The sequence below is a fragment of the Alistipes sp. genome, assembly GCF_048465575.1.
GTDB lineage: Bacteria > Bacteroidota > Bacteroidia > Bacteroidales > Rikenellaceae > Alistipes.
On sequence record NZ_DBFWLG010000005.1, the window covers coordinates 1 to 57,671 of the forward strand.

Sequence of the window (57,671 nt, forward strand, 5' to 3'; positions counted from 1 at the left end):
ACGGTCGTATTTCTTATTGTCCATAATCAATTGCCGACCGTTTTATAGATCATCCAATCGGTACACAAAGATAAAGACCCGATGATCCTTGCACAAGATGCATTAGAACGGATATTTACACACCGGTATTGTTGCCGGCAATAATAAATTAGTGCTTTATGAACACAAGTTTCGAGAGGGTCAATAACACATCCGACGAATGGTACACGCCACCGACCATCTTTAAAAAACTCGGACACTTCGACCTCGATCCCTGCGCAGCATCCGAACCGCTATGGAAAATCGCCGACACGAATTACGCGGCCAGTGACGATGGGCTATCTAAACCGTGGCACGGACGTGTTTGGCTCAATCCCCCATACTCTCGTCCACTTCTTGAACGGTTCGTCGAGAAGCTGGCCGCCCACGGTAACGGCATTGCATTGCTGTTCAACCGATGCGACTGCAAACTTTTTCAGGACGTGATATTCACTAAAGCCGAGGGCATCCTTTTTATCAAAGGCAGAGTAAAGTTCTTCTCTCATGAAGGTAAACAGAACGGCCCGGCAGGATGCGGCAGCGTGCTGATCGCTTTCGGGAAAGACAATGCCGAGGCATTGCAGCATTCTGGCATCCCAGGAATGTATTTTACAATTCACAAAAAATCAAATACCTAATGAAAGTAGGAAAGTATGAATTTGCCTTGAAAGGCATCAAGCACTTTGCGGCCGGCTCGGAAGAAACAGAGTGTTTCGTTGCCAAACTTTATGTCAACGGGAAAAAGGTGGCCGATTGCCAAAACGATGGTCATGGTGGCATGACCATCGTTCGCTTCCATCAGGAGGCTTATAAACTCGGTGTAGAGATCGAGGCATTCCTGAAAACCCAGCCGAAAATCAAACCGGAAGGGTACGATTTCGAACTCGATCTCGACCTGGAATACATTGTCGATGACTTGCTCTACAAGCATCTTCAGAAGAAAGAACGCCAGAGGATGATGCGTAAATCTCTTCTCTTTAAGGATAAGGATGGAGGGTATTACCACATCTTATGGAAGAACAAGAAACTGACTATCGACACGTTGCTTAAAATACCCAAAGGCAGGGAGAAAATTAAGAAGGTCATTGCCGAAGAAACGACAAAAGGGGCTGTTCTGATAAACGAAAATATCCCGGCAGACCTTCTCCCTACCGACAAATAGCGGGCAATAAATCTATCTTCAGGCGGTGGTAATTACCACCGCTTTTTTCATTCATCAAAATCGCAAGATCATGGAAAAAGCAAAGAAGCCGAGAAAAAAACACGTATGGGATTCTATCCGGAAATTAACGCGCCAATATGAGGCGCAGGTAAAGGCTACTCACCGGCAAATCGACGAGTATGCCAAGAAGGGGCGAATCGGTCACGTCACAACGCCTAACTATGTGATAGAGGTAATCTCTCCGTTGTCTAAGGCTCTGGGCGAGCAACTGCCTCACCTGAACATTACGGTAAGCGAAAAAGTGGAGCTGACAGACGGTAAGGTCGGGTACTTCAGAGTATCCACCGGTGAACGAGTTCTCGGAGGATTTTCTTATCCGGGGCCGGGCGTCAGCCAGATAAATTTTACAATATTCGCCCATGACAAACCTTGGGGTAAGGCACTCAATATTACGAAGATGTCGCAACTGGTAAAGATTATTACCGAACTGGTCGAGTTTCTTGGCCCCGACAATGCAAATGGCAATGACAAATGAATTCACAGAAATAAAAAGGCAATACAGGATAATGGCCTTGCTTGCGATATGGCCGTGGCTGGCTGTTATCCTGTGTGCCGTTATCTGGATTTTCGTCGAAATTTTCTCGCCCCGCATTGATCCTATCGACAACCAGGCTACCCGCAGCAGGGAATTGGTCAGGCAGTTATTTGTGGTGGATGATAAACGAAACGGCTTCCGGGTGCGGTATATTACCAAAGAACCGGTAACCAAAGAGCGTTTGGACGAAATTCAGCGACGCACCTCTGTCCGGGATTCTATGGAAAGACTCAGAACAAAGGCGCCGAAGGTATTTGGCAATATGCTTCTAACGGACATTTACGACTTCGCGGGCTTTGCCGTTCAATTCGACCCGGCTGATATTCGGATTCACAACATCTTCGTCTGTGGACCGGACAAGGAAAAACTCTATATCGGGGAGAATCCACGTATCGAAAATTGGGCCAAATGGATTCATCCCGAATCGCTTCAGGGATTGCTCTACCTCACAAGTGAAGATATTTACTGTAATACTGCCAGATGGGGTAAAGTGTATAGGTATCACGAATGCAGGGGTAACAACCAAATCTCTGTAACTGACGAACATTTCAGCCATTTTTCAGAGGAAGAAAGAATATACTAACTTTTATAAAACATTGTCAATATAAGTAAGATACGGCTGAAAAATGTTCGCTGAAAACTTGTTTCATCATTTCCAATACGGTATATTTGCATTCGGCCATGGCCCATGTAAATTGAAACCGGAACAGATTATTTATTTGATTTAACCAGATTGGGATATGCAGATGTACAAGTAAAATGGCAATAGAAAAGACACGGCTGAAGTTCGTGCAATCCCCCGAATCGGGAGAAATGATCGCATTCGTTACAAAGAGTTCAACCACCCGGCAACTCAGAGGGGTTGATGAGAACAGTGAGAGCCCCAAAAAAATATGTGTTCTTTCGGAGGATTTGAAAGGGCTCGTACTGCCAAACGTGGCTTATGAGGCGGACTTAAAACCGATGAGAAAAGGAAACGGCTATGTGGTCGTGTCCATTTCATTACTGAAATTTAACGCGGAGTTTGAAACAATCATCATTCCGAAGGCGGTTTATCAGATTCGTATTACTTTCGGACATAAGGTTCTCTACTTCGATCCCAAAGATGGTAATTCCCCATGGAGTAGAACCATAAAGGGGGTGGAACGTGCGATTCGGGAGCGTAAAGACCTTGCAGATACGGAAGAGGTAATCGAAAGGTTCAGGGAATACGCAAACGACCTTCTCGACAAATATGAAAAGGACGGTTATCTGGTTAAAAGATGAACCGTCCGTCGCAGGGAATCGCTACGGACGCATCCCATTCCACAAAAAACGCATTGACCCAATATAGGGGCATTGACCTGCGTACAGGTATCGAAGTCTTTAACGAAGATTTGGGGAACCAGACCGTAAACGTGGGTGAATTCCTGGGGGTAGTCGCTGCTGCGAAATACATCATCGGGCACGACTACGCCCCAAGGATCATCTATACCGACAGCCTTACGGCTATCGTTTGGTTCAATCAGAAACGCACGGCATCCAAAAGAAAATTACCGGCCATGTTCAAGGCCGAGGTATTCCTGCAAACAATGTCGGTGGAGATCGACAGCATCGAGGTCGTTCATTGGGACAATGACAAGTGGGGTGAAATCCCTGCTGATTATGGGTTAAAATAGCATTTCCGAAACAATGGCAAAGAAAATTAGTGATTCTACTAAATATGTGACTCTCGTTGAGAAAGATTATCTTACCCTCCTACAAGATCACCTCATGTTGAGAGCGCTCAAGATTGCCGGTATCGAAAGCCATCCTGCTTACAAAGCAGTTCAAAGTATTTTAAAGGATGGTCATGTTGAAACCCATATTCATCCGATTGACAAACAATACAGATAGAAAAGTAAATTAAGGTCTGTACTCTTTGCTATGAAAGGTCTTTTTGAAGGCTCGGAGCTTGATGCTTCGAGTCTTTTCTTTGTTATGTAGAGTTGAAAATGTTGAGGATAATGCGCTGATGAATTATCATCATAAAATGTTAAAAAGCACCAACTGTTAGTGATTTAAAAATAATAGTGCTATCTTTATGGAGCAGAAATGTTACAATGGATATTTAGAATTTCCATGTATAGTTGAGTGCTGTTTCTGTGAATTTGCGTTCTTGCATTAAGTTGATATTCAATTAGATGCGGAATGTTTCCATAGCTTTATATATCTTCGTATTTACCCATACGTATCATTCCGGATAGCAATGTGTCTCTTCGAACCCCATTGCGAAAATAGCTCACACGACACTGCCTGTTTGTTTTGGAGCGCAAAATAATGTCTGTGGCAGCAGCAAGAATGTCATTATAATTTGAACACGGGACAAACTCCCTAACCTGTGATAAATAATAATCAACCGGACGCCCATTTACTGCGATAATCTCATCGCCGACCTCGAATGCTGCCTGCCGATCATAATTAATCGGAACGGTATCGGGCGTTATTACGATCAGGCGATCTTCGATAAATCCGACATTAAGTGGTACTCTCCATACACCGAAAAGTTCGACGCAATTCCATTGTGCATGATTGTCATTTATTTCTGCTATCATACGCCACGCTTCTTTACGATAGTCTCCGTCAATGGGGCACACCATACGAGCGATATATTCTGGTAACACCTCATTCCAATCCTTGTTGGTCAGATACTTTGTCGGGAAAAAATATTCGACCATATTCCAAAATCGGAAAACAGACAACAATCTATAGCCATAATCCGGATCAGTAAGTTCAGCATACGGCTTTTCATTGTCGAAACAGGCGTTACCTATGAGGTGTTTACCAGAATTTAACCTCATTTCTACTGAAGAAACATAGAAATTCTTTCTTCGATCAGCTACGCGCAACCGTAGTAACCGGTCAGATAATTCTGTGCCGAGTTGTGCTGTATCACGTATCCACCCGACATCCGTTCGGTAATCTGGCAATGAATCGAAAGTTAGTATTGAATCGCACTTTTTCTGCACAATCTTAAATTTTCCGAACCCATCGATCCACGAAACAAGAATTCGGTTGCGCTCGGCAGGTTCGGCATCGGCAACCTGTGGTAGCAACTCAAAAAGTTCGTAATCGAGGTTGTATTTATCGCCTGCAAATGCAGGATGGTGGTATTTGACAAAACCCCATACCCGTCCAAGAACAGTAAGATTTTCGAGCATTTCACTGTCGCATACTGTTTGATCGTAACCGGATGAGGACGTAAAATCGGCGTATTGCTTTTTACATCCAGTTTCGAAAATGCTTCCTAAAAGTATTATAAAGAGTATAATTGATTTCATTCAGTTAAGCATGAAAAAGTTCATCCATTTCGAAATATCAGCTTCAAACAAAACAGTTAGCAACATCAGACCGATACCGGAAACGCCTTCGAGAAATCCGTATTCATTTACATAACTCTCTTTTTCACCATTCCAAGCACAGTAGCCAGCTAACCCAATATTTTCACTACCCATTTTTAGTGTACAGTTAAGCCAAAAATCTCGTGTATCTTTAAATAATTCATTTTCTGTTTGGATGTATAGATAATGATACATCATAGAGATGCTGGTAGTTCCATGACATAAGCCGCAGTCTAAGATCCCGCAATTACTAAAATGTCGTCTTTGTGATGAATAACTAAAGACCTGAATCGCTTTATTCTGCCAATACAGATTTTGTAGCTGTTTCCCAGCTTGCCATAAGGCGGTTGAGATTCCCAAATCTCCGTAGCACCAGCCCATGCGACTTGGGTATGATCTTTTTTCCTCTATATTTTCATTAGATTGGCTCGGAAAAAAACACCCATTATCTCGTGGATCTATTTCTTGAGACAGAATATAATTGCATGCACTTGTAATTATTCGATCTCTTGTTTCCTTATTTATTCCTTTTTCGTTCAAACAGCTCAAAATATAATTTTATGAAGATAAAATCAATTCCGATTTATTCGAGAATGAACAAATGCAGGAGATTTAGTATGTTTTTTTGATAAAAATCAAGAGGGGAGAAACAACGTTTCTCCCCTCTTTTTTAATTACTCCTCCGACTTCTTCAATTCCAAGCACAACTCGTCCAGCTGCGCCTGGTCCACTGCGCCGGGGGCATCGAGCATCGTATCGCGGCCCGCGTTGTTCTTGGGGAACGCGATGTAGTCGCGGATCGACTCCGAACCGCCGAAGAGCGAGCACAGGCGGTCGAAACCGAATGCCAGGCCACCGTGGGGAGGTGCACCGTATTTGAACGCATCCATCAGGAAGCCGAAGCGCTTCTGCGCCTCCTCCTCGGTGAAGCCCAGGCACTTGAAGATCAGGGCCTGCAACGCCGAGTCGTGGATACGGATCGAGCCGCCGCCGACCTCCGTGCCGTTGCAGACGAAATCGTAGGCGTTGGCCCGCACGCGACCCGGGTCGCTTTCGAGATAGGGCACGTCTTCCAACTTGGGAGAGGTGAAAGGGTGGTGCATGGCGTAGTAGCGTTGGGTCTCGTCGTCCCACTCGAACATCGGAAAATCGACGACCCACAACGGGGCGAACTTTTTCGGATCGCGCAGGCCGATCTGCTGGGCCACCTCGAGTCGGAGGGCGCAAAGCTGCGAGAGGGTCTTGAATTTTTTGCCCGAGAGAATAAGGGCCAGATCACCCGCCTTGGCGCCGCAGCGTTCGGCCATCGCGCGCACCTCTTCGGGCGAGTAGAACTTGTCGACCGAAGATTTGACTCCGCCCTCCTCGATGCGAATCCAGACGAGCCCCTTGGCGCCGATCTGCTGGCGCTTGACGAACTCCGTCAGCGCGTCGATCTGCTTGCGCGTGTAGGCGGCGCAGCCCGGGGCGGCGAATCCGACGATGTACTCGGCATCGTCGAAGACCGAAAAGCCGTGCCCTTTGGCAAGGACCGTGAGGTCGGCGAACTCCATGCCGAACCGCAGGTCGGGCTTGTCCGAACCGTATTTCTCCATCGCCTCGATCCACGGCATGCGGCGCAGCGGCTCGGTCAGCTCGATCCCCATCACGTGGCGGAACATGTGCTTGGCCCAGCGTTCGAAGATTTCGAGCACGTCCTCCTGCTCGACGAACGACATTTCGCAGTCGATCTGTGTGAATTCGGGCTGTCGGTCGGCCCTCAGGTCCTCGTCGCGGAAGCAGCGCACGATCTGGAAATACTTGTCGTAGCCGGCCACCATCAAGAGCTGCTTCAAGGTCTGCGGCGACTGCGGCAGGGCGTAGAACTGGTTGGGGTTCATGCGGCTGGGGACCACGAAATCGCGGGCGCCCTCGGGCGTGGAGTTGACCAGATAGGGGGTCTCGATCTCGAGGAAACCCTCGCTGTCGAGGAAGCGGCGAATCTCCTGCGCCATCTTGTGCCGCAGGATCAGGTTGCGCTGCAACGGCGGACGCCTCAGGTCAAGGTAGCGGTATTTCATCCGCAGGTCGTCGCCGCCGTCCGAGGTCTCCTCGATGGTGAACGGCGGCACCTCGGCCCGGTGCAGGACGACGACCTTTTCGGCCGCCACCTCGATGTCGCCCGTGGCCATCTTCGGGTTTTTCGACTCGCGTTCGATGACGCGGCCCACGACTTGCACGACCCACTCGCGGCCCAATTTTTGGGCGACTTCGCGGGCTTCGGCGGGCGAATGCTCCTCGACGACGACCTGCGTGAGGCCGTAACGGTCCCTCAGGTCGATGAAGGTCATGGCGCCCAGATTCCTCACTTTCTGCACCCATCCTGCCAGGGTGACGGTTTCGTTCACGTTTCCGGCCCGCAGCGAGCCGCACGTATGGGTTCTGTACATAGGTATATTCTTTTGTTTAGTTCTTGCAACTCGCAAAGTTAGCAAAAGAGCCGTTAAAATTGACAGATCGGGAATTAAAAATTTGCTTTCCTGAAATCGGTCGTGTCATCTGTACGGTTTTTCGCTTGCCGGAACTGAGAAAAATCCCTACTTTTGCCGAAAATCGACCCGAAATGACACAGCACGAAACCGATGAAAAATTCATGCGCCTGGCACTAAACGAGGCGCGCAAAGCGTTTGAAGAGCAGGAGGTGCCCATCGGGGCGGTCGTTGTGGCAGACGGGGCCGTGATCGGCCGGGGGCACAACCTCGTGGAGACGCTCTCCGATCCGACGGCCCATGCCGAGATGCAGGCCCTCACGGCCGCTGCCGCAACGTTGGGAGGTAAATATTTGCAGAACTGTACGTTGTATGTGACGGTCGAGCCGTGTATCATGTGTGCCGGGGCGATCGGCTGGGCGCAGGTCGCCCGCGTGGTCTGGGGAGCCGACGATCCCAAAAAAGGCTACAGACGCTATTCCGAGCAGGTTTTCCATCCCAAAACGACTACGACGGCCGGTGTGCTCGCTGCGGAGTGCGAGCAGTTGATGGACCGGTTTTTTGCGGGGTTGCGCAAATAGATTTGAAAAAAAGAAAAATTTACGTACTTTTGCATCCAACGCACCCCGCGAAGCAGGGTGTACGAACTGAAAAACTTAAAAAACGAATAGGGAAAATGAAAAAGTTATTTGTATCCGTAATTGCGCTTTTTGCGGCGGTGACGCTCTCGGCGCAGGAGGTTTCGACGCTCTACAACGAAGCTGCGGCGGCTTACGGCGCCAAGAATTTCGCCGAGGCGGCCGCCAAGTTCGAGCAGGTCATCGAGCAGGGTATGGACCAGGAGGATGCCGCTTCGCTGGTGGCTACGGCCAAGTCGACCCTCCCCAAGTGCTACTACATGATGGGTGGACGTGCTTTCCAGGCAGGTAAGTTTGACGAGGCGCAGACCAATTTCACCAAGTCGGCCGAACTGGCCGAACTCTACGGCGACATGCAGCAGATGGCCAAGGCCAACAACTGGGTCGCCAAGCTCTACCAGAAGCAGGGCGGCGACGCTTTCAACAGCAAGGACTACGCCACGGCTGCCGAAATCTTCCAGAAAGGGTATAACGCCGACCCCGACAACACGTCGATGGCGCTCAACCTGGCTATGAGCTACTGCGAATTGGGCGAGTACGAGAAAGGGATGGATATTTACGAGGCCATTGCCGCCAAAACTCATCCTAAATATGCGGAGGACGCTGCCAAAGCCAAGGAGATGATGGCGCTCTACACCAACAACAAGGTCGCTACGATGCAGGCCGCCAACGATTTCGACGGCATCATCGCCATGGCCGACGTGCAGCTTGCGAAGAATCCCGAGAGCGCGCTGTTCCAGAACGTCCGCTTGCAGGCTTACGCCAACAAGAAAGACTACGCCAAGGTGATCGAACTGGGCGAAGCCGCTGCCGCCGTGCAGACCGACCCCGAGGACAAGAGCCTGATGTACTACCTGCTGGGCGCCGCCTACAATGCCCGGGAGATGAAGCCGCAGGCCATCGCCGCATTCCAGAAAGTGACGGCAGGTCCCGCCGCCGAGAACGCCAAGGCTGCCCTTGCGGAGTTGAACAAATAGTTGCAGCGGTCGCTGGACCGCCATGCAGGAGCCGGCTCATCGAGCCGGCTTTTTTCTTGGCTATTTGAGGGCGAAAAAAATTGAAAGGTGATAATACCACCCCCAAGCAGCGTCGAGGGGCTATGTCATTCCGTCCGAGCGAATGCGAGGAATCTTCTGCTTCAGTTCGCTTCCGGCCACGTGCCGGAAGCGGCAGTCCGCAGCCACCCCGGGCGGAGGACTGCATCGTTCCGATTTGTCCCCCGCTGGCTGCGAACTGCTGCAACCGAATTTGACAAGAGGTCAAATAATCGCTACTCGTCTTTGCGACCCCTTGACAAAATTCGGGGATCGAGGTCAGTCTCTGCCAGCACTCAAATTGCAAATTTACCGGTCTGACATACTGCCTACGAAAAACCGGGAACCCTCATCGGGGTCCCCGGTTCTAAAGACCATAAAAACGATTGCTATCCGATCCGGAACGTGAATTCGCGGCTCTGGGGCGGCATGCAGACGTGGTCGTCGCAGCACTGCCACTTGACGGTGCAGGTAGCCGTTCCGGAACCGGAGCCCTTGAGCGGCACGAAGAACGTGACCTCGTTCTCGTAGACGGTCGTGCCGGCCGTGCCGAATTTCCGGGGTGCCGGGGCGATCAGCTCGCCCGCGCTCCATCCTGCGGGAAGCGACGTCTCGACCGAAACGGGCACATAGGAGTCCGATGCGGCCACCTCGCGGTAGATGTGGAATCCCGGGTGGATGCGCATGCGGATTTCGATCTTGCGCTCCTCGCCCGTGCCCGTCAGCCGGGCTGCTGCGCGGACCGGTTCGGCCTGGCTCGTGGCGCCCAACTGCGCCTGCTGCTTCTCGGTTGCGGCGGCCTCGTCCGTAGTCGCTTCGACGGTCAGTTTCTCGCGGGCGTGGTAGTCGTTGCCCGGCAGCGTCGCAGGGCCGTCGACAAGGAAATACCAGCCGCCCGCCTCGGTGAAGAAGAGTTTGTCGCCGTAGGTGTCGTACCACTTGCGCCATTCGGCAGGCTCGGTAAAGGTGCAGAGCGTATAGCGTTCCAGCACACGCCGCGCACGGTCGGTCTCCTCGCCCTTTTCGAGGCACGCGATGGCCTTGTCGAGCAGCCGCTTGTCGTTGTTCGGAATGCCCCAGGCCTTGCAATCCTCATCCACGACCATCGAGTACATGCCTTCGCCGCCGTAAAAATAGTCGCGGTTCTCGTTGTAGTAAGCGGGGTAGGCCGCAAGGTCTTCACCCAGAATGGCATAGGCTTCTTTCTGATAGCGCTTGAGGTATTCGGCCAGCGTCATCGGACGCTGGGGCTTGAACTTCAGGTAATAGCTCTCCTCTTCGGAGAGTTTCTCGCCCCGGGCTTTTTTGGCGCGGGCCTCGGCCTGCTTCTTGAGCCCCTCGCGGTTCGACTCCTCGGTCCAGCCCACGCGCTCCTCGTAGGGCTCTATGCGGGCCAGGTCGATCAGCTCCTTGAGGTATTCGCGCGTGGCGATGCGGTCGTTGAACTTGCGGGCCAGCATCCCCTTTCCCTTGAACTGTGCGATGTAGCAGATGGCGTTGGCGAAGACCGCCTTGGCCTCGTCGGTCATGTAGGCGGGCGAGGCGGCGAAACCCCAGGTGAGGAAATTACCGTGGCGGCCGATTGCCACCGCGTCGAGCGTCTTGGCACAGACGCCGCTCGAAATGTACTCGGCGTCGGGCGAATCGGTGTAGCCCCACGGGCGCGAGACCATGCCGATGGGGAATCCCGGGTCGGTCTTGTAACCTTTCGTCTGGACGCGCCACATGGGAAGCGAGTCGGGCATCTCACCGTCGTAATAGTAATCGTAGTGGAAAGCGTCCTCGGGCGTGGGGCAGGTCTCGAACGTCAAGGTTGTTTCGAAAGGACCCTGGAAAATCGGGTGATCTTCCACCAAATGGTGCGCCTGGGCGTCGAGACAGAGGCAGTACCAGTCGTTCTTCGAACCGATGGCGCGGCCCACGTCCTCGCCCACCGAGCCGATTGTGACGGCTGCGGCCGAGAAATCCTCGGGCAGCAGTTGCGCGCGGACGTAGCGGGTGATCTCACCCTTGTCGTTGCGCTCCATGATCTGGGGCCGGATGGCCGGCACGCGGCCGTCGAAGACGGTTACGTCGTAGTGGTCCGACATCTCAGGCGTATACTCCTTGCCGCGGACGACCGCCACCGAGTCGAAGCGCTCGCGCAGCAGCTCCTCGAAAGCAGCAATACGGTCCTGAACGGAGGCTTCGTGCTCCTCGGGAGAGAGTTTGCGGGTATAGGATTGGGTGTCCGCATTGCCGCCCACGTAGAGAACCTTGAGGTCGGCCTTGCCGTCGGCATTCAGCCGGCCGGATGACGAGCATCCGGCCAGCAGAAAGCAGCACAGCGCAAAAATCAGATTTTTCATGCGCAGGGAATTAGTAGGTGTTCTGTTGGAGTTGTCCCTTGGCCTTTTCGAGCTCGGTCCGCGGAAGCGGCACGGCGTAGAGCCGCGAACCGGGTTCGAGCGTGTAGGTCTTCACCGGGTCGTTGGTGAGCACCGTGTTCTTGTTGAACGGATAGAACGTGCGCGTGACGGTGATGTCGTCCGACGGGTCGTCGTTGGCATTCAGACGCTTCATGTCGTACCAGCGGATCGAGAAAGGCATCTCGCGTCGGCGCTCCTGCAAAATCTTCTTGATCGCGTCGGCTTTGTCCGTAGCCGTCAGCGGGGTGTAGGCCGCCGTGGCGATGCGTGCCCGGCGCAGCGGGTCGAGGGTGTTCATGGCCGCGGTATGGTCGCCCTGGCGCGCCTGCACCTCGGCCTTGATCAGGATCATCTCGCCCACGGTCAGTCCCGCAATAATGTCCGATTCGTAGAACACCTTGTAGACCGGGTAGCGGAAAGCGGGTTTGCCGTCCAGCGATCCGTCGTAGTAGCCGCGCAGGACGGTGGCGTCCTCCAGCATGAAATACTTGTAGCGCAGGTCGTTCTGCGGATCGCCGTCCTTGATGTCGGTCTTGTAGGTATCCAACAAACCGGGCGAGGGAATCAAGTCCCACGAGGGGTAACCCGTGGTCCGGGCATAGAGCACATCCTCCCATTCGAAGAGGTTAAGTTCGGTGTCCGACTGGGTGTAGGTGTAGGGATACCAGATATTCAGTTCCTCCTTGGTATTGCCGGGACCGAGGTTCTCGGCCGTGTTGATCGTCTTCTGCATCGGCCGTTCGTAGTGGCGCATTTGGGTCGGATCGTTGAAATCTTTCAGCGTGCTGTACTCCTTGAGGGCGGCGTCGGCATGGTCGTAAGCGCTTTTGAGGTCGCCGCGGTAGAGGTAATAGTGGGCCGCGAAAGCGTGGACGGCCGCCGTGGTAGCGCGCCAGTTGCGGCGTTTGCCGTTGGAGACGTAGGGCGCGGTGATCTTGAGCGCCTCCTGCAGGTCGGCATCGATAAAGGCCCAACTGTCGGCGAGCGAAGCGCGGGCGATCGACTCCTCGAACGAGATGGTGCGCTTGAGCGAGAGTCCCAGCTCATTGCCGTTTGAACCGTCGTAATAGGGCGTGTAAACCAGGGCGATTTCGAACATTGAGTAGGCCCTCAGAAAGTGCGCTTCGGCCTTGAGGTTGGCCTTGTAGGCGGCATCGCCCGATACTTCGTCGATGTAGTGCAGCACCAGGTTGGCGTAGTAAATCTTGGTGTAGTTCTTCTGCCAGGTTTCGCTGCGGCCGTTTTCGTTTTCGGTGCTCCACAGAATCCGGTCCAGCGAGATGATGCCCCACGAAGCGGCTTTGTTGTCCTGAAACTCGGGTGCGATGTGGAAATCGTCGGTGCCCAGCAGGGCCGTCTTCTCGCCGTCGTCCATGAACTGGTAATAATATCCCAGGATCGCATCCAGCTGGTCGGCCGTGCGGAACGTCTTTTTGGTGCTCTTCGAGGGGTCCTCGTCCAGCCACTCGTCGCAGGCGACGAACGCCGAGGCCATGAGGAGGAGCAGTGCGGAAAGCGCTATGTTTTTCAATTTCATAATGTGCTGCGTTTTTTAGAATTTACACTTGATACCTACCGTGTAGGAGGGTTGCAGGCGGAGCGAACCCTTTCTGAACTCCGGGTCCTCGTTCTCCTTGTTGAAATAGATCGAGAAGGGGTTGTTGCACTGCAAGTAGACCTGGAGCGAACGCAGTCCGATCTTTCGGACGGCCTTCATCGGCACGTTGTAGGAGACGTTCAGCTCTTGCAGGCGGATGTGTCCGGCATTCTCCACGAGGTAGTCCATGTAGGGGAAGAATCGATCCCAGAAATAGAGCCGGTCGTCGTTCTCCTTGGTCGGCATGGGGACGATCTTCTCCGGATCGCCGTTGATTACCTCGCGGTATTTTTCGTTGGGCAGCATACGCCCCTGGATCGAGGGGTAGTTGAAGCTCTGCCCCTTGAAGACGTGGCCGAACTTGCCGGTCAGGATCAGCGAAATGTCGAAATCGTAGACCTTGAACGCGGTGGTGAAAGCCATCTGCCACGGAGCGATCAGCGTACCCATATCGTAGGCATTGTCCAGCGGGTCTCCCGTGTTCCATCTCTGGAACGTCTCCCTGAGACCGCTCTTGTGCAGGATCGTGGGCTGCCAGTCGGGCGACGACTCCGTACCGACGTTCATCATGCCGCCGTACTTGTACATCCAGAGGGTGGTCATGTTGTAGCCCTCCATCCACCTCTGGTCGGGGTAACGGTCGGTATCGTAAACCAGGGTGGATGCCGAGGTGGGTTTCTGCTGGAGTTTGAGGATGCGGTTCTTGTTGTAGGAGAGCATGAGGGTTCCGGTCCAGCTCACGTTGCGAGAGATGCGCAGCGCCGAGCCGACCTCGAACTCGACACCCTTGTTGACCAGTTCGGCGTTGTTGAGTTTCATCGACGAGGAGCCCTGCGTCTGGGGCAGCGTCACCTTGGCGATCAAGTCTTCGGAGTGCTTCTTGTAGACGTCGATCTTACCGAACAGCTTGCCGCGGAAGAGGTTGAAATCCATGCCGATGTCCCACGTTCCGGTCTTCTCCCAGCGCAGCGTCGGGTTGCCGAAGCTCGAAAGATTGCCGTACGGTTCGTTTGTGATGATGTCGTTCGAGGCGCCCACGTTGACCAGCGGCTTGAACGAGGTCGACTTGTCCACGTTGCCGTTGTAGCCGAACGTAGCGCGCAGGCTCAGCGAGTTGACCCAGTCGACATTCTGCATGAACAACTCGTTGCCGATCTGCCAGCTGCCGCCGACCGACCAGAACGGGGCGTAACGATATTTCGGATCGTCTGTGATGAGGTTCGAAGCGTCGGTACGGATGCTGCCCGAGACGGTGTAGCGGTCGTCGTAGGTATACGAAAGGTTGCCGAATGCCGAGAAATAGCGGTCGGTTTCGTATTTGAAACTGTTCAGGTATTCGATGTTCAGATTCGAGCCTTGCCAGTTGGTCAGCTTATAGATTCCCGAACCGCCCGGGCCGTTCGGAAGACGCCCGACGCTCAGCGTCTTGTCGTCGTAGCCGTAGGTGCGCGGATAGACGAACTGCTGGTAGCGGCGGTCGATGGTCTCCAGACCGGCCACGAACGCGATGGCGTGCTTCTCGGCAAAAGTATGGTTGAAATTGAGCTGGTTACGGATGGTCACAACGTCGTAGCGCTCGCGCTGCTGGTCGAGGAAGCCGCCCGCGGGAAGGTTGGGCGTCACCTCTTGGGTCTTCTTGTCCCAGGTCGCGGCCTGGTTGACCGTGTTGCGGACCGTGTAGGTGTTCTCGTTGTAATATTTGCGGGCTTGGCGGTCGATCATCTCGTACTGCACGCGCGAGTCGATCGTAAGGCCGTCCCAAATCTTGAACGTCAGACCGGCCTGGATGCGGGCCGTGGCCGTGGTGGTGAGGAATTCGCGGTTGTCCTGTTCCTCGATGGGGTTGTAGCTCCAGTCCTCGTAGGGGAATTTGCCCTTGGGGACATGGCGATCCACGTAGGCGAGGCTGACCTGGTTCATGTAGCGGTTCAGCTGGCCGTTTTCGTCCACGAGCATCTCGTAGGGCGAAAGGCCGGGAATGCCGTAGCCGCTGGTCTCCGCTTTATTATAGGTATAAGAACCGTTGAAATTGAAATCGAGCCATTTGAACATATGGGTCCGGTTGCGGAAATTCACCATATATTTGTTGGCGTCGTTGTGTTTGTAGTGCTGGCGGTCGTTCTGGTAGAGGGCCGAGAGGGTGTTGTAGGAACGGTCGGTGGCGATGTTGATGGCCAGGTTCTCCTGGTGGACGATGGGGTTCTGGAGGAGGTATTTCTTGATCTGGCCCTTGTTGTTCAGTCCGCGGAGCTTGTCGATCTCGGCGTTCATCTGCTCCTTGGAGATATGTCCCAGCCGGTTTTCGTTCAAAAGGTTGTAGACCGTGCTCATGCCGCCGGCATACTGGCTCTCCTCGTGGGAGTCGCTCCAGACGGACCAGTCGAATTTGCCCCAGTTGTTGACCTCGTAGTCGATTACGTCGTTGGTGGAGGCGTAGGGCAGCAGGTAGTCAAGGTCCATTTTGGGCGAGACCTTGAAGAAGCCCGAGTAGTCAACCGTTACGGTCGCATTTCCCCCCCCCCTCGCGCTGGGCGTTCTTGGTGGTAATGACGATCACGCCGTTGGCCGACTTGGCGCCCCAGATCGAAGCGGCGGCGGCATCTTTCAGAATCGAGACGCTGGCCACGTCGTTGGGGTTGATCGACTCGAAACCGCCCTCGATGGCGAAGCCGTCCACGACCAGCAGCGGCTGCGTGGCCTTGGTCGAAAGGCTCGAACGTCCGCGGATCTCGAAGATCGGATTGCCGTAGGCATCCTGCGTGGCCGCGATACCGGCCGCCGCGCCGACCAGGCGGCTGGCGATGTTGCCGGTAGGCTTCTCGATCTGGTCCTTGCCCACGATGTCGAACGCACCGGTGGCCCGCTCCTTGGAGATGGTCTGGTAACCCGTCACGACCACGTCGTCGAGGTACTCGACGGCTTCGGGCATCTCGACGTCGATGACCGTCTTGGGCCCGATCTTGACCTCCTGCGGCTCATAGCCGAGGCACTGGAAGAGGAGCACCTGGTTGTTGGCGCCCTGGATGCGGTAATTGCCCTTGGCGTCCGTCGTCGCGCCGTGCGTGGCGCCGCGGACCGTCACCGTGGCGCCGACGACGGGCGCTCCGGCATTGTCGGTGACCTGACCTGTGATCCATTTGTTCTGCGCCAGTGCGGGCAGCGACGAAATGCACAGTGCAAGCACCGTGAAAAGAAAGAGTTTCTTCATACGTGATTTGAATTGATTGCGTTGGTTCTTGTTCTGTTTTGCAAGCCTACCCTTTTTCAAGGGCGGAGAGCCGGCGTTCGGCACGGAACGGCGGGTCCCCATTTTCGGTAAGCGGGATGAAAAATGTATAAATTCTGTGTTTGTTGTTCTAATTTGCCGAAATATATGTATATTTATCGAAATTTTCAAGCGTTTTGATAAACTTTGTTTAAACAATTCTTCCAACTTACAATCCGTAACTAAAATCGTGAAAAAATGAAAAGATTTACGCTACTCGCCGCCGTTGCGGCCATGATGTGCGCTTGTTGCGGCAGCGCCGAGAAGTACACGCTGACCGGTACGGTCGACACGCTCTACAACGGGGGCACGGCCTACCTGACGATCGGGGAGGCGAAAGACAGCACGACGATCGAAAACGGCGCTTTCCGTTTCGAGGGCCGCATCGACACGCCCGTCATGGCCCGCGTGATGGTCCAGCAAGGGAAGCAGCGCAACGGGGGCCAGGTGCTCCTCGAAGCGGGCGCTCCGCGCATCGAGCTGGGCGAGGAGTCGTACAGCGTCTCGGGAACCCCGCTCAACGAAACCCTCGAAGCCTACAACAAACAGATGGACGCCCTCTACAAGGACTACATGGAGGGCTACCGGACCGTTCGTTCCAATGAGGAGCTGACCGAAGAGCAGGCCCGCGCCCAGATGGAGATCTACCGCGACGCCTACGGCAAGGGGAGCGACGAGGTGAACCGCGCTTTCTTCGACGCCAACAAGGACAATACGCTCGGCTCGCTGGCCGTGATGCGGCTGGCCGAAAACAAGGAGCAGTTCGACTCGCTCTACAACGCCGGCGGCGAACTGCTGCGCCGCAGCCCCTACATGGTCCGCGAAAAGGCGCGCTACGAGATGCTCGGCAAGACCGCTGCGGGCCAGATGTTCACCGATTTCACGATCGAGAACGGCGCGGCGGACGGTTCGGCGGTTTCGCTGTCGGACTATGTGGGCAAAGGCAAGTACGTGCTGGTCGATTTCTGGGCTTCGTGGTGCGGCCCCTGCCGGGGCGAGCTGCCCAACCTCAAGGAGGTCTACAAGAAATACGGGGGCGACCGCTTCGAGATCGTCGGCGTCGCCGTGTGGGACAAGCGCGCCGACACCGAAAAGGCGGTGGCCGAAGAGGAGCTGCCTTGGCCGGTGATCTACGACGCGCAGAAGATTCCCACCGACATCTACGGCATCGACGGCATTCCGCAGATCATCCTGTTCGGTCCCGACGGCGTGATCGTGGCCCGCGACCTGCGCGGCGAGAAAGTCGGCGAGAAGATCGCCGAGTGCCTGAACCGATAATCCGGGCGGCGCTGCCGCGAAAAGGCAAAGGCCTGCGACGAAAAGTCGCAGGCCTTTTGCGTGGTACGGTTTGTGCTCCGGGCCGGCGGTTAAATGCTTGTTATGGAACAGGAAACGTATGTGCGGCCGACGGTGGAGGTGTTCGACGTGGAGGTCGAACGCGGATTCGCCGGGTCGGTAACCGCTGAGGCCGAGGGATTCGACCGGGAGGATTGGAATGAATAGGCTTTTTCTGGCAGTGTTGTGCGGCGGGATGCTGTGCGCCTGCACCGAGGACGAAACCGGGCGGGACGACGCGCTGCGGACCGTCGTGCGCACCCTGCGCATCGAAGCCGCAGCCCCTGCGTCGCGGACCCAGTTGGCCCCGAACGGCTACGACGTGCTCTGGTCGCCGGGCGACCGCATCGGCGTCTATGTCAAGAGCGGCGACACGTTCACTACGGTCAATGCGCCGCTGGTGTTCGAGGGGGATCAGGCTGCCGCAGCGGGTGTTTTCAAAGGCGACATCACGCTCGCCGAGGGTGCTGCCGACTATACGCTCTACGCCTATTACCCCTGGTCGGAGCAGACCTCGGCCGATGCCACGGGGATCGTCTTCTCCCTTGCGCCTCGGCAGACACAGGCCGCCGCGGGCGATTCGTCCCACCTGGGCGACTCCGATTTTCTGGTTGCGCAGGCGGTACAAAGTACCACGGGCGATTTTGCATCGCTCCTTTTCCGCCACGCCTTTGCGGTGGTCGAGGTCGACCTGACCGGCTCGGGCGCGATGGCCGGCAAGGAGGTCGCTTCCGTGCTGCTTTTCGGTACCGATGCCGCCACGGTCGTGCCGGGTGCCGGGACGGCCACGCTCACGGGCATGGCCAACATGGCCGGTACCTTTTCGTTCGATTTGACGGCGGGGAGCGCCAACAACACCGCCGCTTACACCGACGGATCGGCCCAGATCAACTACTGCGGCGTGGATTTCACGACCCCGCCCGTGCTGGAGACGGCACCGCTGAAAGCCTACGTGACGATCAACCCCGCCGACTACTCTACGGGCGGCGGCCGGGTCTGGGTCGTGGTCCGTACCACGGACGGCTATACGGCCACCTACACCCGACCCGGGTTGACGATCTCCCCGGCCCAGATGAAAGTCATCCGGCAGGAGGTCGCCTCCGCGACGGCACCCGGGCCTGTTGTGGACCTCTCGGCCGATGGGCGGACGGCCAACTGCTATGTGGTCAGCGAGCCTTGTCGGGAGTATGCGTTCGACGCCACGGTGGCCGGCAACGGGGTCATCACGGCCGATTTGCAGGCAGCAATCCAACGCTACGAGGGGCGCACGCTCTCGGCCGCGCTCACGGGCGGCAACGCCCGCCTGTTGTGGCAGAGCAACCCCTACCTGATCGACCCCGCAAGCGTTGCGTATGAGGGCGGCAGCATCCGCTTCGCACTCACCGAGCGGCCCACCTCGCTGGGCGGCAATGCCGTGATCGGGCTCTATGCCGATCCGTCGTCCGACGAGGCGCTCTGGAGCTGGCATATCTGGATTACGGACCGGAACCCCGCGCAGTTGGAGGCCCTGGCCGAGACCTATGTAATGTACGCCACCTATGAGCAGGCGTACGGTCCTGGGGCGGCCGTGATGATGGACCGCAACCTGGGAGCGATCTACAAGGAGGACGGACCCTATGCCCGTTCGTTCCGCGCGCCGCTCTTCCAGTGGGGCCGCAAGGACCCGTTCCCGTGGGGCCCGGTGGTCTTCGACGCCCGAAACCGGCCCTCGAATTTCATCTCCGCTTTCACCCCCGTGCAGACCACCCCGAGCGTCGGGACGACGCAGTACGCCACGGCGCATCCTGTCACTTTCATCGCCAGCACCGACAACAGCTCCTACGACTGGTATTGGGGTGCAGGCAAGGGTACGACCTCCGCCGAGCGCAACAACTCCCTGTGGGGCAATCCAGCCGGGTACGAGGTGGGCCGTACCGCGACCAAGACGCTCTTCGACCCCTGCCCCGCGGGATGGAAGATGCCCCAGGCGTATGTCTTTACGGGATTCACCCGAACGGGGGACTATGCCACCCGAAACGAGATGAATGTTTCTGGAGAGTTCTCGCAGGGGTGGAATGTGCTATACGACGGGGTGAATTCGACCTATTATCCCGGTGTGGGATACCGTTACGATGAAGCCGGGGTCTTTTTCTTCACCACGGCCGGTTACTACTGGACGAGTTCGCCCGGCAGTGCATCGGCTTTCGGGGCCCGGGCGCTGATCCTCTCGGCGACGCAGATCGATCCGCAGTTCATCAATCCACGCGGTTCGGGCTTTCCGGTGCGGTGCCAGAAAGAGTAGCCGCTCCGGGACGCCCGAAAACGGGACGTGCGGCGTCGCTATTCGTCGGCGATATTGCTTTGAATGCGCTTCAGACCGCTGCGCGTGAGGGGTGTTGCGCCGCACAGGATCCGGAACCCCTCTTCGTCCAGCGCCTGCCACGCCGCCGGGTCCATTGCGAGCGGATCGAAGAGTGGGGCGAACGCCTCGTTGCGATGTATCGGGGCTTTCTGGTTGTGGGGGCAGCAGCTCTGGCAGCGGTCGCAGCCGAATATCCAGCCGTCGAGATCGATCCCGGCAGCCGGTTTTTTTTCGATGGTGTGGCAGGCGATGCAGCGCCCTGTGTCGACCACGTGCGGGGAGACGATGGCGCCCGTGGGGCAGCTCTCGATGCAGTTGCGGCAGCGGCCGCAGCGCGACCCGGAGAACGGGGTGTCGTAGGCGTCCGCCTCGTCGCACAACAGCAGCTCGCCCAGCAGCACGTAGCTTCCCAGCTGCGGGGTGACGAGCAGCGACTGCCGCCCGATCCACCCCAGCCCCGCCTCGACGGCCAGCTGCTTCTCGCCGAGCGGCGCCGTGTCGACGAATGCTCGCCCTGCAAGCCCGGGGTGCAGGACCCGGAGCCGTTCGAGCATCTCGCCCAGCATCTGTTTGATCGTCGTGTGGTAGTCCGCTGCACAGGCATACGACGCCACCTTGGTGCGGTGCCCGGCGGGGTAGCCCTCGCCCGCGCGGTTCTTGTAGCCCACAGCGCAGACCACCGCCGTGCGGGCATTCTCCACGAGCCGCGCCGGGTCGAAACGCTTGTCCGCATTGCGCTCCATGTAGTCCAGCGACGAGTGGTAACCTTTGGCGAGCCAGTCGCGCAGCCACTGTTCGTTCTCCGCCAGCGGACGACACGGCGCCACGCCGCACAGATCGAACCCGGCATCGGCGGCAAGTTTTTTGATGGTCTGCTGGTTGAGCATGGCGATATTTTGCACCAAAAATAGTGATTTTTAACCGGAAATTAGTAATTTCGCCCCAAACTTTGCGTTAGTAGATCGCATTAAAATACGATTTCAGAATGACTGTAAACACGCTTTACGAGTTGGTCCGCGACAGTGTCGGGAAATTCGCCTCCAAGGTGGCGTTCTCGATGTTCGAGGGCGAAGAGGTGACCTACGCCGAGGCGGGGAGACGCATCGCCCGGGTGCAGGAGATCCTCACCGGAGCGGGCCTGCGGGCCGGGGACAAGGTCGCACTGCTCAGCAGCAACATGCCCAACTGGGGCGTCTCGTATTTCGCCGTCACCGCGGCCGGCATGGTCGCCGTCCCCATCCTGCCGGACTTTTCGGGCGAGGAGCTCGACATGATTATCGAACACTCCGAGGCCAAGGCGCTGCTCGTTTCCGACAAACTTTTCACCAAACTATCGCGCAAGACCATCGAACGGCTCAACGTAGTGGTCCGCACCAAGAACCTGGGCGTCATTTCGCAGCGCATCCACGGCGAAGGCGCCGTGGGAGTTCCGCAGCCGGACGATCTGGCCGTCATCATCTACACCTCGGGGACGACCTCCAAGCCCAAGGGCGTCATGCTCACCCACGCGGCCCTTACGTCGCAGGTTGCGATCTCCTCGTCGATCTTCCCCGTCCTTCCGGATGACGTCTTCCTCTCGGTGCTGCCGCTGTCGCACACCTATGAATGCTCGATCGGACTGATCTACCCTTTCTCGATGGGGGCCCGCGTGGTCTACCTCGATCGTCCGCCCACGGCCTCGGCCCTCATGCCGGCCCTCAGGGCCGTGCGTCCTACGGTGATGCTCATCGTGCCGCTCATCATCGAGAAGATCTATCGCCACCAGGTGATGGCCAAATTCAACTCCACAACGTTCTGGCGCACGCTCTACCGCATCGGCTTCGCGCGCCGCTACCTCCACCGCGTGGCGGGCAAGAAGCTGATGAAGCTCTTCGGCCGCCGCCTGCGCTTTTTGGGCATCGGCGGCTCGAAACTCGACGGCGGGGCCGAGAAGTTCCTGCTCGAAGCCAAGGTCCCCTACGCCATCGGCTACGGCCTTACGGAGACCGCGCCGCTCTTGGCCGGCGCCGCGCCCTCGCAGGTGCGGCTGGGCTCCACGGGGCCGCAGGCTCCGGGCGTCGAGCTGCGGCTGGAGAATGTCAACCCCGAGACGCGGCAGGGCGAGATCGTGGCCCGTACGCCGAGCGTCATGCTGGGCTACTACAAGAATCCCGAAGCCACGCACGAGGTCTTTACCTCCGACGGCTGGTTCCGCACGGGCGACCTGGGCGAATTCGACAAGGACGGGTGGCTCTATATCAAGGGACGCCTGAAGAACATGATTGTGGGTCCGGGCGGCGAGAACATCTACCCCGAGGACATCGAGAGCGTGCTCAACTCGCACGTCTGCATCGCCGATTCGATCGTCACCGAGCAGGAGGGGCGTCTGGTGGCCCTCGTGCATTTCAACCGCGACGAGATCGAGTCGATGATCGACGACTGGCGCGAAGAGTGGGAAACGCAGAAAGAGGCCTGGGAGGCCAAGACCGAGCAGTTGAAAAAGGAGATCATGGATTTCGTCAACGCCAAGGTCAGCCGTTTCTCGCGCATTTCGGAGGTGGTCGAGGAGAAAGAGGATTTCGTCAAGACCCCGACCCAGAAGATCCGCCGTTTCCTTTACAATCGCAAGAAAAACGATCCGGCGGGCAACCCCGAACGATCGCCCGAGACCGAATAGTCGACAGAACGGAAATAGTGTAAGCATGTCACTCCGAACCGCTGGTGAGGGGTGACATTTTTTTGATCCTTTTTTGTGCGCAGCCGGCGTAAGGTCATTTGAACCCGACGATCTCGGGCCGGGTCGGGCGGTAGCGGTACTGTTCGAGGCGGTTGGAGTTCGATATGCGGAAATATTCGGTATCGACCAGTCCGCGTTTGCCGAACGCCAGACCGAGGCGTATCTGGATGGTGTTGAAGACCAGCCGCTCGTTGCGGATGCGGACGCCCAGACCGAACGAGGTGAAAAAGTCGTTCTTGAAGATGTTGGGCGAGTAGCCGATCAGTCCGAAATCGGCGAACCCGAAAAAGGCGATGCGGAAGCCCAGCGGCTGGTAGGGCGAGAAAACTACCGTCTCGGTGTTCAACACCATGCGGTTGGTGCCCGTGACGTACTCCTTGAGCGCTTGCAGGCCGTTGTCGCGCGTGAAGCGGATGCTCTCGTCGCTGCCGCGGTCGCGGTTCCACCCCTGCGTGTAGTTGAGCGACAGAAACTGGCGGATACGGCTTCGGCGCAGCAGAAAGAGGTTGGAAAACCAGCGGAAATTGACATCCACGGCGCTGTGGCTCCACGTGCCCGAGACCAGATCGATGTAGCTTCCGAGCGTCAAGCCGCCCATGATGTAGCCCACCGAGCGGAATCCGCCGGTGGAGTAGCTCGCACCCAGGTACATTTCGTCGCTGAACTCGCCCCACGAATAGCCGCCCTCGATCTCGGCCTTGTACCCGGTGGCCAGGTACTCCTTGGTGCCGAACCCGTAGATCATGTTGGCCGTATAGAACTTTTCGCGGTAGAGACCCAGCCCCATCAGCAGCACGTCGTGGTCGTGGAGCGCCGGGTGGTCGTAGGGACCGACCGTCGCGGGGCGCAGGCTGACGCGGCGGTAGTTGTAGCGCCCCGTGAGGTAGATGCTCGAGCGGATCGAGGGCAGGAAACGCGAGTAGCCGCCCCAGGCGTCGAGGTTGCGCTCCTTGACCAGCTCGGAGGTGTCCTGCTCGATCAGGTAGCGCCTGGCCTTGTCATCGCTGTAGGTCAGGCCGATCTCGTAGTCGGTCGGGAGGATGAACTCTTTGCGCAGCCCCATTTCGAGCGTCGAGTTGTAGAAATCGCGTCCGGCGGCGAACTCGGCCGTGTAGAACGATCCCAGCACGTTGGGAATCTCGTATTCGACCATGTTGCCGCCGTAGGAGAAATCCTTGCGGCTGAAATTGGTCTTGAACCGCAGCAGGTTGCCCGTGCCGAAGATGTTGGCGTCGTAGAGGGCGAACATGGTGCGGCCCCCGGAGTGGAGGCCCGCGTCGATGCCGATCGACCAGCTGTCGAGCGTGCGGACGACAAGATCGACGCGCGACGAGTCGAGCGGATCGGGCAGGACCGTCACGTCCACGTCGGAGATGTAGGAGCGCGAGCGCAGGAGCTGCTTGTTGCGCACGATCAACTGGGGATCGAGTTTTTCGCCCGTCTTGAAGAGCAGGTCGCGCCGCACGACCCGCTCGCGGGTGAGCATGTGGGTCTTGTTGCCGGCACGCTCGAACCAGTTGCCGTGGGTGTCGAACGGCAGACGCCGCTCGATGAGTATCTCGCCGATGGTCTTTCCGGCGTAGGGCTCCATCCGCCGGCTTTCGTCGGTGACCTGCCCGCTGCGGGTGGTGTCGAGGACGGGTTTGACGAAGAGCATCTTGTAGATCATGCGCGGCACGGCGCGGCGGTTGGTCTTTTCGCGGATGCTGTCGTAGAGGCGGTCGTTGCGCTCGGAGGTCCGTGTTTCGAGCGAATCGAGCGAATCGGTCGTGGGGGTGAAGAGGTCCGGAGTACGTCTGTCCGGTCCGACCACCCGCCCAAGCGAAGCGGAGGTGACGGACAGCAGGGTCAGAACGAATATGAAAATCCGGGGAAACATGGTGTCAAAGATAACGGATTTTCGCCGGAAATCGTATAAAAATGCGTGTCAATGCCTTTGCGGACGGGATTTTCAAAGAAAAAAGACACCCTTGGGGCGTCTTTTCGGTTTGAACGGAATCGGGCGTCATCTCCTTGCGGGGGCAGTTGTGCTGCCGGATGTTTTCGGCGACCAACCATCAGCGACTTTTCTGCGGCGTCCCTCCATCTGCGGGTCCGTGCTATCGGGTTCCCGACGTCAGTGGTCTCCATCGGCCGAGACCGCCCTATCGCGGCCCTCCATCAGCGGCCCTCCATCGAAAACCCACTGTTCGCGGCTCTCCAGCGGCGCTTTTCCATCGGTGTCTTCCAGCAACATCCTCTATCAGCAGCCCTGCGTCGTGGGCCCTCCAGCGCCCCGGCCGCTACCGCCGGCCCTCCTTGGCCTCGATGCACTCGGTGGCGTGGGGAACCCGCATCAGCCGCTCCTTGGGAATGAGCTTGCCGGTGGTCTTGCAGATGCCGTAGGTTTTATTTTCGATGCGCACGAGGGCCATTTCGAGGTTGCGGATGAATTTCATCTGGTGGGCGGCCAGGCGTCCGCTCTCCTCCTTGGAAAGCGTGGCGGCGCCCTCTTCGAGCACCTTGAACGTAGGGGAGGTGTCCTCCGTGTCATTGTCCGCCGTGTGGGTGATGGTGGCGCGCAGCAGTTCGTAGTCCGCGCGCGCATTCTCCAGTTTTTTCAGGATAAGCTGCTTGAACTCTTCGAGTTCGGCATCGCTGTATCTGGTTTTTTCGTCTGCCATGGTCGTCTGCTCCTTTTTGTTTTCATGTAAAATTAAGTAATATTTCCGAAAATACCAAATTTTACAACATATTACCGAATTTATCCTATACCCGGGTTACGGCGATGCGGATCGGGGTTTCGTCCAGCTCCGATTCCACGACGACAGCACCCTGGGGCTCGGCGGCGGTCGTGACCTCAACCGCAAGGGTCTGGGCGGCGATGTAATCGGCATGGCGCTCCACGGATGCGTCGACCTCGGGACGGCTTTCGATCTGGACGCGGATCTTGTCCGTGACCTCGAATCCCGACTCCTTGCGGATATTCTGGATGCGGTTTATCAACTCGCGTGCCACGCCTTCGAGCCGCAGTTCTTCGGTCAGGGTGATGTCGAGGGCAACGGTCAGTTTGCCCTCGGAGGCCACCAGCCAGCCCGGCATGTCCTCGGAGGTGATCTCGAAATCGGCCGCCGTGACGGTGATCCGCTCCCCATCGAGATCGAGCACCGTTTCGGCGGCGGTCTCGATCCGGGCGATGCGCTCCTGCGAGAAGGCGGCGGTCAGGGCCGCGATCTGCTTCATGTATTTGCCGTAGCGCGGTCCCAGGGTCTTGAAATTGGGCTTGATGCGTTTGGTAATCAGGCCGGTGGTGTTTTCGATCAATTCGATCTCCTTGACGTTGACCTCCGAGAGGATGAGGTTCCTTACGGCGGCGATATGCGCGGCCATCGCGGGGTCGAGCACCGGAATAAGTATCTTCTGAAGCGGTTGGCGCACCTTGATCGAGACCTTGCGTCTGAGGGCCAGCACCATCGACGAGACTTTCTGCGCCAGGGCCATCATCTGCTCGAGGTCGGCGTCGATGAGCCGTTCGTCGGCCTTGGGGAACGTCGAGAGGTGTACCGACTCCTCCGTGTGACGGCCGCTCACGGCGTTCAGATCGCGGAAAATGCGGTCGGAGATGAACGGCGCGAATGGTGCGGCGAGCATCGAGACGGTCTCCAGGCAGGTATAGAGCGTCTGGTAGGCGGCCAGTTTGTCCTCGGACATGCCGCCGCCCCAGAAGCGCTTGCGGTTGAGGCGCACGTACCAGTTCGAGAGGTTCTCGCCCACGAACTCCTGGATGGCGCGGGCCGCGGGGGTGGGATCGTACTCTTCGAGCGAGCGCGTCACGTCCTGAACGAGCGTGTTCAGCAGCGAGACGATCCAGCGGTCGATCTCCGGACGCCGCTCGACCGGCACCTCCGCTTCGCGGCCCGTGAAGCCGTCGACGTTGGCGTAAAGGGCGAAGAACGAGTAGGTATTGTAGAGCGTGCCGAAGAACTTGCGCCGCACCTCGTCCACGCCGTCGCGGTCGAACTTGAGGTTGTCCCACGGCTGCGAGTTGGAGATCATGTACCAGCGGGTGGCGTCGGGGCCGTAGGTGTCGAGCACCTCGAACGGATCGACGGCATTGCCCAGGCGTTTGGACATCTTGTTGCCGTTCTTGTCGAGCACCAGCCCGTTCGAAATGATGTTTTTGAAAGCCACCGAGTCGAAGAGCATCGAGGCGATGGCGTGCAGCGTGAAGAACCAGCCGCGCGTCTGGTCGACGCCCTCGGCGATGAAATCGGCCGGGAAGACCTTTCGAAAGTAGTCGCCCCCGTGTTCGAACGGGTAGTGCTGCTGGGCGTAGGGCATGGCGCCCGAGTCGAACCACACGTCGATCAAATCCGCTTCGCGGCGCATCGGCTCGCCTTTCGACGAGACCAGCACGATCCGGTCCACAAAGGGGCGGTGCAGGTCGATGTTCGCCGTCGAGTAGTTCGCTTTCGACATGTCGCCGACCTTGAATTTCTGGTAGGGGTTTTCCTGCATCACCCCTGCGGCCACCGATTTCTCGATCTCGGCGATCAGCTCCTCGATCGAACCGATGCACTTGACCTCGGAGTAGTCCTCCGTGGCCCATACGGGCAGCGGGGTGCCCCAGAAGCGCGAGCGCGAGAGGTTCCAGTCCACCAGCCCCTCGAGCCACTTGCCGAAGCGGCCCGTACCGGTCGATTCGGGTTTCCAGCGGATCGTCCGGTTCAGCTCGATCATCCGCTCCTTGAGGGCCGTGGTGCGGATGAACCACGAGTCGAGCGGGTAGTAAAGTACGGGTTTGTCCGTCCGCCAGCAGTGAGGATAGGAGTGGGTATGCTTCTCGATCTTGAAAACCTTGTTTTCGGCTTTCAGCATCACAGCGAGGTCCACGTCGAGCGTCGAGTCGGCTTCGGTGAGGCGCTCATCGTAGGCGTTCTTGACGAAGCGACCGGCGTATTCGCGGTATTTTTCGGTGTCGACGCTGCGTCCGACGAACCCGGGGTCGAGGTCCTCCAGCAAGAAGAATTTGCCCGTGCGGTCGACCATCGGCTGGTTCTTGCCCGCGCGGTCCACCATGAACAGCGGCGCGATGCCGGCGGCGCGTGCCACGCGGTCGTCGTCGGTGCCGAACGTCGGGGCGATGTGCACGATGCCCGTACCGTCGGAGGTCGTCACGTAGTCGCCCACGATCACCCGGAACGCATCGCCGTCAGGCTGCACCCACGGAATGAGCTGCTCGTAGCGGATGCCCTCCAACTCGGGCCCTTTCCACGCGCCCTCCAATAGTTCGTAGGTGCCCTCCATCTTCTTCGTGAAATAGGCCGGGACCAGATCGCGGGCGAGGATGACCGTTTGCGGCTTGTCGGTATAGGGGTTGCGGCACTTGATGCGCACATATTCGATCTGGGGACCGACGGCCAGCGCCGTGTTCGAGGGCAGGGTCCAGGGGGTCGTGGTCCAGGCCAGGAAATAGAGGCCGCCCTCGGCGCCGTCGAACAGCTGCTCGCTGCGCGCGTCGCGCACGACGCGGAACTGCGCGGTGCAGGTGGTGTCTTTCACGTCGCGGTAGCAGCCCGGCTGGTTCAGCTCGTGGGTCGAGAGCCCCGTGCCGGCGGCCGGGGAGTAGGGCTGGATGGTGTAGCCCTTGTAGAGGAGCCCCTTGTCGAAAAGCTGTTTCAAGAGCCACCACAGCGTTTCGATGTATTTGTTGTCGTAGGTAATGTAGGGATCGTCCATGTTGACCCAATAGCCCATCTTGCGGGTGAGGTTCTCCCAGACGCCCGTATATTCCATCACCGCCTCGCGGCAGGTGCGGTTGTACTCTTCGATGGAGATCGTCCGCCCGATGTCCTCCTTGGTAATCCCGAGCTTTTTCTCGACCCCCAGTTCGACCGGCAGGCCGTGGGTGTCCCACCCCGCCTTGCGGTGGACGCGGAAACCCTGCTGGGTCTTGTAGCGGCAGAAGATGTCCTTGATGGTGCGGGCCATGACGTGGTGGATGCCCGGCATGCCGTTGGCCGAGGGGGGACCCTCGTAGAAGACGAACGTGGGGTTGCCCTCGCGGGTGGAGATGCTTTTGTGGAACGTGTCCTGCTCATCCCATTCGCCGAGCACGTCGGCGGCCAGCGCGGCCAGATCGAGACCTTTATACTCCTTGAATTTCATAGGTATATGCGGTTTTGATCGCAGATTTTTTCTGCGAGCAAGCAAAGATAGGAAAAAAGTTTGAAAAATATGCAAATCCGGCGCTATTCCACCGTGGGGACGTCGATCCAGAAAGTCGAACCGGTGCCGACCAAGGACTCCGCACCGACCTTTCCGCCGATCTGCTCGGCGATCGATTGGCAGATCGGCAGCCCCAGCCCGGTGCCCTGGGTGAACGTGTCCACCTTGTAGAAGCGTTCGAACAGATGGGGCAGTTTGTCTGCGTCCACTCCTATGCCCGTGTCGCGGACGTAAAAGCGGATAGACCTCGGACGCTGCGCGGCAAATCCGACGGTAACCGTTCCATGAAGCGTGAATTTGAGCGCATTGCGGACATAATTGGAGAGAACGCGGGCCACTCCCTGCCGGTATTGCCGCATGCGGCATGCGGGCAGCGGCTCCTCGCAGCGCAATGCAACGCCTGCGGGCGCCAGCTGCCGCAGCGACGCCACCGTCTCGCGGCAGAGTTCGCGTGCGTCGAACTCCGTGCGTACGTCGTCGAGTCCGCCCGATTCGAAGCGTGCCAGGTCGAGCACGTCGGAGACGATCTGAAGCAGCAGGGAGTTGTTCAAAGCGATGGTGTCGATGTACTCCTGCCGGGCTGCGGCGTCCGTCTCCGAGGCCAGCAGCTGCGAGAACCCCACGATGGCGTTCAGAGGCGTGCGTATCTCGTGACTCATGCTGGCCAGAAAGGCCGATTTGAGCTTGTTGGCCTCTTCGGCGCGCTCCTTGGCGTCGATCAGCTCGCGTTCGGTGTGCTTGAGCGCCGTGATGTCGTAGTTGATTCCCAGCATCTCGACGACCCTCTCTTCAGGGCGGTAGTCGCGGCAGATGAGGTGATTCTTGATCCAGGTCGTGCGGCCGTCCTCGTGCAGGATGCGGCAGACGATCGTTCGGGACTGGATCGCACCCGTCCGGAACCGCTCCAGCGCTTCGAGCAGCTCGGGCCGGTCGTCGGGATGGAGGTGGGTGTAGCGGCCGACGATGTCGCCGACGGAGTCTGTTTCCGCATGGCCGTAGTTGCGCAGCCAGACGCTCTGGGCAAATCCCTCGCGCGTGCAGAGGTTGTAGTGCGCGTAGCCCACCTGCGCGTATTCGGAGACGGTTCGGAAGAGCGTTTCGAACTCCGCGATGCGGTCCTGCGAACGGCGCAGCTCCGTATTGTCGATGTTAATCAACAGGTAGTGCGAAATTCCCCCCCCCTGCGTGTTGTAGAGACAGCGCACGCGCGCTGTCCATTCGAAAGTTCCGCTGCGCGAACTTCGGAAATAGCCGTTCAGTTTCGAAAAATCGTAGCGGGCCGTGAAATCGGTACCTTCGCCCCTGCGGATGCGGGCTTTGATCTCGGCCGGGAAATTGGGGTTGTCGAAGATGCTCAGCCCGAGGATGTGCTCGGGCTCTTCGACGCCGAACAGCGCGATGTTGCAGGCGTTGATGTCTATCAGACGCCCCTCGCGGTCGAAGATTTCGATGCCCACGGGTGCGTTCTGAACGATGTTGCGCAACAGTTTCTCCTGTTCGTCGAGCGCCCGGTGGGCCGCGACCGATTCGGTGATGTCGAGGTTCAGAATCACGATTTCGGTAGGATCGTTGGGCGTGTTGTAGAGGAAGCTGCGGCAATGGCGCTGCGTGCGGGGGCTGCACCACTCGCTGGCCTGGTAGTCGCCCGGCCGGATCGATGCGAGACGGGCGACGTGCTGCGCGACCGGAATACCGATTTCGCTTGCGATCCGGTGGCGATACGCATCGGCCCGGATGCCCAGAATCTGCTCGGCCGTGCGGTTGACCGAGAGAATCATGTAGTCGCGGGCCGTGCCGGTGTCGTCGTAGAGCAGGCGGATGCGGAGATAACCGATGGGCAGGTGGTCGAGCAGTTCGTCCATGTGTTTGTTCTCGCGCAGCAGGGCCCGGTAGTTGCTTTCGAGCGTGAGAACCTCGGCTTCGCGCCGGTCGCCGACCGATACTTGCTGCGCATAGCCGAAGAGTTTGAGCGTCTTTTCGGGTGTGGCCAGTTTCCTGACGAGCTGTGCGTGCAGCCAGATTGCGCCGCCGGGGGCGACGACCGGGAATGTCTCGTCGAAACGGTTTTCGATCTTCAGCGCCAGAAACTGGTCGGAGATGCGGTCGCGGTAATCCTCGCGTGTGAGCTGGAGCAGCTCGCGGATGGAGATGCGGTTGGAGGCGATTCCGAGCAGTTCGGTCAGAAACTCCGACAGGATCATCTCCCGGGTCTCGAAATCGGCTTTCCACCACCCCAGCCGGGCGGTGTGCATCAGTTCGCCGAGGGATTGCAGGTCGGGATCGTCGGTGGTGAACACGGGAGGCCGGGTTTATCAGTCGAACGACTGCATTTCGATCAGTTTGGAGTAGATGCCCCCGCGGGCCATCAGCTCGGCGTGGGTGCCCTGCTCGGCGATCCGGCCGTGGTCGACGACCACGATCAGGTCGGCGTTGTGGATGGTCGAGAGGCGATGGGCGATGACCACCGAGGTGCGGCCCCGAAGCAGCTTGTTCAGCGCGTCCTGCACCAGTTTCTCGCTCTCGGTGTCGAGCGCCGAGGTGGCTTCGTCGAGGATCAGTATTTCGGGGTTTTTCAGCACCGCGCGTGCGATCGAGAGCCGCTGGCGCTGGCCGCCCGAGAGCTTCACGCCGCGGTCGCCGATGTTCGTCAGGTAGCCCTCGGGGGCTTCCCGGATGAACTCGTCGGCGTTGGCGATGCGGGCCGCATCGACGATCTCCTCGTGCGAGGCCGTGGGTTTGCCCATCGAAATGTTGCCCTCGATGGTGTCGTTGAAGAGCACCGTGTCCTGGGCCACGACGCTCATGTGGGCCCGCAGACTCTCCTGCGAATACTCCCTCAGCGAAATACCGTCGATCAGGATGTCCCCCGCCGTGGGGTCGTAGAAGCGGGGAATCAGCTCGCTCAGGGTCGATTTGCCGCCGCCCGAGGGACCGACGAGCGCCACGGTCTGCCCGCGGCGGATTTCGAACGAGATGCCGTCGATCACCTCGCGCGAGCCGTCGTAGGAGAAATGCACGTCGCGGAATTCGATCTTTTCACGCAGCCCCCCGAATGTCAGTGCGTCGGGCTTGTCCTGGATTTCGGGCTGGGTGTCGATGACCGAGAAGATGCGCTCTCCGGCGGCGATCCCCTGATTGATGTTGGCGAACTGGTCGACGAAAGCGCGCACGGGGCGCGTGATCTGCGAGAAGATGGCCACGAAAGCGATGAAACTGCCCGGGTCGAGGGTCTCGCGGGCGACCAGCGCTCCGCCGAATACGAGGATCACGCCCACGGCCGTGATGCCGAGGAATTCGCTCATCGGCGAAGCCAGTTGTTGACGGCGCGCCATCGAGAGGGTCAGCCGGGCCAGGTCGGCGCTGAGGGCGTAGAATTTCTGCTTCACGTAGTCGGTAGCGTTGTAACTCTTGATGACCTTGATGCCCGAGAGCGATTCGTCGAGCGTCGAGACCATCTCGCCCATGCGCTGCTGGTTGGTGCGGGCCGGGTGGCGCAGCCGCTTGACGATGCTGCCGATAATGAGCGCCACCAGCGGCAGGAACAGCACCGAGAAGACCGAAAGCTCCCACGAGAGGGCCACCATCATGACGATGTAGCCGATGATCAGAAACGGCTCGCGGAACGAGACCTGGAGGGTGTTGGTGATGCAGAACTGCACTACGCCCACGTCGGAGGTGATTTTGGAGATGATGTCGCCCTTGCGCTGGTCCGAAAAATAGCCCACGTTCATGTCCATCACGCGGGCGAACATTTCGTTGCGCATCTTTTGCAGCGTGCGGGCCCGCATGTTTTCGATGGTCCAGGCGCCCAGATAGCGGAAGAGGTTGCTCATCAGGCTGATAAGTACGGCTACCAAAGCCAGCATCAGCAGCACGTTCTGGCGGTCGTACTCCTCGAAAACCCGTGAATAGAGGAAATTGAACAGCGTGGTCACGTACTCCTTGTTCAGCTCCAGGGGCGGCAGTTTTTCGACATAGATGAACTTGAAATTCGCATCGAACATGGTGTTCATGATGGGAATTATCAACATGAAAGTCAGCGAGTTGAACAGCGCGTAGAGCAGGGAGTAGAAAAAGTAGGGAACCGCGTATTTCTCAATGGGCCGGGCAAAGCCCAACAGCCTCATGTATGTCTTGAACATTCCGGACGGGTGTTTGTAGGTGACCGATTTGCGGACAAAGATAGGAATATAATTCGAAAGTTCCCAATTTGCACGTTTTCGGGTGCTTTTTCGGCTACTTTCCGGACAGCTTGTCCGACTTTCCGCTCTGCAAGCAAGGGTGTTCGAGGCCGTTTCCAGACATTTTTTCGGACGCTCTTCCGCCATCCGAAACGGGCCGCCGAATGCTATTCGGGCCGGTAGCCGCTGTCTTCTCCCAGGCGGGCGCGGTCGTTGGCGGCCGCCACGGCCAGCTGGTCGCAGCGATTGTTCTCGACCGTGTCGGCGTGGCCCTTGACCCAAACGAAGCGGACGCGGTGGCGGCGGTAAATTCTCAGAAACCGCATCCACAGGTCGGGGTTTTTCTTGCCGGCGAACCCCTTTTTCTCCCAGCCGAAGACCCAGCCTTTCACCACGGCATCGACGACGTATTTCGAGTCGGAGAAGATGGTGACCTCCGAACCCTCGAAGCGGAGCGCTTCGAGCGCCGCGCAGACGGCCATGAGCTCCATGCGGTTGTTGGTCGTCAGGCGGAATCCGGCAGAGAGCTCCTTGCGGTGGCTCCCCGACAGCAGCACGACGCCATAGCCGCCCGGACCGGGGTTGCCCAGGGCCGAGCCGTCGGTGTAGATCGTAATCGTCGGCACGATTCGATCAATTAAGAATTAAAAATGAAAAATTAATGAACATTCTGTCTGAATTTTTAATTCTTAATTCTTCATTTTTAATTATTTCAGCGTTGCGAGCTGTGCTCGAATCGCTGAAATCTTCGCTTCGGCGTCCGAGAGTTTGGCCCGCTCGTTGGCGACCACCTTTTCGGGGGCGGACTGCACGAAGCGCTCGTTCGAGAGTTTCTTCATCACCGAAGCCCGGAACCCCTCGTAATAGGTCAGGTCCTCGGCCAGTTTGCGGCGCTCGGCCTCGGCGTCGATCTTGCCGGCCATCGGCACGAAATACTGCGTGGTTTTGACCAGGAACGCCGTGGCTGCGGGGTCTTTCTCCTCCGTCGGTTCGATGGCGGAGAGGTTGGCCATCTTCCGGATCAGGGGCGCGAACTCGGAGGGGTAGTTGGCGTCGGCGACTACCCTGAGCGTCAGCGGCTCTTTCTGCGGGAGGTTCTTCCGGTTGCGGATGTTGCGCACGGCTGAGACGACCTCCGCGGCCAGCGCGAAGCGGGCCAGCAGCGCGGGTTCTTCCTCCGCGGGCTCGGGCAGCGGAGCCACGCAGATCGACTCGCCCGCAGCGCGGGGCGCCAAATCCTGCCAGATCTCCTCCGTCACGAACGGCATGAACGGATGCAGCAGGCGCATGAGGGCGTCGAAGAATCCGCGCGTGGCCGCAAAAGTCACGGCGTCGATCGGCTCTCCGTAGGCGGGCTTCACCATTTCGAGGTATTGGCTGCTGAAATCGTCCCAGAAGAGTTTGTAGGCCGTCATGCACGCTTCCGAAATGCGGTACGAGCGGAAATCCTCGTCGATCTGGCGCAGCGCGCGGCCGAGCGCCTGCTCGAACCACTCAACGGCCAAACGGTTGGTTTCGCTTTGCGTAAGCGTGTCGTCGACTCTCCAGCCGTTCACGAGCCGGTAGGCGTTCCAGATCTTGTTGCCGAAATTGCGGCCCTGCTCGCAGAGCGCTTCGTCGAACATGACGTCGTTGCCGGCCGACGAGGACATGAGCATGGCCATGCGCACGCCGTCGGCGCCGTACTTGTCGATCAGGTCCAGCGGGTCGGGCGAGTTGCCCAGCTGCTTGGACATTTTGCGGCCGATCTTGTCGCGCACGATGCCCGTGAAATAGACGTTCGAGAAGGGTTTCTGCCCCCGGTATTCGTATCCGGTCATGATCATGCGGGCCACCCAGAAGAAGATGATGTCGGGGGCCGTTACCAGATCGTCGGTGGGGTAGTAGTACGCGATTTCCGGATTGTCGGGGCGGCGGATGCCGTCGAAAACCGAGATGGGCCAGAGCCACGACGAGAACCACGTGTCCAGCACGTCCTCGTCCTGCCGCAGGTCGGTCGCCTGCAGCGAGGGGTTGCCCGTTTTGAGGCGCGCCTTTTCGAGCGCCTCCTCCGCTGTCAGCGCCACGACGAACCCGCCTTTGGGCAGGTACCAGGCCGGGATGCGCTGCCCCCACCACAACTGGCGCGAGATGCACCAGTCCTTGATGTTCTCCATCCAGTGGCGGTAGGTGTTCCTGTATTTCTCGGGCACGAAGCGGATTTCGTCCTCCATCACGGCCCGCAAGGCGGGCGTAGCCAGCTCCTCCATCGAGAGGAACCACTGCATCGAGAGCTTGGGCTCGATAGCCGCGCCCGTGCGCTCGGAGTAGCCGACGTTGTTGGTGTACTCTTCGGTCTTCTCCAGCAGACCCGCTTCGGCGAGGTCCTTTTCGATCTGCTTGCGCACGTCGAAACGGTCCTGTCCCGCGTAGAGGCCCACCTTGTCGTTCACCGTACCGTCGTCGTTGAAGATGTCGATGGTTTCGAGCCCGTATTTCTCGCCCAGCATGTAGTCGTTCACGTCGTGGGCCGGGGTGACTTTCAGCGCGCCCGTGCCGAACTGGATGTCCACATAGGTGTCGCGGATCACCGGAATCGAACGGCCTACCAGCGGCACGACGACCCGCGCGTCGGCCGGAAGCCAGGCGTAGCGCGGGTCCTCCGGGTTGACGCACAGCGCCGTATCGCCGAGTATGGTCTCGGGGCGCGTCGTAGCGACGATGACGGCCTTGTCCGTCCCCTCGACCGCATAGCGCAGGTAGTAGAGCTTGCCGTGCGACTCCTTGAAGACCACCTCCTCGTCCGACAGGGCGGTCTGCGCCGCTGGGTCCCAGTTGACCATCCTGACGCCGCGGTAGATCTTGCCCTTTTCGTAGAGGTCGCAGAAGACGCGCAGCACGCTCTCGGTGCGGGCTTCGTCCATCGTGAAAGCCGTGCGCTCCCAGTCGCACGAGGCGCCTAACTTGCGCAACTGACGGAGGATCACCCCGCCGTATTTCTCTTTCCACTCCCAGGCGTAACGCAGGAACTCTTCGCGCGTGAGCTGCGATTTTTCGATACCCCGCTCGCGGAGCATGGCCACCACCTTGGCCTCGGTGGCGATCGAGGCGTGGTCCATGCCCGGCACCCAGCAGGCGTTGCGCCCCGACATGCGGGCGCGGCGCACCAGCACGTCCTGCAACGTGTTGTTGAGCATGTGCCCCATGTGGAGCATGCCCGTGACGTTGGGGGGCGGGATGACGACCGTGTAGGGGCGGCGTGCATCCGGTTCGGAGTGGAAGAGGCCGTTTTCGATCCAGTAATCGTACCATTTGGCCTCGATCTGCTGCGGAAGGTATTTGTCTGCTATTTGCATTGCGCGTGGAATTTTGCTTTGTCGTTTGGGGATGCAAAGTTATTAACATTCTGTCAAAGATGAAATAAAATATGTGAAAAATCGTTACCTTTGCAAATTATATAGTACAAAAAGTATGAGCAAAAAAGATAAAACAGAATTTTTCGAAATCGACGAACTGAACCTCTCGCCCGAACTGCTCGACGGCAAACACCGCGTCATTCCCATCGTCACGGGGGGAGACGAGTTGGTCGAGGAGATCGAGGTCCCCGAGATCATCCCCATCCTCACGCTCCGCTCGTCGGTGCTCTTTCCGGGTGCCATCACCCCCATCACGGTGGGGCGCGACAAGAGCATCTCGCTCGTCAGGGCCGTCAATGCCGAGGGCGGCATTCTGGGCGCCGTGCTGCAACGCGAAAGCGATGTCGAAGACCCCGCGCCGGACGACATGTACAAGGTCGGAACGGCCGCCCGCATCATCAAGATACTCGAAATGCCCAACGGCAACCTCACGGTGATTCTCAACGGGCTGGAGAAGATCGAAATCAACGAATACGTCACCACCGAGCCCTATTTCAAGGCCCGCGTGACAGCCCTGCGCGACACGACGCCCGACATGTCCAGCATCGAGTTCGAGGCGCTCGTCGACTCGATCCGCGACGTGGCGCTGGGGATCATCAACATCTCGCCCTCCATGCCCAAGGAGGCGGCGTTCGCCATCAAGAACATCGACTCGAAGCGCGGGATCATCAACTTCATCTGCTCGAACCTCGAACTCTCGGACGAGGACCGGCAGGCGCTGCTCGAAGCGCCCGGCCTCTTGGCCCGTGCCCGCAAGCTGCTCGAGATACTGATCCGCGAGCAGCAGCTGGCCGAGCTGAAGAACCAGATTCAGGAGCGCGTCAAGCAGGAGATCGACAAGCAGCAGCGCGACTACTACCTCCAGCAGCAGATGCGCACCATCCAGGACGAACTGGGCGACGGCGCCGACGCCGAGATCGAAAAACTGCGCGAGGAGGCCAAGAAGAAGAACTGGCCCGAGGAGGTAGCCGCGACGTTCGAGAAAGAGTTGCAGAAAGTCGAGCGGCTCAATCCCGCCGTGGCCGAATACTCGGTGCAGATGACCTACCTCAACCTGCTGCTCGAACTGCCGTGGAACGACATGACCAAGGACAACCTCAATCTGAAATGCGCCCGCGAGCAGCTCGACCGCGACCATTTCGGACTGGAGGAGGTCAAGGACCGCATTCTGGAGCACCTGGCCGTCATCAAGCTCAAGGGCGACCTCAAATCGCCCATCCTCTGCCTCTACGGCCCTCCGGGCGTGGGCAAGACCTCGCTCGGCAAGTCGGTGGCCGCAGCGTTGGGCCGCAAGTTCGGCCGCATTTCGCTCGGCGGTCTGCACGACGAGTCGGAGATCCGCGGACACCGCCGCACCTACATCGGCGCCATGCCGGGCCGGATCATCCAGACCATCAAGCGGTGCGGCTCGTCCAACCCGGTCATCATCCTCGACGAGGTGGACAAGGTGACCGTCTCGAACCACGGCGACCCGTCGAGCGCCCTCTTGGAGGTGCTCGATCCGGAACAGAATACCACGTTCCACGACAACTACATCGACATGGAATACGACCTGTCGAAAGTGCTGTTCATCGCCACGGCCAACAACATCCAGAACATCGCCCCGGCGCTGCGGGACCGCATGGAGATGATAAACATTCCCGGCTACCTGTTGGAAGAGAAAGTGCGCATCGCCCTGGACCACCTCGTACCCAAGCAGCGCGAGGCGCACGGCATCAAGGACGGGGAGTTGATCCTCACCCCCGAGGTCGTGGAGTGCATCGTCGCGGGTTACACGCGCGAGTCGGGCGTGCGCTCGCTGGACAAGAACCTGGCGAAGATCGCCCGCGCACGGGCCAAGCAGATCGCTTTCGACGAGGCGTTCGCACCCGAACTGACCGCGAAAGAGGTGGAGAAGATTCTCGGCATGCCCAAGTTCCTCAAAGAGGAGTACGAGGTGGGCGGCATGACCGGCGTGGTGACGGGTCTTGCGTGGACCGAGGTGGGAGGCGACATCCTCTACATCGAGTCGGTGCTCACGCCCGGCAAGGGCAAGATCAGCCTGACCGGAAATCTGGGCGACGTGATGAAGGAGTCGGCCACCATCGCCCACGAGTGGGTCATGGCCCACAGCAAGGAGCTGGGCATCGACCCCGCGCTGTTCGAGAGGAACGACATCAACATCCACGTGCCCGAGGGGGCGATCCCCAAGGACGGACCCTCGGCCGGCATCACAATGGTCACCTCGATCGTCTCGACCTACACGGGCCGCAAGGTCCGCGAACGGATCGCCATGACGGGCGAAACGACACTCCGCGGCCGCGTCATGCCCGTGGGCGGCATCAAGGAGAAGATTCTGGCCGCCAAACGGGCCGGGATCGACACGCTGATCCTCTCGGAGGAGAACCGCAAGGACATCGCCGAGATCAAACCCGAATACATCGCCGGGCTGACGTTCCACTACGTCCGTACCAACGAAGAGGTGCTCCGGCTGGCGCTCGAAGCGTAGTCGGGAGGCGCCTAAGACGGAACGTCCGAAAACGCAGTTGGAAAAGATGAATATCGAGGAGTTCAGGGAGTATTGCCTTTCGTTCGCGGGGACGCACGACGACTTTCCGTTCCGGAAAGCGTCGTCCGCCTCCGATCGGGACATCCTCGTTTTCTATGTCGCGGACAAGTGGTTCGCGTTCGTGAATGCCGTGGCATTCGATTTCTGCAACCTCAAATTGCGACCCGAGCGTATCTGCGAGCTGCGCGAACGCTATGCGGACATCGGCCCGGGGTGGCACATGAACAAGAGATACTGGGTCAGCGTCCGCTTCGACGGCGACGTGCCCGATGCGGTGATCCGCTCCCTGGTGCGCGAGTCGTATGAGCTGGTCGCGGCCTCGCTTCCACGCGCAAAGCGGGAGGCGTCGTCCGAACCTAATTGCAAACTGTGAATTATGAAATTCATTGCCATCATCCCCGCGCGTTACGCCTCGACGCGCTTTCCCGGAAAACCCCTGGCCCTTTTGGGCGGCAAACCGGTCATCCGGCGCGTCTACGAGCAAGTTGCAGACGTACTGGACGACGTGGTGGTCGCCACCGACGACCGGCGAATCTATGACGCTGTAAAAGCTTTCGGCGGAAAGGTGGAGATGACCTCGCCGAACCACAAGAGCGGCACCGACCGGTGCTGGGAGGCTTACTGCAAGCAGGGTGCTGCCGCCTACGACGTGGTGGTCAACGTGCAGGGCGACGAGCCCTTTATCCAGCCGTCGCAGCTCCAGACTCTCAAGCGCTGCTTCGACGATCCGTCGACCGACATCGCCACGCTCGTGAAGCCCTTTGCCCCGGCCGACGGCCTGGCGGCTTTGGAAAACCCCAACTCCCCGAAAGTGCTCCTCGACACGCAGTCCCGGGCCCTTTGCTTCTCGCGCTCGGTGATTCCCTACTTGCGGGGCGTGCCGCGCGAGGAGTGGCTTTCAGCGCATACGTTCTACAAGCACATCGGCCTGTACGCTTTCCGCACGGAGGTGCTGCGGGCTGTGACGGCGCTGCCGCACGGGGTGCTCGAAAAGGCCGAGTCGCTCGAACAGCTGCGCTGGCTGGAGAACGGCTGCCGCATCGCGGTGGGCATTACCGACGCCGAGACCATCGGCATCGACACGCCGGAAGACCTCGAAAGGGCGGAGGCTTTTCTGAAAGTGAAAGGTGAAAGGTGAAAAGCTCAAGGTTTTGAAAGGCGCCGAGGTAGGGAATTTTCATTTTTAATTCTTAATTTTTAATTGAATTTTATGCCGATAAAATTTATCGCTGGGCCGTGCGTGATCGAATCGGCCGAACTGCTGGACGCGGTGGCCGAAAGGCTGGTTGCGATCAACCGCAAACTCGGAACCGAAATCATCTTCAAAGCGTCGTTCGACAAGGCCAACCGCACGGCGATCTCCTCGTTCCGCGGTCCGGGTCTCGACAAGGGGTTGCAGATGCTCGCGGACGTGCGTTCGAAATGGGGGCTGCGGCTGCTGACCGACATCCACGAGTCGTGGCAGGCCGCGCCCGCGGGTGAGGTGGTCGACGTGATCCAGATACCGGCGTTCCTCTGCCGCCAGACCGATCTGCTGCTGGCCGCCGCCCGGACCGGACGGACGGTGAACATCAAAAAGGCGCAGTTCCTCTCGGGACAGGACATGCACTACCCCTACGAAAAGGCCCGCGAGGCGGGTGCCCGGGAGATCTGGCTCACCGAGCGGGGCAACATCTACGGTTACAACAACCTGGTGGTCGATTTCCGCAACATTCCCGACATGCTCAAGATAGCCTCGACGGTGGTGATGGATTGCACCCACTCGGTGCAGCGGCCCGGCGCCGCGGGCGGCAAGACGGGCGGCAACCGCGAGTTCGTGCCCTCGATGGCCCGGGCGGCCAAGGCGTTCGGGGCCAACGGTTTCTTCTTCGAGGTGCACCCCGCACCCGACACGGCGCTGAGCGACGGCGCGAACATGCTGCCGCTCGACGAGCTGGAAGCGCTCGTCGAATCCCTGCTCTGAAAACTCTAATCCAACCGAAAGCAATGACCGATACTACCAAAGCGCAGATTCTCGACGTCGCCCGCCGTGCGGTGCACACCGAGATGCTTGCACTCAAACACCTCGAAGAGACCCTGGGCGGAGAGTTCGCCACGGCGGTCGAGATGATCCTCTCCGCCCGCGGCAAATGTATCGTGACGGGCATGGGCAAATCGGGCCTCGTAGGCCGCAAGATCGCCGCCACGCTCGCCTCGACCGGCACGCCGAGTTTTTTTCTCCATCCGGGCGAAGCCTTCCACGGCGATCTGGGCATGATCTCGAAAGAGGACGTCGTGCTGGCCCTCTCCTATTCGGGCGAGACGGACGAGATTCTCAAGATCGTGCCGTTCATCCACACGAACGGGAACAAACTGGTCTCGATGACCGGGAATGCGGAGTCGGCGCTGGCCAAGAATTCGGACGTGCACCTCGACGTGTCGGTGCGCGAGGAGGCGTGCATCCTGCATCTGGCGCCCACCTCCTCCACTACGGCGCAGATCGCCCTGGGCGATGCGCTGGCCGTGTCGCTGATGCAGATGCGGGGCTTCACGTCGATCGATTTCGCGCGCCTGCATCCGGGCGGCAGCCTGGGACGGCGCCTGCTGATGACCGTGGGCAACGTCATGCGGCGGCACGACCTGCCGGTGGTCGCGCCCGACTGCCCCGCTGCGGAGATGATCCACGCCATCTCGAAAGGGGGCCTGGGACTGATCGTCGTCGCGGACGGCGACCGGATCGAGGGCATCGTGACGGACGGCGACGTGCGCCGTGCGATGGAGCGGCGCCGCTCCGATTTCTTCGGCATATGCGCGTCGGACATCGCCACGCCCAACCCCAAGACTATTTCGGCCGACGAAAAGCTGATCGAGGCCGAGAAGATGATGACCCGCAACAAGGTCACTTCGCTGCTCGTCACGGACCCCGCAGGGAAATTGCAGGGTGTGATCCAGATTTACGACATCAAGTTGTAACTCTCCGGCCCGATTGGGGCTGCCGTGCTTTTTCCGGCGCATACAACCCCATTTGTCGGTGCGGACGCTGGAAGCAGCGCCTGAATCCTCGTCAGGGATACAGGCGCTGCTTGTGATTCAAAGGATTGTGTTATCGTTCGGTCCGGACGTTTTTTGCCTCTCGGACAGGGGATGGGGTAGGTCGCGGGTGGCCGGGAGCGGTCACTCCCCCTCTTCGAGCTGGAAAATCTGCTCGACGGGTTTACGAAACCGGCGGGCGATCTTGAGTGCCAGCACGGTCGAGGGCACGAAACGTCCCGTCTCGATGGCATGGACCGTCTGGCGGCTCACGCCCACGGCATCGGCCAGTTGCTGCTGCGTCATACCCTCTTCGGCGCGTTCGACGCGGATTCTATTCTTCATCTTTCGAGGCGCGTTTGAACCGCCACAGGCTCAGTTCATACAGGATAAGAAACAGGAGCGGAAGCGTGAACAGGTTGTAGATCAGAATATTTAGGTACTTGAGGTCGTAGAAGACCAGCGTGGCCGCGATCAGCAGCGCATAGTCGACATAGAGGGCCGTGAGCAGCGAGTTGAGCCGGATGCGGGCGACCAGTTCGTCTTCGATCCTTTCGCGCGAACAGGTCACGAAGATGCTCCCGGCGAGGATGCCGATGATGATCAGATCGGTCAGCCACGGGTCCAGGCTTTGGAGGCGGCCGACCGTATCCGGCCGGGCGAGACGGGCCGTCAGGTCGAGCAGCGAGGAGGTGTTCATGTCGTGGAGAGCCACGTAAAGACCCATCAGGAGGGTCGGGATCAGCATTGCCCAGCCGATTTTCTTAAAACCGCGGGGCAGCAACCAGTTTTTTGTCATGGTGCAAACGAATTGGTTATTCACTGCAAATGTAAAGTATATTTTACATTTTTGCAAGTAAACACGACAGAAAATGCGGAAGCGCACTTATCCCCGGATGTAGTGGGGCATCTCTTCGGGAATCTCGAACGAAAATTCGACCAGTCCGCCGATCGGGCCGCGGGATGGGGTGTGCGCGTTCGGCCCGGCTGCTTCGACCCCGGCGACAGGGTTTGCTTGTCCGGAGCGGATAGCGCAGACGTCGTGCGTGTCCGCGGAAGCGGTTGCCGCCCGGAACTGTTCGGTCGGGGAAAAGGCGGTCCGGTCAGGGCCGACACCTGAAACCGGGATTTCCTCCCCGGTGTGCCAGACGGTCTGGTAGATCAGTTTGCGCACTCCACGTTTTTGAATGGTATAGACGTTCTTGCCGCCCTCGCTAAGCAGGCGGCGGATGATCTGCTGCGAGCGGCCGTTGTGGCAGGGGATCAGCGAACGGCCGCGAACATCGCCGTTCACCTCGCGCGAGCGAACATTCTGGTAGACGACGACTCCTTGGGTGTCGCACACCGTGACGGCACAGTCGAGCCGCTCGGCCCAGGGGCAAGGGTTTGGGGGTGTCATATCGATTGTCGCGGGCCAAGTGCTCGCGGTTACTGCTGAATCTTGACCAGCTGCTGCCGGTAGGCGTTGAGAATGCGGGACTTGGAGATGAACCCCAGGTAGCGGTTCTCGCGGTCGACGACGGGCAGCATCCAGGTGTGCTTGTCCTCGAACTTGGGCAGGATGCTCTGGATGGCTTCATGCTCGAGGATGCGGTCGGGCGGCTGGATCATGTAGTCGGAGATCGGCTGTCCGTATTTCTCGCGCTTGAACATGTCCTCGCGCAGGTCGTCGAGCTGCACGACGCCCAAGAGGCGCCCGAAATTGTCGATCACGGGGAAGATGTTGCGGCGCGCCGTCGAGATGATGTGCACGATGTCGCCCAGCGTGAAATTCTCCTTGATGCGCAGAAAATCGGTCTCCATGAGGTCTTCGAGCTTCAGAAAGACGAAGACCGACTGGTCCTTGTCGTGCGTGAGGAGTTCGCCCCGCATCCTGAGCTGCTTGGTGTAGATCGAGTCGGGGTCGAGGTAGTAGTTGACGGCGAACGAGATGCAGGCCGTAATCATCAGCGGGATGAACAGTCCGTAGCCGTTGGAGAGTTCGGCGATCAGGAAGATCGACGTGAGGGGGGCGTTCATCACCCCCGACATGACACCCGCCATGCCCACCAGCGTGAACGAGACCAGCGAGACGTTCCAGCCGAACAGGGCGTTGCACACCAGCGCCAGCGTGGCTCCGGTAAAGGCCCCGACGAACAACGACGGGGCGAACGTTCCGCCCACGCCGCCCGCGGCGTTGGTAGAGGCCATGGCGATGACCTTGAAGAACATGGTGGCGATGATGAAGAGGATCACCACCCACTCGATGTCGCGGAAGCGGTAGAAGAGCGAGCTGTCGAAGAGCTGCTGCGCGTTGCCGTGCATCAGCGAGGTGAAACCCTCGTAGCCCTCGCCGTAGAGAGGCGGGAAGATGAAGATCAAGATGCCCAGCACGGCGCCTCCGGCGATCCATTTTTTGTACTGACTGTCCAGCCGCTTGAAATAGCCGCCCACGCGGGAGTTCATCGACGTGAAATACCACGCCATCAGTCCGCACAGGCCGCCCAGGAGGATGAAGAGCGGAATCTGCCACAATTCGAACGCATCCTCGGGGGCCAGCGTGACGGCCAGGATCGGGTCGAAACCGCGGAGCATGAAAGCCATGGTCGTGGCCGTGATCGAGGCGATCAGGAGGGGGATGACCGACCCTGCTGTGATGTCGAGCATCAGGATTTCGAGCACGAACACCACGCCCGTGATCGGTGCCTTGAAGATGGCCGCCAGGGCCGCACCCGCGCCGCAGCAGAGCAGAAGCGTGGTGTACTTGTAGTTGAGCCGCGCGAGCCGCCCGACGTTCGAGCCGATGGCGGCGCCGGTCAGCACGATGGGGGCCTCGGGGCCGACCGAGCCGCCGAAGCCGATGGTCGTGGCGCCGCCCACGATCGAGGTCCAGCAGTTGTGGCGCGCGATGCGCGAGTTGCGGCTTGACATGGCGTACAGGACGCGCGTGACCCCCTCGGAGATGTTGTCGCGGACGATGTACTTGACGAACAGCGTGGCCAGGATGATGCCAACGGCGGGGTAGATCAGGAACAGAAAATGAGCGCTGTCCACGGGGAACCAGCGCGTCAGACCGCTCTTGATGGCGTAGAGCAGCATCTCGAACAGGTAGGTGCCCAGCCCGGCCAAAACGCCCACGACCACGGCCAGCAGCATCATGATCTGGCTGGTCGAGAGCCGGCGCGTCAGGCGGAGAAACGCGCGGTATATGCGGTCGGCGCGCAGTTGCATGGCTTACCCGCGGTTCTTTTCGGCGTATTGGCGGGCCTGGGCCTCGATCAGTTCGCGGTCGTCGAAATAGTCGATCCGCATGGCGCGTCGCACGTCGCCGAGCGTCGCGGCGGCCGCCCTGCGGGCCTCGTCCGACCCGGCGCGCAGGATGTCGTAGACCTCGCCGATGCGGGCTTCGTAGTAGCGGCGGCGCTCGCGGATGGGGTCGAGCGTCTCGTTGAGGATGGCGATCAGCAGCCGCTTGACCTTCACGTCGCCCAGCCCCCCGCGGCGGTAGTGGGCCTTCAGCTCGTCCAGCGAGCCGTATTCGGGCAGATAGCGGGAAAAGTGTTCGGGGCGCGAGAAAGCGTCCAGGTAGGTAAAGACCGTGTTGCCCTCGACCTTGCCGGGGTCCTCCACGCGCAGGTGGTCGGGGTCGGTGTACATGCCCATGACTTTCTTTTTCACCTCTTCGGCCGTGTCCGAGAGGTAGATGCAGTTGCCGAGCGACTTGGACATTTTGGCCTTGCCGTCGGTTCCCGGCAGGCGCAGGCAGGCCGCGTTGTCGGGCAGCAGAATCTCCGGCTCGACGAGCGTGGGTCCGTATACGGAGTTGAATTTGTGGACGATCTCGCGCGTCTGCTCGATCATCGGCTCCTGGTCTTCGCCGACCGGCACGGTCGTGGCCCGGAACGCCGTGATGTCCGAGGCCTGCGAAATAGGGTAGGTGAAGAACCCGACGGGGATGCCCTGCCGCTGGGTCGTGTCGCCCTCGGCGGCGTTTTCGGAGAATCCGCGCAGCGTGATCTCGGCCTTGACCGTCGGGTTGCGCTGCAACCGCTGGACGGTGACCAAGTTCATATAGTAGAACGCCAGCTCGCACAACTCGGGAATCTGCGACTGGATGAAAAGGGTGGACTTGGCGGGGTCGAGACCGGCCGAGAGGTAGTCGAGGGCCACCTCGATGATGTTCTGCCGCACCTTTTCGGGGTTGTCGGCGTTGTCGGTGAGCGCCTGTGCGTCGGCGATCATGATGAATATCTTATCGAATTCGCCCGAGTTCTGCAACTCGACGCGGCGGCGCAGCGAACCCACGTAGTGCCCCAGGTGGAGGCGTCCGGTGGGCCGGTCGCCGGTGAGAATGATCTTTCCCATGTCAGTAATATGCTGTTGTTTTACAGCCCGAAACGCCGCAGGACCCGATCAAAGGGCTGCGGACGCTCCCGGCTTTCCGGTTTCATGTCACAAACATACGAAAAAAGCGCGGGTACGGCCCAATAAAGTTGGTAAATATCGGTTTTTTTTATATTTTTGACCTCGCAAATAGACGCATGCTATGACTATAATCCAACTCGAATACCTGTTGGCCGTGGCCAACTGCGGCAGTTTCTCGCTCGCTGCCGAGCACTGTTTCGTCACGCAGCCCTCGCTTTCGATGCAGGTCAAGTCGCTCGAGGAGGAGCTGGGCGTGGTGCTGCTGGACCGCTCGAAGAAACCCGTGATCCCCACCGAGGCGGGCGAGGTGGTGCTCGCGCAGGCCCGCGAGACGATCCGCGCCTACAACTACATCAAGGAGGCGGTGGCCGAACTGCGGGGCGAGACCTCCGGGAAGCTGCGGCTGGGCGTCATTCCGACCATCGCGCCCTACCTGCTGCACAAGTTCATCCCCGCGTTCGTGCGCGACTTTCCCAAGGTCGAATTGGAAATCTCGGAGATGATCACCTCCCAGATCGTCGAGGCGCTCAAAAAAGACCGCATCGACGCCGCGCTGGTGGCCAGCGGCACCTGCGGCGAGGGGATTCTGGAGCAGGAGCTGTTCAACGACCGTTTCCATGCCTACGTCTCGCCCGAAAATCCGCTCTACGAGCGCTCGAACATCCGTATCGAGGACATCGACCTGAGGGACCTGGTGATCCTCAGCCCCGGAAACTGCATGCGCGACCAGATCATCGAACTGTGCCAGGCCAAGCGCGAGACGCCCTCCCACTTTTCGTTCGAGTCCGGTTCGCTCGACACGCTGATGCGCATCGTCGACTGCACGCAGTGCCTGACGATCATTCCCGAAATGGCCCTCGAGTACATTCCCGCCGACCGCCGCGACCGGATCAAACCCCTCTCCAAGGGGGCCACCTCGCGCAAGATCGCCATCGCCGTACGCCGCACCTATGTCAAGAGTTCGATCATCCGCGCGCTGACCGACACGATCCTGGCCAACGTTCCGGCGGCCAAGGATTGAGCGCCGCCGTTTCCGAGACGAACACGCCCGGCAGTCTTCCTGCCGGGCGTGCTGTAATATGACGTGTGCTTATTCGGGTAACACCACTTTCGTCGCTTTTCCTTTCCAGTCGGCGGATGCCGAACCGCCGTCGGAGAGCGTTACGGAGAATTTGACGGTGAAATCGCCGCTGCTGCGGGTCACGAGCAGGGTTCCGCCCGTCACCGTGGCATCGCCGAAAGTGTCGATCATGCTGCCGGAGAAATCGATATTGAGGTGGTAGTTATCGTTTACTCCTGTAAGGAACAGGTAGGAATTTTTGCCGACGGGTTCGGTCAGGTCGATGGTTTTGCCGAAGAGCGATTCCGTCATCTCGATGGAGATGGCGAAATCGGGGTCCTCGGGTATTTCCGTGACGACATCCCTGAACAGACAGAGAACGACTGCGTTTTCGTCGAAATCTTCGTCCGAGGCTTCGACATAGACATACAATACGCTTTTTACCTCTTCGGTCCGACCGTCGACGGTCATCTTACCGGGATTCCCCCCCCCCTTGTCGTCCTCGTCGCAGGCGGTGGCGGCCAGTGCGAGCGCGCCGGCCAGGCAGAGTGCAAAGATCTTTTTCATACTGAATTTGAATTGGTGTGTACGCAAATATAATTATAAAACGTTTGGAAACAAAACATACGGGAAGAAAACGTTGCTGAGCGTGTGCTCCCTGTTCGATTTTCTTGATTTTGAATCTTAATTTTTGATTCTTAATTCTATTTCGTACCTTTGCAAGGTTATAGATACGCATTGGAAACTTATGGATAAACTCATAGAGACGATCGTCAGCGCGATCGCAGATAAAAAGGGTAAGAATATTGTATCGTTAGACCTCTCGGGTTTCGACGGAGCCATCTGCGGCAGGTTCGTGGTCTGCCATGCCGATTCCACGACGCAGGTGGGCGCCATCGCCGCGGGCATCGAGGAAAAGGTGCTCGATGAGCTGGGTGAGAAAGTGTGGCGCATCGAGGGCCAGCAGACGGGTCTGTGGATCGCCATGGACTACGTGGACGTGGTGGTCCACATTTTCCAGACCGAGCTGCGCGAGTTCTACAAACTCGAAGAGCTGTGGGCCGACGCCCCGATCGAACGGTACGAATACGAAGAGTAATTTCAGATATGGCCAAACAAAGCAAGAACAGGAATAAGATGAATATGAACATGCCGCGGCCCTCGATGCTGTGGATCTACGGGCTGATAGGCGCGTTCATCATCGGCTGGTACGTCTTCGGGGATGTCAACGACACCCCGCTGCCGAGCAACTGGGACACGGTGAAGGAGATGGTCGAGCGGGGCGACGTGGAGAAGATCCAGATCGTCAACCGCGACCGCGCCGAGGTCTTTCTCACGGAGGAGGCCGGCAATCGCTACCGCCGGGATACGGTCGACAAGCGTTTCCGCCGCCTGCCCCAGACGGGGGTGCAGCTGACGTTCACCATCCCCTCGGTGGATGCGTTCCGCGAGGATTTGCAGGCGGCCGAGGTGCAGTCGGGCCACGCGGTGCCGGTGACCTACGAGAACAAGACCAACGACTGGACGTCGCTTCTGATCAACCTGCTGCCGTGGGTGCTCATCATCGGGGTCTGGTTCTTCGTCATGCGCTCCATGTCGCGCGGCGGCGGTGCCGGCGGCGGAGGCGGCATCATGAACGTGGGCAAGGCCAAGGCGCAGGTCTTCGACAAGGACAACTCGCGGCGCGTGACGTTCAAGGATGTGGCGGGGCTCGAGGAGGCCAAGGTCGAAATCATGGAGATCGTCGATTTTCTCAAGAAAGCCGACAAATACCGCGAGTTGGGTGCCAAAATACCCAAGGGCGCGCTGCTGGTAGGCCCTCCGGGAACGGGCAAGACCCTGCTGGCCAAGGCCGTGGCAGGTGAAGCCAACGTGCCGTTCCTCTCCATCTCGGGTTCGGATTTCGTCGAGATGTTCGTCGGTGTGGGGGCTTCGCGCGTGCGCGACCTCTTCGAGCAGGCCAAGCAGAAAGCGCCCTGCATCGTCTTCATCGACGAGATCGACGCCATCGGCCGCGCACGTGGGAAGAACGCCGGATTCTCCGGGAACGACGAGCGCGAAAATACACTTAACCAGCTGCTTACGGAGATGGACGGCTTCCAGACCAACGCGGGCGTGATCGTGCTGGCCGCCACCAACCGGGCCGACATTCTGGACAAGGCGCTGATGCGTGCCGGCCGCTTCGACCGCCAGATCGAGGTTGGCCTGCCGGACGTCAAGGAGCGCGAGGAGATTTTCAACGTCCACCTGCGGCCGCTGAAACTCGACCCCGAGCTCGACCGCTCGTTCCTGGCGCGTCAGACACCCGGATTTTCGGGCGCCGACATCGCCAACGTCTGCAACGAGGCGGCCCTGATCGCCGCGCGGCACAACAAGAAATTCATTTCGAAAGAGGATTTTTTGGCGGCCATCGACCGCATCATCGGCGGTCTGGAGCGCAAGAACAAGATCATCACCGACGAGGAGAAGCGCGTGATCGCCTACCACGAGGCGGGCCACGCCACCGTGAGCTGGATTCTCGAAAACGCCAGTCCTCTGATCAAGGTGACGATCATCCCGCGCGGCAAGGCGCTCGGCGCGGCCTGGTACCTGCCCGAAGAGCGGCAGATTACCACGCGCGAGCAGATGATGGACGAACTGGCCGCCACGCTCGGCGGCCGCGTCTCGGAGCAGCTCACGTTCGGGCAAGTTTCTACCGGTGCGCTGAACGACTTGGAGCGGGTGACCAAAATGGCCTACGCCATGGTGGCCTACTACGGCATGAGCGAGGCCGTGGGCACGCTTTCTTACTATGACTCGACGGGCCAGAGCGACATGGCTTTCACCAAACCCTACTCCGAACTGACGGCCCAGCAGATCGACTCCGAGACCAAGCGGGTGCTCGAAGAGGCCTACCGCATGGCCGAGCAGGTGCTGCGCGAGCATGCCGACGGGCTGAAAGAGCTGGCCGAGCTGCTCCTTACGCGCGAGGTGGTCTTCACGGAGGACGTCGAGCGCATCTTCGGCAAGCGCAAGAAAGATGTCGAGCGCGAACGCCGCGAAGCCGAGGCCAAAACCCTCCGCGAGGAGGCCGAAGCGCTGGAAAAGGCCGAGCGGAGCGCGGCTTCGGAACCGGCCCTTAAAAAACCAGAACCCGAGCCCGGGGCGGAATCGGCCCCCGCTGCCGGACCGGTGATCGAACCCGCCGGGCCAGCCGATCCGGCCGAGCCGACTGCCGCGGCTTCCGCCAAACCCGAATAACCTACCCCAAACTGCCTGTAAGGAATGAGTGAAAAAATGAAGAACCTCGTGGTGCGCTCGCTGAGCGGTGCGGTGCTGGCCGCCTTGATGCTGGGAGCGATCATCTGGTCGCAATGGACGTTCGGCCTGCTGCTGGCGGCGCTGACCGTCGGCGGCATGCTCGAATTCTATGCCCTGGTCTCGAACGGGGAGCACGCCCCGCAGCGAACGGTCGGCCTGGTGGCCGGAGTGGTGCTGCTGGCGCTCAATTTCGCATTCGTGTCGGACGACATACCTGTATTGGGCTCCGGAAGCCGGATGTTCGGCGCGGGCATGGCCTTTCTGCTATTGCTGGTTCCGACGATGTTCGTCTGCGAACTCTACCGCAAGCGCGAAAACCCGGCCGCCAACATCGGCCTGACCCTGGCGGGCATCTTCTACGTGGCACTGCCGCTGGCGCTCATGTGCTACTTTCCGATCATCACGAGCGAGGCCTGGAACCCGTGGGTAATGATTGCTTACGTTTTTATCATCTGGGCCAACGACGTCTTCGCCTACCTGGTCGGCATGTCCGTAGGCCGGCACAAACTGTTCGAACGGCTCTCGCCCAAAAAGTCGTGGGAGGGATTCTTCGGCGGCCTGGTCGGTGCCGTAGCCGTCGGCCTGGCGGCCGGGCACCTCATGGACGACAGCCTGTGGGCCTGGGGCGGACTGGCGTTTGTGGCGGCCGTGACGGGCGTGCTGGGCGATCTGGCCGAGTCGATGTTCAAGCGTTCGGCCGCGGTGAAGGATTCGGGGGCGCTGATTCCCGGGCACGGCGGCGTGCTCGACCGGTTCGACGCCATGCTGCTCTCCGCACCGTTCGTCTTCGTCTATATGCTTCTGGTGATGTAAACTGCAAACCTCAAAGATAGTATGAGAATTAACAAGGAAGGCTACAAAATCATCGGCATCTCGGGTGCCGTCTGCCTGTTGATCTGGTGGCTGTTCTACCACCTGTTGGTCAGCGACTCGAACGTCTCGCTGCTGTGGGTGAGCGCCCTCTTCCTCCTCTTGTTCTGGTTCTTCATCGTGGCATTCTTCCGCGAGCCGCGCCGCGTGCGCATCCACGACGCCGACCTGGTCTTTTCGCCCTGCGACGGCCGCGTGGTCGTCACGGAGGTGGTCTCCGAGAACGAATACCTCCACGGGGAGATGCTTCAGATTTCGATCTTCATGTCCATTACGAACGTCCACATGAACTGGGTTCCCGTAGGCGGCGTGGTGGAGTATTTCAAATACCATCCGGGCCGTTTCCTGGTGGCGTGGCACCCCAAATCCTCGACCGAAAACGAGCGCACGACCACCGTGGTGAAAATGCCCTCGGGGCAAAAAGTGTTGTTCCGTCAGATCGCGGGGCTGATTGCGCGCCGCATCATCTCCTACATGAAAGTAGGCGAAAAGGTCGAGCAGAACAGCGTCGCGGGCTTCATCAAATTCGGGTCGCGGGTCGACGTGCTCATCCCCAAAGACAGCGAACTGCTCGTCGAAATCGGCGATCCGGTCGTGGGTTCGCAAACCCCCATCGCGCGGCTGCGCAAAGTCAGCCGGTAGCCCCATGACGACCACACCCCAGACCTTTCTGAAATTCATCGCGGGCGCGGCTGCTGCCGCGGCCATCCTCTTTCTGGTCTGGTATTTCTCGGCGATCGTCGTCTACATTCTCGTTTCGGCAGTGCTGGCCGTGGTCGGCACTCCGCTCGTGAGGCGCCTCTCGGCCGTGCATGTCCGGGGCTGGAAAGTTCCCCGGTCGCTGGCGGCGCTGGTGACGCTCGTGGTGATCTGGGTGGTCGTCTCGACCCTCTTTTCGCTGTTCGTGCCGCTGGTATTCAACAAGGTCTACCAACTCTCGAACCTCGATTTCGCCACCGTCGTGGGCAGCATCGAGGAGCCGGTCAACCGGGCGCAGGAGTACCTGCGTAGGCTCTTCGCCATGCCCGAGGAGTCGTTCTCGCTCTCCGATTCGCTGGTCCAGTCGATGCGCGAATGGGTGAATCTCGAATCGCTCAACACGCTCTTTTCGTCGATCGTGGGTATCACGCTCTCGTCGGTGATCGCCATCTTCTCCGTCTCGTTCATCACGTTCTTCTTCCTCAAGGACGACGGACTTTTCTATGCCATGGTGACGGCCATGTTCCCCGAGCGCTACCACGAAAATATCACCCGCGCGCTCGATTCGGTGACGCGGCTGCTGGCGCGCTACTTTACGGGCATTCTCTCGGAGAGCCTGCTGCTGATGATCGCCGTGTCGCTCACGATGATGGCGTTCGGCATGAAAGCCGCCGACGCGCTCTTCATCGGACTGGTCATGGGCGTGATGAACGTGGTGCCCTACGCAGGTCCCCTGATCGGCGGAGTGATCTCGGTCTTCGTGGGCATCGTCACCCCGATCGAGGGGATGACCGTAGGGCATACGGCTTTCGTGATCGCCGGGTCGCTCCTGATCCTCAAGGGGCTGGACGATTTCGTGCTGCAACCGACGCTCTATTCGGAGCGCGTCAAGGCCCATCCGCTCGAAATTTTCCTCGTGATCCTCATCGCGGGCTCGGTCGCAGGCATTCTGGGGATGCTGCTGGCCATCCCGTCTTATACCGTGCTCCGGGTCTTTGCCAAGGAGTTCTTCTCCCAGTTCCGGCTGGTGCGTAAACTCACTGAGAAAATCTGATGGAACGGGTGGTGATCGAGGGGGTGGTCGAACACGGCCGGCGGCTGGGCCGCGAGCTGGGGTTTCCCACGGCCAACCTGTCGGTACCCGACGACCTGGCCGTAGAGGACGGGGTCTACGCTTCGTGCGCCGAGGTGGCGGGGCGCCGTTACCGGGCCATGTCCAACCTGGGGCGCAACCCCTCGGTCGGAGGCGCCGAGCGGCGGCTGGAGACCCACATTTTCGACTTTTCGGAGCCGCTGTACGGGCGAACCCTGCGCGTCGAACTGTTGCGAAAAATCCGCGGCGAACGGCGGTTCGAATCGATCGAGGCCTTGCGCGCGCAAATTGAAAGCGATAAAAAGGAAATCTTGAATCTAAAAATAGGATAATCTATGTACCTGGACTTAACCATTCCCTACAAGGTGGCCGACCTGTCGCTGGCCGAGTGGGGCCGCAAAGAGATCGAAATCGCCGAGCACGAAATGCCCGGACTGATGGCCGTAAGGCGTAAATACGGACCCCGGAAACCGCTGCAAGGCGTGCGCGTGATGGGTTCGCTGCACATGACCATCCAGACGGCCGTCTTGATCGAGACCCTCACGGAGCTGGGCGCCGACGTGCGCTGGTGCTCGTGCAACATCTTCTCGACGCAGGACCACGCCGCCGCCGCCATCGCCGAGCGGGGCGTTCCGGTCTTTGCCTGGAAAGGCGAGACGCTGCCCGAATACTGGTGGTGTACGGCCATGGCGCTTTCGTTCCGCGGCGGCAAGGGCCCGCAGCTGATCGTGGACGACGGCGGCGACGCCACGCTTCTGATCCACAAGGGCTACAAGGCCGAGAACGACGCCTCGACGCTCGACTACGCCCCCTCGTCCTACGAGGAGGAGGTGATTCTCGACACGCTGAAGCGGATTCTGGCCGAGGACAGGGACAAATGGCACCGCACCGTGGCCGAGTGGCGCGGCGTGAGCGAGGAGACCACCACGGGCGTGCACCGGCTCTACCGGATGCAGGAGGCGGGCGAACTGCTCGTTCCGGCTATCAACGTCAACGACTCGTGCACCAAGTCGAAATTCGACAACCTCTACGGCTGCCGCGAATCGCTGGCCGACGGCATCAAGCGCGCCACGGACGTGATGATCGCCGGCAAGGTGGTCGTCGTCTGCGGCTACGGCGACGTGGGCAAGGGTTGCGCCCGCTCGATGCGCTCGTACGGCGCCCGGGTGATCGTCACGGAGATCGACCCCATCTGCGCCTTGCAGGCCGCGATGGAGGGCTTCGAGGTCCGAACTGTCGAGAGCGCGCTCGCCGAGGGCAACATCTACGTCACCTGCACGGGCAACCGCGACATCATCACGCTGGAGCACATGCGGCGGATGCGCGACCAGGCCATCGTCTGCAACATCGGCCATTTCGACAACGAGATCCAGATGGCCCGGCTCGACGGCTCGGACGCGGTGAAGACCACGATCAAACCCCAGGTGGACAAGTACACTTTCCCCGACGGCCATGCGATCTTCGTCCTGGCCGAAGGCCGCCTGGTGAACCTCGGCTGTGCCACCGGACACCCCTCGTTCGTCATGTCCAACTCGTTCACTAACCAGTGCCTCGCGCAGATGGAGCTGTGGCAGCAGGAGCACGAGATAGGCGTCTACCGTCTCCCGAAACACCTCGACGAGGAGGTTGCGCGCCTGCATCTGGAGAACCTGGGCGTCGAACTGACGCGCCTGACCCAGGAGCAGGCCGACTACATCGGAGTAACGCCCGACGGACCCTACAAGGCCGACCACTACCGCTACTGACTGCCGCTTGCAGCCGGTATCGGACGAGGCGCGGATGGAAAGTCCCATCCGCGCCTCGTTTTAATTTTTAATTCGTTCAAAACAGTCCTCCCACCCATCCTTTCAGCGGAGTCCAGGTGTCGGCGACCACGTGGATGAACATGCCCAGCGCGGCGGCCAGTTTGAGCCCCGTGCCGACCACGAACGAAAGGAACGAGCCGAAGCCGACCAGCAGGGCTTTTCCCGGGTCGCGCTTGTCGTGGAGCAGTTCGCCCAGTACGGCGCCGAAAAACGGACCGAGGATGATTCCCAGGGGCGGGAAAAGGAAGAATCCGGCAAAGACGCCGACCGTGGCGCCGATGGCTCCGGCCCGCGATCCGCCGAAACGGCGCGTCATCCAGGCGGGCAGGAAATAGTCCGCCACGCTCACGGCGACCGTCACGGCCAGCCACACCCAGATGGCCGTGGCCGACAAGCTCGAATAGGAGGTGAACCAGGCGCACAGCAGTCCGGCATAGCTCAGCACGACGCCCGGCAGCGCCGGGATGATGCAGCCTGCAATGCCTGCGACGGAGAGCAGGAATGCGAGGATTGTGAGGGTAATATCCATTGATGTAAAGGTTTAGGGGGCCTGCGGGTGTGTCACGCAAGCACGCGGAGAGCCTCTCTGCCGCGGGCGTCGGTCCAGGCCCGGTTTCCGGTTGGGCAAATATACGAAAAAATCTCCTGCAAGGGAGATTTTCCATCTTTTCGGGCGGCTCGATTTCCCGAACCTGCCGGGGAGATGTCGGGATAAGCCTCGCGTCGATACCAGAACCGGGCTTTGACTTTTCCCGGTGCGCATCGCTTCGGCAGTCCGGACTTTTTGCGCAGCGAGCAGCCTCCCTGCTATCCGATGAGTTTGTTGGTCGCCGTGTCGGGAAAGACGATCCACGGGCGGAACTGTTTGGCATCCTCGAAATCCATGAGGGCATAGGAGGCGATGATGACCACGTCGCCCACCTGGACCTTGCGGGCCGCCGCGCCGTTCAGACAGATCGAGCCGCTGCCGCGCTCGCCGCAAATGACATAGGTTTCGAAACGTTCGCCGTTGTTTATATCCATGATCTGCACCTTCTCGCCCTCGATGATGTTGGCGGCTTCGAGCAGCGCCTCATCGATGGTGATGCTTCCGACATAGTTCAGATCGGCCTGCGTGACGGTGACGCGGTGGATCTTCGACTTGATGACCTCAATCTGGAATTTCATCTGATACGGATATTATCGATTAAACGAATGTCGCCGGCCTGTACCGCAATGCAGCCCTGAACGTGCTCCGAGTCGCTCCATGCGGCGACCTGCTGCATCGAAAGTGCGTCGACCGACTGGTAGTAGATCACGCGGAGCAGCGGGTTGCGCTCCACCTCGGCCTTGACCCAGGCCTCGAGCTCCCGGGGAGAGAGGCGCTGCGACTCCAGGACGGCTGCTTTGAGCGTGGCGTAGATGTGCGGCGCGGCGGCGCGGTGCGCTTCGTCCAGCAGCGTGTTGCGCGACGAGAGGGCCAGCCCGTCCTCGCCGCGGACGATTTCGCATGCGACGATTTCGATGGGGAGTTGCAGTTGGCCGACCATCTCGCGGATAACGGCGATCTGCTGAAAATCCTTTTCGCCGAAATAGGCGCGGGCCGGCCGGACGATGTCGAACAGGCGGCTGACGACCTGCGCCACACCGTTGAAATGGCCGGGGCGCGTGGCGCCCTCCATCACCTTGTCGATCATTCCGAAATCGAACTGCCGGGTATCTTCTTCCGGGTATATCTCCTCGACCGACGGCATCAGCACGTAGTCCGCTCCGGCCTCTTCCAAGAGGCGTGCGTCGGCTTCGGGCGTGCGGGGGTAGTGCCTCAGGTCGTTCTTGTCGTTGAACTGGGTGGGATTGACGAAGACGCTCACCACGACCGTCGGCATCTCGCGGCGGGCTCGCTCGACGAGCGAACGGTGCCCCGCATGCAGCGCACCCATCGTGGGCACGAATCCGATCCCGGCCTCGTCCACACCCTCCAGCGCGGCTCGCAACTCCTTGACGCTTGTATAAACTTTCATCTCTTTTCGATCGCTTTCCTTGGCGGGGCAAAGGTAGAAACAATAATCAAGAATGAAAAATTAAAAATTAAAATTCAAACCCGGTCAGACCGTTTTTCGCCCGGTTTCCGCTATCTTAGATCGTCCTCTTGCCGGATTGCGCTGCGGGAAATTGCAAGCAGGCT

Annotated in this window: 50 protein-coding genes; 26 read left to right on the top strand and 24 right to left on the bottom strand. The window is 59.3% G+C overall.

Features of this window, described 5'->3' with window-relative positions:
• Positions 1-158: 158 nt before the first annotated feature.
• The 7 genes from ACMQ11_RS00800 (at position 159) to ACMQ11_RS00830 (ending at position 3,650) form a co-directional block, all read left to right on the top strand.
• The gene (locus tag ACMQ11_RS00800) at positions 159-656 is read left to right on the top strand and encodes a DNA N-6-adenine-methyltransferase (protein WP_418990755.1); all 498 of its coding nucleotides are present in this window, start codon (positions 159-161) and stop codon (positions 654-656) included.
• The gene (locus ACMQ11_RS00805; protein ID WP_418990756.1) at positions 656-1,180 is read left to right on the top strand and encodes a hypothetical protein; all 525 of its coding nucleotides are present in this window, start codon (positions 656-658) and stop codon (positions 1,178-1,180) included. The genes ACMQ11_RS00800 and ACMQ11_RS00805 overlap by 1 nt, the downstream gene beginning before the upstream one ends.
• Positions 1,181-1,250: 70 nt before the next feature.
• A complete protein-coding gene (locus tag ACMQ11_RS00810) occupies positions 1,251-1,715 on the top strand; it encodes a hypothetical protein (protein WP_418990757.1) in 465 nt (154 codons plus the stop codon).
• A gap of 31 nt (positions 1,716-1,746) precedes the next feature.
• Positions 1,747-2,358: a hypothetical protein gene (locus tag ACMQ11_RS00815; RefSeq protein ID WP_418990758.1), complete on the top strand. Its 612-nt coding sequence runs from the start codon at positions 1,747-1,749 to the stop codon at positions 2,356-2,358.
• Positions 2,359-2,534: 176 nt separating this feature from the next.
• Positions 2,535-3,041, top strand: a complete 507-nt coding sequence (locus tag ACMQ11_RS00820; protein WP_418990759.1) for a hypothetical protein — start codon at positions 2,535-2,537, stop codon at positions 3,039-3,041.
• Complete coding sequence (locus tag ACMQ11_RS00825; RefSeq protein ID WP_418990760.1) at positions 3,038-3,433, top strand: ribonuclease H; 396 nt, start codon at positions 3,038-3,040, stop codon at positions 3,431-3,433. Before ACMQ11_RS00820 ends, ACMQ11_RS00825 begins: the two co-directional genes overlap by 4 nt.
• 13 nt (positions 3,434-3,446) lie before the next feature.
• Positions 3,447-3,650, top strand: coding sequence for a hypothetical protein (locus ACMQ11_RS00830; protein ID WP_418990761.1), 204 nt, complete (start codon positions 3,447-3,449; stop codon positions 3,648-3,650).
• A gap of 308 nt (positions 3,651-3,958) precedes the next feature.
• On the opposite strand, the gene ACMQ11_RS00835 is transcribed toward ACMQ11_RS00830, so the two are convergent.
• The 3 genes from ACMQ11_RS00835 to aspS form a co-directional block, all read right to left on the bottom strand.
• On the bottom strand, positions 3,959-5,074 hold the full coding sequence (locus ACMQ11_RS00835; RefSeq protein ID WP_418990762.1) for a hypothetical protein: 1,116 nt from the start codon (positions 5,072-5,074) through the stop codon (positions 3,959-3,961).
• On the bottom strand, positions 5,075-5,674 hold the full coding sequence (locus tag ACMQ11_RS00840) for a lanthionine synthetase LanC family protein (protein ID WP_418990763.1): 600 nt from the start codon (positions 5,672-5,674) through the stop codon (positions 5,075-5,077).
• Positions 5,675-5,808: 134 nt separating this feature from the next.
• Positions 5,809-7,563, bottom strand: coding sequence for an aspartate--tRNA ligase (gene aspS / locus ACMQ11_RS00845; RefSeq protein WP_418990764.1), 1,755 nt, complete (start codon positions 7,561-7,563; stop codon positions 5,809-5,811).
• Positions 7,564-7,736: 173 nt separating this feature from the next.
• Between aspS and ACMQ11_RS00850 the strand changes: the two genes are divergently transcribed.
• The gene (locus ACMQ11_RS00850) at positions 7,737-8,183 is read left to right on the top strand and encodes a nucleoside deaminase (protein WP_418990765.1); all 447 of its coding nucleotides are present in this window, start codon (positions 7,737-7,739) and stop codon (positions 8,181-8,183) included.
• Between the two features lie 95 nt (positions 8,184-8,278).
• On the top strand, positions 8,279-9,217 hold the full coding sequence (locus ACMQ11_RS00855; RefSeq protein WP_418990766.1) for a tetratricopeptide repeat protein: 939 nt from the start codon (positions 8,279-8,281) through the stop codon (positions 9,215-9,217).
• Between the two features lie 446 nt (positions 9,218-9,663).
• Here ACMQ11_RS00855 and ACMQ11_RS00860 read toward each other — a convergent pair whose 3' ends face one another.
• From ACMQ11_RS00860 to ACMQ11_RS00875, 4 genes are read right to left on the bottom strand one after another with little or no spacing between them, the layout of a single operon-like run.
• Positions 9,664-11,622 carry a protein-disulfide reductase DsbD N-terminal domain-containing protein gene (locus tag ACMQ11_RS00860; RefSeq protein ID WP_418990767.1) on the bottom strand — a complete coding sequence of 653 codons (1,959 nt, stop codon included), beginning with the start codon at positions 11,620-11,622 and terminating at the stop codon, positions 9,664-9,666.
• Positions 11,623-11,632: 10 nt separating this feature from the next.
• Entirely contained in the window at positions 11,633-13,219 is a 1,587-nt protein-coding gene (locus ACMQ11_RS00865; protein WP_418990768.1) for a RagB/SusD family nutrient uptake outer membrane protein, read from the bottom strand.
• Positions 13,220-13,234: 15 nt separating this feature from the next.
• Entirely contained in the window at positions 13,235-15,739 is a 2,505-nt protein-coding gene (locus ACMQ11_RS00870; RefSeq protein ID WP_418990769.1) for a hypothetical protein, read from the bottom strand.
• A 31-nt stretch (positions 15,740-15,770) separates the two neighbouring features.
• Positions 15,771-16,487 carry a carboxypeptidase-like regulatory domain-containing protein gene (locus ACMQ11_RS00875; RefSeq protein ID WP_418990770.1) on the bottom strand — a complete coding sequence of 239 codons (717 nt, stop codon included), beginning with the start codon at positions 16,485-16,487 and terminating at the stop codon, positions 15,771-15,773.
• Between the two features lie 255 nt (positions 16,488-16,742).
• Here ACMQ11_RS00875 and ACMQ11_RS00880 point away from each other — a divergent pair, with 255 nt between their 5' ends.
• From ACMQ11_RS00880 to ACMQ11_RS00890, 3 genes are all read left to right on the top strand, one after another.
• The gene (locus ACMQ11_RS00880; protein ID WP_418990771.1) at positions 16,743-17,822 is read left to right on the top strand and encodes a redoxin domain-containing protein; all 1,080 of its coding nucleotides are present in this window, start codon (positions 16,743-16,745) and stop codon (positions 17,820-17,822) included.
• A 102-nt stretch (positions 17,823-17,924) separates the two neighbouring features.
• Entirely contained in the window at positions 17,925-18,047 is a 123-nt protein-coding gene (locus ACMQ11_RS00885; RefSeq protein ID WP_418990772.1) for a hypothetical protein, read from the top strand.
• Complete coding sequence (locus tag ACMQ11_RS00890) at positions 18,040-20,160, top strand: fimbrillin family protein (RefSeq protein ID WP_418990773.1); 2,121 nt, start codon at positions 18,040-18,042, stop codon at positions 20,158-20,160. Before ACMQ11_RS00885 ends, ACMQ11_RS00890 begins: the two co-directional genes overlap by 8 nt.
• A 38-nt stretch (positions 20,161-20,198) precedes the next feature.
• Here ACMQ11_RS00890 and queG read toward each other — a convergent pair whose 3' ends face one another.
• Positions 20,199-21,107, bottom strand: a complete 909-nt coding sequence (gene queG, locus ACMQ11_RS00895; protein ID WP_418990856.1) for a tRNA epoxyqueuosine(34) reductase QueG — start codon at positions 21,105-21,107, stop codon at positions 20,199-20,201.
• A 98-nt stretch (positions 21,108-21,205) separates the two neighbouring features.
• Between queG and ACMQ11_RS00900 the strand changes: the two genes are divergently transcribed.
• Entirely contained in the window at positions 21,206-22,876 is a 1,671-nt protein-coding gene (locus ACMQ11_RS00900) for an AMP-binding protein (RefSeq protein ID WP_418990774.1), read from the top strand.
• A 94-nt stretch (positions 22,877-22,970) separates the two neighbouring features.
• Here ACMQ11_RS00900 and ACMQ11_RS00905 read toward each other — a convergent pair whose 3' ends face one another.
• From ACMQ11_RS00905 to ACMQ11_RS00935, 7 genes are all read right to left on the bottom strand, one after another.
• Complete coding sequence (locus ACMQ11_RS00905) at positions 22,971-24,815, bottom strand: hypothetical protein (RefSeq protein WP_418990775.1); 1,845 nt, start codon at positions 24,813-24,815, stop codon at positions 22,971-22,973.
• A gap of 403 nt (positions 24,816-25,218) precedes the next feature.
• A complete protein-coding gene (locus ACMQ11_RS00910) occupies positions 25,219-25,599 on the bottom strand; it encodes a TraR/DksA family transcriptional regulator (RefSeq protein ID WP_418990776.1) in 381 nt (126 codons plus the stop codon).
• 85 nt (positions 25,600-25,684) lie between these two features.
• Entirely contained in the window at positions 25,685-29,083 is a 3,399-nt protein-coding gene (ileS, locus tag ACMQ11_RS00915) for an isoleucine--tRNA ligase (protein WP_418990777.1), read from the bottom strand.
• Between the two features lie 83 nt (positions 29,084-29,166).
• The gene (locus ACMQ11_RS00920) at positions 29,167-31,440 is read right to left on the bottom strand and encodes an ATP-binding protein (protein ID WP_418990778.1); all 2,274 of its coding nucleotides are present in this window, start codon (positions 31,438-31,440) and stop codon (positions 29,167-29,169) included.
• Between the two features lie 15 nt (positions 31,441-31,455).
• Positions 31,456-33,285, bottom strand: a complete 1,830-nt coding sequence (locus ACMQ11_RS00925) for an ABC transporter ATP-binding protein (RefSeq protein ID WP_418990779.1) — start codon at positions 33,283-33,285, stop codon at positions 31,456-31,458.
• A gap of 206 nt (positions 33,286-33,491) precedes the next feature.
• A complete protein-coding gene (gene rnhA, locus ACMQ11_RS00930) occupies positions 33,492-33,950 on the bottom strand; it encodes a ribonuclease HI (RefSeq protein ID WP_418990780.1) in 459 nt (152 codons plus the stop codon).
• A gap of 81 nt (positions 33,951-34,031) precedes the next feature.
• On the bottom strand, positions 34,032-36,659 hold the full coding sequence (locus ACMQ11_RS00935; protein WP_418990781.1) for a valine--tRNA ligase: 2,628 nt from the start codon (positions 36,657-36,659) through the stop codon (positions 34,032-34,034).
• A 115-nt stretch (positions 36,660-36,774) separates the two neighbouring features.
• On the opposite strand from ACMQ11_RS00935, the gene lon reads away from it, so the two are divergent.
• From lon to ACMQ11_RS00960, 5 genes are all read left to right on the top strand, one after another.
• Positions 36,775-39,207 carry an endopeptidase La gene (lon, locus tag ACMQ11_RS00940; RefSeq protein WP_418990782.1) on the top strand — a complete coding sequence of 811 codons (2,433 nt, stop codon included), beginning with the start codon at positions 36,775-36,777 and terminating at the stop codon, positions 39,205-39,207.
• 46 nt (positions 39,208-39,253) lie between these two features.
• Positions 39,254-39,640 carry an MmcQ/YjbR family DNA-binding protein gene (locus tag ACMQ11_RS00945; RefSeq protein WP_418990857.1) on the top strand — a complete coding sequence of 129 codons (387 nt, stop codon included), beginning with the start codon at positions 39,254-39,256 and terminating at the stop codon, positions 39,638-39,640.
• A gap of 3 nt (positions 39,641-39,643) precedes the next feature.
• On the top strand, positions 39,644-40,405 hold the full coding sequence (kdsB, locus tag ACMQ11_RS00950) for a 3-deoxy-manno-octulosonate cytidylyltransferase (protein ID WP_418990783.1): 762 nt from the start codon (positions 39,644-39,646) through the stop codon (positions 40,403-40,405).
• Between the two features lie 72 nt (positions 40,406-40,477).
• The gene (gene kdsA / locus ACMQ11_RS00955) at positions 40,478-41,230 is read left to right on the top strand and encodes a 3-deoxy-8-phosphooctulonate synthase (protein WP_418990784.1); all 753 of its coding nucleotides are present in this window, start codon (positions 40,478-40,480) and stop codon (positions 41,228-41,230) included.
• A gap of 23 nt (positions 41,231-41,253) precedes the next feature.
• Positions 41,254-42,219, top strand: coding sequence for a KpsF/GutQ family sugar-phosphate isomerase (locus tag ACMQ11_RS00960; protein ID WP_418990785.1), 966 nt, complete (start codon positions 41,254-41,256; stop codon positions 42,217-42,219).
• Positions 42,220-42,420: 201 nt separating this feature from the next.
• On the opposite strand, the gene ACMQ11_RS00965 is transcribed toward ACMQ11_RS00960, so the two are convergent.
• From ACMQ11_RS00965 to trpS, 5 genes are all read right to left on the bottom strand, one after another.
• The gene (locus tag ACMQ11_RS00965) at positions 42,421-42,621 is read right to left on the bottom strand and encodes a helix-turn-helix transcriptional regulator (protein WP_418990786.1); all 201 of its coding nucleotides are present in this window, start codon (positions 42,619-42,621) and stop codon (positions 42,421-42,423) included.
• Entirely contained in the window at positions 42,611-43,024 is a 414-nt protein-coding gene (locus tag ACMQ11_RS00970) for a hypothetical protein (protein ID WP_418990787.1), read from the bottom strand. Before ACMQ11_RS00970 ends, ACMQ11_RS00965 begins: the two co-directional genes overlap by 11 nt.
• Before the next feature lie 138 nt (positions 43,025-43,162).
• On the bottom strand, positions 43,163-43,675 hold the full coding sequence (locus ACMQ11_RS00975; RefSeq protein WP_418990788.1) for a hypothetical protein: 513 nt from the start codon (positions 43,673-43,675) through the stop codon (positions 43,163-43,165).
• 29 nt (positions 43,676-43,704) lie between these two features.
• Positions 43,705-45,486 (bottom strand): chloride channel protein, encoded by a 1,782-nt coding sequence (locus ACMQ11_RS00980; RefSeq protein WP_418990789.1) that lies wholly within the window; start codon positions 45,484-45,486, stop codon positions 43,705-43,707.
• A gap of 3 nt (positions 45,487-45,489) precedes the next feature.
• Positions 45,490-46,620, bottom strand: coding sequence for a tryptophan--tRNA ligase (gene trpS / locus ACMQ11_RS00985; protein ID WP_418990790.1), 1,131 nt, complete (start codon positions 46,618-46,620; stop codon positions 45,490-45,492).
• A 181-nt stretch (positions 46,621-46,801) separates the two neighbouring features.
• Here trpS and ACMQ11_RS00990 point away from each other — a divergent pair, with 181 nt between their 5' ends.
• Positions 46,802-47,701 (top strand): hydrogen peroxide-inducible genes activator, encoded by a 900-nt coding sequence (locus tag ACMQ11_RS00990; protein WP_418990791.1) that lies wholly within the window; start codon positions 46,802-46,804, stop codon positions 47,699-47,701.
• 69 nt (positions 47,702-47,770) lie between these two features.
• On the opposite strand, the gene ACMQ11_RS00995 is transcribed toward ACMQ11_RS00990, so the two are convergent.
• The gene (locus tag ACMQ11_RS00995; RefSeq protein ID WP_418990792.1) at positions 47,771-48,307 is read right to left on the bottom strand and encodes a hypothetical protein; all 537 of its coding nucleotides are present in this window, start codon (positions 48,305-48,307) and stop codon (positions 47,771-47,773) included.
• A gap of 181 nt (positions 48,308-48,488) precedes the next feature.
• Between ACMQ11_RS00995 and rsfS the strand changes: the two genes are divergently transcribed.
• The 7 genes from rsfS to ahcY are packed head-to-tail and all read left to right on the top strand — an operon-like array spanning position 48,489 to position 55,447.
• The gene (gene rsfS / locus ACMQ11_RS01000) at positions 48,489-48,839 is read left to right on the top strand and encodes a ribosome silencing factor (RefSeq protein WP_418990793.1); all 351 of its coding nucleotides are present in this window, start codon (positions 48,489-48,491) and stop codon (positions 48,837-48,839) included.
• Between the two features lie 38 nt (positions 48,840-48,877).
• Positions 48,878-50,980 carry an ATP-dependent zinc metalloprotease FtsH gene (gene ftsH / locus ACMQ11_RS01005; protein WP_418990794.1) on the top strand — a complete coding sequence of 701 codons (2,103 nt, stop codon included), beginning with the start codon at positions 48,878-48,880 and terminating at the stop codon, positions 50,978-50,980.
• 24 nt (positions 50,981-51,004) lie between these two features.
• The gene (locus tag ACMQ11_RS01010; protein WP_418990795.1) at positions 51,005-51,853 is read left to right on the top strand and encodes a phosphatidate cytidylyltransferase; all 849 of its coding nucleotides are present in this window, start codon (positions 51,005-51,007) and stop codon (positions 51,851-51,853) included.
• 21 nt (positions 51,854-51,874) lie between these two features.
• Positions 51,875-52,552 (top strand): phosphatidylserine decarboxylase family protein, encoded by a 678-nt coding sequence (locus tag ACMQ11_RS01015; RefSeq protein WP_418990796.1) that lies wholly within the window; start codon positions 51,875-51,877, stop codon positions 52,550-52,552.
• Positions 52,553-52,556: 4 nt separating this feature from the next.
• A complete protein-coding gene (locus tag ACMQ11_RS01020; protein WP_418990797.1) occupies positions 52,557-53,663 on the top strand; it encodes an AI-2E family transporter in 1,107 nt (368 codons plus the stop codon).
• Positions 53,663-54,034 carry a riboflavin kinase gene (locus ACMQ11_RS01025; protein ID WP_418990798.1) on the top strand — a complete coding sequence of 124 codons (372 nt, stop codon included), beginning with the start codon at positions 53,663-53,665 and terminating at the stop codon, positions 54,032-54,034. Before ACMQ11_RS01020 ends, ACMQ11_RS01025 begins: the two co-directional genes overlap by 1 nt.
• Positions 54,035-54,037: 3 nt before the next feature.
• A complete protein-coding gene (gene ahcY / locus ACMQ11_RS01030) occupies positions 54,038-55,447 on the top strand; it encodes an adenosylhomocysteinase (protein WP_418990799.1) in 1,410 nt (469 codons plus the stop codon).
• Between the two features lie 76 nt (positions 55,448-55,523).
• Here ahcY and ACMQ11_RS01035 read toward each other — a convergent pair whose 3' ends face one another.
• From ACMQ11_RS01035 to panC, 3 genes are all read right to left on the bottom strand, one after another.
• Positions 55,524-56,036 (bottom strand): DUF456 domain-containing protein, encoded by a 513-nt coding sequence (locus ACMQ11_RS01035; RefSeq protein ID WP_418990800.1) that lies wholly within the window; start codon positions 56,034-56,036, stop codon positions 55,524-55,526.
• A gap of 278 nt (positions 56,037-56,314) precedes the next feature.
• Complete coding sequence (gene panD, locus ACMQ11_RS01040; RefSeq protein ID WP_418990801.1) at positions 56,315-56,674, bottom strand: aspartate 1-decarboxylase; 360 nt, start codon at positions 56,672-56,674, stop codon at positions 56,315-56,317.
• Positions 56,671-57,507: a pantoate--beta-alanine ligase gene (gene panC, locus ACMQ11_RS01045; RefSeq protein WP_418990802.1), complete on the bottom strand. Its 837-nt coding sequence runs from the start codon at positions 57,505-57,507 to the stop codon at positions 56,671-56,673. The genes panD and panC overlap by 4 nt, the downstream gene beginning before the upstream one ends.
• Between the last annotated feature and the right edge of the window lie 164 nt (positions 57,508-57,671).

Coding starts and splice junctions, on each gene's coding strand:
- ACMQ11_RS00800 (WP_418990755.1), top strand. CDS start 159: ATGAACACAAGTTTCGAGAGGGTCAATAACACATCCGACGAATGGTAC.
- ACMQ11_RS00805 (WP_418990756.1), top strand. CDS start 656: ATGAAAGTAGGAAAGTATGAATTTGCCTTGAAAGGCATCAAGCACTTT.
- ACMQ11_RS00810 (WP_418990757.1), top strand. CDS start 1,251: ATGGAAAAAGCAAAGAAGCCGAGAAAAAAACACGTATGGGATTCTATC.
- ACMQ11_RS00815 (WP_418990758.1), top strand. CDS start 1,747: ATGGCCTTGCTTGCGATATGGCCGTGGCTGGCTGTTATCCTGTGTGCC.
- ACMQ11_RS00820 (WP_418990759.1), top strand. CDS start 2,535: ATGGCAATAGAAAAGACACGGCTGAAGTTCGTGCAATCCCCCGAATCG.
- ACMQ11_RS00825 (WP_418990760.1), top strand. CDS start 3,038: ATGAACCGTCCGTCGCAGGGAATCGCTACGGACGCATCCCATTCCACA.
- ACMQ11_RS00830 (WP_418990761.1), top strand. CDS start 3,447: ATGGCAAAGAAAATTAGTGATTCTACTAAATATGTGACTCTCGTTGAG.
- ACMQ11_RS00835 (WP_418990762.1), bottom strand. CDS start 5,074: ATGAAATCAATTATACTCTTTATAATACTTTTAGGAAGCATTTTCGAA.
- aspS (WP_418990764.1), bottom strand. CDS start 7,563: ATGTACAGAACCCATACGTGCGGCTCGCTGCGGGCCGGAAACGTGAAC.
- ACMQ11_RS00850 (WP_418990765.1), top strand. CDS start 7,737: ATGACACAGCACGAAACCGATGAAAAATTCATGCGCCTGGCACTAAAC.
- ACMQ11_RS00855 (WP_418990766.1), top strand. CDS start 8,279: ATGAAAAAGTTATTTGTATCCGTAATTGCGCTTTTTGCGGCGGTGACG.
- ACMQ11_RS00860 (WP_418990767.1), bottom strand. CDS start 11,622: ATGAAAAATCTGATTTTTGCGCTGTGCTGCTTTCTGCTGGCCGGATGC.
- ACMQ11_RS00865 (WP_418990768.1), bottom strand. CDS start 13,219: ATGAAATTGAAAAACATAGCGCTTTCCGCACTGCTCCTCCTCATGGCC.
- ACMQ11_RS00870 (WP_418990769.1), bottom strand. CDS start 15,739: ATGGACCTTGACTACCTGCTGCCCTACGCCTCCACCAACGACGTAATC.
- ACMQ11_RS00875 (WP_418990770.1), bottom strand. CDS start 16,487: ATGAAGAAACTCTTTCTTTTCACGGTGCTTGCACTGTGCATTTCGTCG.
- ACMQ11_RS00880 (WP_418990771.1), top strand. CDS start 16,743: ATGAAAAGATTTACGCTACTCGCCGCCGTTGCGGCCATGATGTGCGCT.
- ACMQ11_RS00885 (WP_418990772.1), top strand. CDS start 17,925: ATGGAACAGGAAACGTATGTGCGGCCGACGGTGGAGGTGTTCGACGTG.
- ACMQ11_RS00890 (WP_418990773.1), top strand. CDS start 18,040: ATGAATAGGCTTTTTCTGGCAGTGTTGTGCGGCGGGATGCTGTGCGCC.
- queG (WP_418990856.1), bottom strand. CDS start 21,107: ATGCTCAACCAGCAGACCATCAAAAAACTTGCCGCCGATGCCGGGTTC.
- ACMQ11_RS00900 (WP_418990774.1), top strand. CDS start 21,206: ATGACTGTAAACACGCTTTACGAGTTGGTCCGCGACAGTGTCGGGAAA.
- ACMQ11_RS00905 (WP_418990775.1), bottom strand. CDS start 24,815: ATGTTTCCCCGGATTTTCATATTCGTTCTGACCCTGCTGTCCGTCACC.
- ACMQ11_RS00910 (WP_418990776.1), bottom strand. CDS start 25,599: ATGGCAGACGAAAAAACCAGATACAGCGATGCCGAACTCGAAGAGTTC.
- ileS (WP_418990777.1), bottom strand. CDS start 29,083: ATGAAATTCAAGGAGTATAAAGGTCTCGATCTGGCCGCGCTGGCCGCC.
- ACMQ11_RS00925 (WP_418990779.1), bottom strand. CDS start 33,285: ATGTTCAAGACATACATGAGGCTGTTGGGCTTTGCCCGGCCCATTGAG.
- ACMQ11_RS00935 (WP_418990781.1), bottom strand. CDS start 36,659: ATGCAAATAGCAGACAAATACCTTCCGCAGCAGATCGAGGCCAAATGG.
- lon (WP_418990782.1), top strand. CDS start 36,775: ATGAGCAAAAAAGATAAAACAGAATTTTTCGAAATCGACGAACTGAAC.
- ACMQ11_RS00945 (WP_418990857.1), top strand. CDS start 39,254: ATGAATATCGAGGAGTTCAGGGAGTATTGCCTTTCGTTCGCGGGGACG.
- kdsB (WP_418990783.1), top strand. CDS start 39,644: ATGAAATTCATTGCCATCATCCCCGCGCGTTACGCCTCGACGCGCTTT.
- kdsA (WP_418990784.1), top strand. CDS start 40,478: ATGCCGATAAAATTTATCGCTGGGCCGTGCGTGATCGAATCGGCCGAA.
- ACMQ11_RS00960 (WP_418990785.1), top strand. CDS start 41,254: ATGACCGATACTACCAAAGCGCAGATTCTCGACGTCGCCCGCCGTGCG.
- ACMQ11_RS00965 (WP_418990786.1), bottom strand. CDS start 42,621: ATGAAGAATAGAATCCGCGTCGAACGCGCCGAAGAGGGTATGACGCAG.
- ACMQ11_RS00970 (WP_418990787.1), bottom strand. CDS start 43,024: ATGCTGATCCCGACCCTCCTGATGGGTCTTTACGTGGCTCTCCACGAC.
- ACMQ11_RS00975 (WP_418990788.1), bottom strand. CDS start 43,675: ATGACACCCCCAAACCCTTGCCCCTGGGCCGAGCGGCTCGACTGTGCC.
- ACMQ11_RS00980 (WP_418990789.1), bottom strand. CDS start 45,486: ATGCAACTGCGCGCCGACCGCATATACCGCGCGTTTCTCCGCCTGACG.
- trpS (WP_418990790.1), bottom strand. CDS start 46,620: ATGGGAAAGATCATTCTCACCGGCGACCGGCCCACCGGACGCCTCCAC.
- ACMQ11_RS00990 (WP_418990791.1), top strand. CDS start 46,802: ATGACTATAATCCAACTCGAATACCTGTTGGCCGTGGCCAACTGCGGC.
- ACMQ11_RS00995 (WP_418990792.1), bottom strand. CDS start 48,307: ATGAAAAAGATCTTTGCACTCTGCCTGGCCGGCGCGCTCGCACTGGCC.
- rsfS (WP_418990793.1), top strand. CDS start 48,489: ATGGATAAACTCATAGAGACGATCGTCAGCGCGATCGCAGATAAAAAG.
- ftsH (WP_418990794.1), top strand. CDS start 48,878: ATGAATATGAACATGCCGCGGCCCTCGATGCTGTGGATCTACGGGCTG.
- ACMQ11_RS01010 (WP_418990795.1), top strand. CDS start 51,005: ATGAGTGAAAAAATGAAGAACCTCGTGGTGCGCTCGCTGAGCGGTGCG.
- ACMQ11_RS01015 (WP_418990796.1), top strand. CDS start 51,875: ATGAGAATTAACAAGGAAGGCTACAAAATCATCGGCATCTCGGGTGCC.
- ACMQ11_RS01020 (WP_418990797.1), top strand. CDS start 52,557: ATGACGACCACACCCCAGACCTTTCTGAAATTCATCGCGGGCGCGGCT.
- ACMQ11_RS01025 (WP_418990798.1), top strand. CDS start 53,663: ATGGAACGGGTGGTGATCGAGGGGGTGGTCGAACACGGCCGGCGGCTG.
- ahcY (WP_418990799.1), top strand. CDS start 54,038: ATGTACCTGGACTTAACCATTCCCTACAAGGTGGCCGACCTGTCGCTG.
- ACMQ11_RS01035 (WP_418990800.1), bottom strand. CDS start 56,036: ATGGATATTACCCTCACAATCCTCGCATTCCTGCTCTCCGTCGCAGGC.
- panD (WP_418990801.1), bottom strand. CDS start 56,674: ATGAAATTCCAGATTGAGGTCATCAAGTCGAAGATCCACCGCGTCACC.
- panC (WP_418990802.1), bottom strand. CDS start 57,507: ATGAAAGTTTATACAAGCGTCAAGGAGTTGCGAGCCGCGCTGGAGGGT.